54 protein-coding genes (1 of these 54 only partly in view) are annotated in these 57347 nt (G+C 56.2%); 14 read left to right on the forward strand and 40 right to left on the reverse strand.

Going from position 1 to position 57347, the window contains the following annotated elements; translation table 11 throughout:
• The 6 genes from N0M98_RS05585 to N0M98_RS05610 all read left to right on the forward strand — a co-directional run.
• Positions 1 to 162: the 3' portion of an AraC family transcriptional regulator gene (locus N0M98_RS05585; protein ID WP_259617185.1), read on the forward strand. It extends 774 nt beyond the left edge of the window; the window shows 162 of its 936 coding nt (coding positions 775–936); its start codon lies beyond the left edge, outside the window; it ends in the stop codon at positions 160 to 162.
• Between the two features lie 296 nt (positions 163 to 458).
• Positions 459 to 908, forward strand: coding sequence for a MarR family winged helix-turn-helix transcriptional regulator (locus N0M98_RS05590; RefSeq protein ID WP_249860465.1), 450 nt, complete (start codon positions 459 to 461; stop codon positions 906 to 908).
• A gap of 113 nt (positions 909 to 1021) precedes the next feature.
• On the forward strand, positions 1022 to 1423 hold the full coding sequence (locus N0M98_RS05595; protein WP_259617186.1) for a DoxX family protein: 402 nt from the start codon (positions 1022 to 1024) through the stop codon (positions 1421 to 1423).
• 31 nt (positions 1424 to 1454) lie between these two features.
• Positions 1455 to 2084, forward strand: coding sequence for a nitroreductase family protein (locus tag N0M98_RS05600; protein ID WP_259617187.1), 630 nt, complete (start codon positions 1455 to 1457; stop codon positions 2082 to 2084).
• Between the two features lie 44 nt (positions 2085 to 2128).
• On the forward strand, positions 2129 to 3079 hold the full coding sequence (locus tag N0M98_RS05605) for a ring-cleaving dioxygenase (RefSeq protein WP_259617188.1): 951 nt from the start codon (positions 2129 to 2131) through the stop codon (positions 3077 to 3079).
• On the forward strand, positions 3076 to 3693 hold the full coding sequence (locus tag N0M98_RS05610; protein ID WP_249860461.1) for an alpha/beta hydrolase: 618 nt from the start codon (positions 3076 to 3078) through the stop codon (positions 3691 to 3693). Before N0M98_RS05605 ends, N0M98_RS05610 begins: the two co-directional genes overlap by 4 nt.
• On the opposite strand, the gene N0M98_RS05615 is transcribed toward N0M98_RS05610, so the two are convergent.
• The 3 genes from N0M98_RS05615 to N0M98_RS05625 form a co-directional block, all read right to left on the reverse strand.
• Positions 3690 to 3896, reverse strand: a complete 207-nt coding sequence (locus N0M98_RS05615; RefSeq protein WP_259617189.1) for a hypothetical protein — start codon at positions 3894 to 3896, stop codon at positions 3690 to 3692. The genes N0M98_RS05610 and N0M98_RS05615 overlap by 4 nt on opposite strands.
• A 190-nt stretch (positions 3897 to 4086) precedes the next feature.
• Positions 4087 to 5994 (reverse strand): ABC transporter ATP-binding protein, encoded by a 1908-nt coding sequence (locus N0M98_RS05620; protein WP_259617190.1) that lies wholly within the window; start codon positions 5992 to 5994, stop codon positions 4087 to 4089.
• On the reverse strand, positions 5991 to 7718 hold the full coding sequence (locus N0M98_RS05625) for an ABC transporter ATP-binding protein (RefSeq protein ID WP_259617191.1): 1728 nt from the start codon (positions 7716 to 7718) through the stop codon (positions 5991 to 5993). The genes N0M98_RS05620 and N0M98_RS05625 overlap by 4 nt, the downstream gene beginning before the upstream one ends.
• Before the next feature lie 245 nt (positions 7719 to 7963).
• On the opposite strand from N0M98_RS05625, the gene N0M98_RS05630 reads away from it, so the two are divergent.
• Entirely contained in the window at positions 7964 to 8650 is a 687-nt protein-coding gene (locus N0M98_RS05630) for a cell wall hydrolase (RefSeq protein WP_375295446.1), read from the forward strand.
• A 115-nt stretch (positions 8651 to 8765) separates the two neighbouring features.
• Here N0M98_RS05630 and N0M98_RS05635 read toward each other — a convergent pair whose 3' ends face one another.
• From N0M98_RS05635 to N0M98_RS05715, 17 genes are all read right to left on the reverse strand, one after another.
• Positions 8766 to 10184 (reverse strand): YfcC family protein, encoded by a 1419-nt coding sequence (locus N0M98_RS05635; protein WP_249860458.1) that lies wholly within the window; start codon positions 10182 to 10184, stop codon positions 8766 to 8768.
• Positions 10177 to 11385, reverse strand: coding sequence for a M20 family metallopeptidase (locus N0M98_RS05640; RefSeq protein WP_249860457.1), 1209 nt, complete (start codon positions 11383 to 11385; stop codon positions 10177 to 10179). Before N0M98_RS05640 ends, N0M98_RS05635 begins: the two co-directional genes overlap by 8 nt.
• 429 nt (positions 11386 to 11814) lie before the next feature.
• Complete coding sequence (locus N0M98_RS05645) at positions 11815 to 12705, reverse strand: LysR family transcriptional regulator (protein WP_259617192.1); 891 nt, start codon at positions 12703 to 12705, stop codon at positions 11815 to 11817.
• A gap of 548 nt (positions 12706 to 13253) precedes the next feature.
• Positions 13254 to 14177: a bile acid:sodium symporter family protein gene (locus N0M98_RS05650; protein ID WP_249860455.1), complete on the reverse strand. Its 924-nt coding sequence runs from the start codon at positions 14175 to 14177 to the stop codon at positions 13254 to 13256.
• A gap of 393 nt (positions 14178 to 14570) precedes the next feature.
• Positions 14571 to 16133, reverse strand: a complete 1563-nt coding sequence (locus tag N0M98_RS05655) for an AAA family ATPase (RefSeq protein ID WP_249860454.1) — start codon at positions 16131 to 16133, stop codon at positions 14571 to 14573.
• Position 16134: 1 nt separating this feature from the next.
• Positions 16135 to 16680, reverse strand: a complete 546-nt coding sequence (locus tag N0M98_RS05660) for a hypothetical protein (RefSeq protein WP_249860453.1) — start codon at positions 16678 to 16680, stop codon at positions 16135 to 16137.
• A complete protein-coding gene (locus N0M98_RS05665; RefSeq protein ID WP_249860452.1) occupies positions 16677 to 16874 on the reverse strand; it encodes a hypothetical protein in 198 nt (65 codons plus the stop codon). The genes N0M98_RS05660 and N0M98_RS05665 overlap by 4 nt, the downstream gene beginning before the upstream one ends.
• An 18-nt stretch (positions 16875 to 16892) precedes the next feature.
• Entirely contained in the window at positions 16893 to 18617 is a 1725-nt protein-coding gene (locus N0M98_RS05670) for a hypothetical protein (RefSeq protein ID WP_249860451.1), read from the reverse strand.
• Positions 18607 to 19098, reverse strand: coding sequence for a hypothetical protein (locus tag N0M98_RS05675; protein WP_249860450.1), 492 nt, complete (start codon positions 19096 to 19098; stop codon positions 18607 to 18609). Before N0M98_RS05675 ends, N0M98_RS05670 begins: the two co-directional genes overlap by 11 nt.
• Before the next feature lie 288 nt (positions 19099 to 19386).
• Positions 19387 to 20379, reverse strand: a complete 993-nt coding sequence (locus tag N0M98_RS05680) for a siderophore ABC transporter substrate-binding protein (RefSeq protein ID WP_249860449.1) — start codon at positions 20377 to 20379, stop codon at positions 19387 to 19389.
• A 48-nt stretch (positions 20380 to 20427) separates the two neighbouring features.
• Complete coding sequence (locus N0M98_RS05685) at positions 20428 to 21186, reverse strand: iron ABC transporter ATP-binding protein (RefSeq protein ID WP_249860448.1); 759 nt, start codon at positions 21184 to 21186, stop codon at positions 20428 to 20430.
• Entirely contained in the window at positions 21183 to 22130 is a 948-nt protein-coding gene (locus N0M98_RS05690) for an iron chelate uptake ABC transporter family permease subunit (RefSeq protein WP_259617193.1), read from the reverse strand. Before N0M98_RS05690 ends, N0M98_RS05685 begins: the two co-directional genes overlap by 4 nt.
• Positions 22120 to 23073, reverse strand: coding sequence for an ABC transporter permease (locus tag N0M98_RS05695; RefSeq protein WP_259617194.1), 954 nt, complete (start codon positions 23071 to 23073; stop codon positions 22120 to 22122). The genes N0M98_RS05690 and N0M98_RS05695 overlap by 11 nt, the downstream gene beginning before the upstream one ends.
• A 14-nt stretch (positions 23074 to 23087) precedes the next feature.
• Complete coding sequence (locus N0M98_RS05700; RefSeq protein WP_249860445.1) at positions 23088 to 23654, reverse strand: nitroreductase family protein; 567 nt, start codon at positions 23652 to 23654, stop codon at positions 23088 to 23090.
• Between the two features lie 291 nt (positions 23655 to 23945).
• A complete protein-coding gene (locus tag N0M98_RS05705; protein WP_249860444.1) occupies positions 23946 to 24659 on the reverse strand; it encodes a glycerophosphodiester phosphodiesterase in 714 nt (237 codons plus the stop codon).
• Between the two features lie 231 nt (positions 24660 to 24890).
• Positions 24891 to 25682, reverse strand: coding sequence for a TrmB family transcriptional regulator (locus tag N0M98_RS05710; RefSeq protein WP_259617195.1), 792 nt, complete (start codon positions 25680 to 25682; stop codon positions 24891 to 24893).
• Positions 25683 to 25798: 116 nt separating this feature from the next.
• Positions 25799 to 26152 (reverse strand): darcynin family protein, encoded by a 354-nt coding sequence (locus N0M98_RS05715; RefSeq protein ID WP_259617196.1) that lies wholly within the window; start codon positions 26150 to 26152, stop codon positions 25799 to 25801.
• Positions 26153 to 26337: 185 nt separating this feature from the next.
• Here N0M98_RS05715 and N0M98_RS05720 point away from each other — a divergent pair, with 185 nt between their 5' ends.
• Entirely contained in the window at positions 26338 to 26481 is a 144-nt protein-coding gene (locus N0M98_RS05720) for a hypothetical protein (protein ID WP_249860441.1), read from the forward strand.
• Positions 26482 to 26595: 114 nt separating this feature from the next.
• On the opposite strand, the gene N0M98_RS05725 is transcribed toward N0M98_RS05720, so the two are convergent.
• The 6 genes from N0M98_RS05725 to N0M98_RS05750 all read right to left on the reverse strand — a co-directional run bounded on the left by N0M98_RS05725 (position 26596) and on the right by N0M98_RS05750 (position 33011).
• Positions 26596 to 27111, reverse strand: coding sequence for a DUF4358 domain-containing protein (locus N0M98_RS05725; RefSeq protein ID WP_259617197.1), 516 nt, complete (start codon positions 27109 to 27111; stop codon positions 26596 to 26598).
• 22 nt (positions 27112 to 27133) lie between these two features.
• Positions 27134 to 28276 (reverse strand): DHHW family protein, encoded by a 1143-nt coding sequence (locus tag N0M98_RS05730; protein ID WP_259617198.1) that lies wholly within the window; start codon positions 28274 to 28276, stop codon positions 27134 to 27136.
• Between the two features lie 39 nt (positions 28277 to 28315).
• A complete protein-coding gene (locus N0M98_RS05735; protein WP_259617199.1) occupies positions 28316 to 29722 on the reverse strand; it encodes an MBOAT family O-acyltransferase in 1407 nt (468 codons plus the stop codon).
• Between the two features lie 22 nt (positions 29723 to 29744).
• Positions 29745 to 30434 carry a GDSL-type esterase/lipase family protein gene (locus N0M98_RS05740; RefSeq protein WP_259617200.1) on the reverse strand — a complete coding sequence of 230 codons (690 nt, stop codon included), beginning with the start codon at positions 30432 to 30434 and terminating at the stop codon, positions 29745 to 29747.
• A gap of 103 nt (positions 30435 to 30537) precedes the next feature.
• Positions 30538 to 32340, reverse strand: a complete 1803-nt coding sequence (locus N0M98_RS05745) for a HAMP domain-containing sensor histidine kinase (RefSeq protein ID WP_259617201.1) — start codon at positions 32338 to 32340, stop codon at positions 30538 to 30540.
• The gene (locus N0M98_RS05750; protein WP_259617202.1) at positions 32337 to 33011 is read right to left on the reverse strand and encodes a response regulator transcription factor; all 675 of its coding nucleotides are present in this window, start codon (positions 33009 to 33011) and stop codon (positions 32337 to 32339) included. The genes N0M98_RS05745 and N0M98_RS05750 overlap by 4 nt, the downstream gene beginning before the upstream one ends.
• 392 nt (positions 33012 to 33403) lie before the next feature.
• Here N0M98_RS05750 and N0M98_RS05755 point away from each other — a divergent pair, with 392 nt between their 5' ends.
• Both N0M98_RS05755 and N0M98_RS05760 read left to right on the forward strand, forming a co-directional pair.
• Positions 33404 to 34300 carry an MFS transporter gene (locus N0M98_RS05755; RefSeq protein ID WP_259617203.1) on the forward strand — a complete coding sequence of 299 codons (897 nt, stop codon included), beginning with the start codon at positions 33404 to 33406 and terminating at the stop codon, positions 34298 to 34300.
• Positions 34301 to 34789 (forward strand): MFS transporter, encoded by a 489-nt coding sequence (locus N0M98_RS05760; protein WP_259617204.1) that lies wholly within the window; start codon positions 34301 to 34303, stop codon positions 34787 to 34789.
• Between the two features lie 504 nt (positions 34790 to 35293).
• Here the strand turns inward: N0M98_RS05760 and N0M98_RS05765 are convergent.
• From N0M98_RS05765 to N0M98_RS05780, 4 genes are all read right to left on the reverse strand, one after another.
• Positions 35294 to 35698, reverse strand: coding sequence for an SRPBCC family protein (locus N0M98_RS05765; RefSeq protein WP_259617205.1), 405 nt, complete (start codon positions 35696 to 35698; stop codon positions 35294 to 35296).
• 61 nt (positions 35699 to 35759) lie between these two features.
• Positions 35760 to 36668, reverse strand: coding sequence for an AraC family transcriptional regulator (locus N0M98_RS05770; protein WP_259617206.1), 909 nt, complete (start codon positions 36666 to 36668; stop codon positions 35760 to 35762).
• A 126-nt stretch (positions 36669 to 36794) separates the two neighbouring features.
• Positions 36795 to 39470 (reverse strand): phosphoenolpyruvate synthase, encoded by a 2676-nt coding sequence (locus N0M98_RS05775; protein WP_259617207.1) that lies wholly within the window; start codon positions 39468 to 39470, stop codon positions 36795 to 36797.
• A gap of 15 nt (positions 39471 to 39485) precedes the next feature.
• Positions 39486 to 40061, reverse strand: a complete 576-nt coding sequence (locus tag N0M98_RS05780) for a TetR family transcriptional regulator (RefSeq protein ID WP_249860431.1) — start codon at positions 40059 to 40061, stop codon at positions 39486 to 39488.
• Between the two features lie 215 nt (positions 40062 to 40276).
• On the opposite strand from N0M98_RS05780, the gene N0M98_RS05785 reads away from it, so the two are divergent.
• On the forward strand, positions 40277 to 41095 hold the full coding sequence (locus tag N0M98_RS05785; protein WP_259617208.1) for a class I SAM-dependent methyltransferase: 819 nt from the start codon (positions 40277 to 40279) through the stop codon (positions 41093 to 41095).
• A gap of 88 nt (positions 41096 to 41183) precedes the next feature.
• On the opposite strand, the gene N0M98_RS05790 is transcribed toward N0M98_RS05785, so the two are convergent.
• From N0M98_RS05790 to N0M98_RS05820, 7 genes are all read right to left on the reverse strand, one after another.
• Positions 41184 to 42827: an ABC transporter substrate-binding protein gene (locus tag N0M98_RS05790; protein WP_259617209.1), complete on the reverse strand. Its 1644-nt coding sequence runs from the start codon at positions 42825 to 42827 to the stop codon at positions 41184 to 41186.
• A 13-nt stretch (positions 42828 to 42840) separates the two neighbouring features.
• Positions 42841 to 43734, reverse strand: coding sequence for a carbohydrate ABC transporter permease (locus tag N0M98_RS05795; protein WP_249860428.1), 894 nt, complete (start codon positions 43732 to 43734; stop codon positions 42841 to 42843).
• A 15-nt stretch (positions 43735 to 43749) separates the two neighbouring features.
• Positions 43750 to 44727: an ABC transporter permease gene (locus N0M98_RS05800; protein ID WP_249860427.1), complete on the reverse strand. Its 978-nt coding sequence runs from the start codon at positions 44725 to 44727 to the stop codon at positions 43750 to 43752.
• A 96-nt stretch (positions 44728 to 44823) separates the two neighbouring features.
• On the reverse strand, positions 44824 to 46632 hold the full coding sequence (locus N0M98_RS05805) for a cache domain-containing sensor histidine kinase (protein WP_259617210.1): 1809 nt from the start codon (positions 46630 to 46632) through the stop codon (positions 44824 to 44826).
• Positions 46632 to 47651: a response regulator gene (locus tag N0M98_RS05810; RefSeq protein ID WP_259617211.1), complete on the reverse strand. Its 1020-nt coding sequence runs from the start codon at positions 47649 to 47651 to the stop codon at positions 46632 to 46634. The genes N0M98_RS05805 and N0M98_RS05810 overlap by 1 nt, the downstream gene beginning before the upstream one ends.
• Positions 47652 to 48165: 514 nt before the next feature.
• Complete coding sequence (locus N0M98_RS05815; protein ID WP_259617212.1) at positions 48166 to 48807, reverse strand: NAD(P)-dependent oxidoreductase; 642 nt, start codon at positions 48805 to 48807, stop codon at positions 48166 to 48168.
• A 140-nt stretch (positions 48808 to 48947) separates the two neighbouring features.
• The gene (locus tag N0M98_RS05820; protein ID WP_259617213.1) at positions 48948 to 49604 is read right to left on the reverse strand and encodes a DsbA family oxidoreductase; all 657 of its coding nucleotides are present in this window, start codon (positions 49602 to 49604) and stop codon (positions 48948 to 48950) included.
• Between the two features lie 347 nt (positions 49605 to 49951).
• On the opposite strand from N0M98_RS05820, the gene N0M98_RS05825 reads away from it, so the two are divergent.
• A complete protein-coding gene (locus N0M98_RS05825) occupies positions 49952 to 51730 on the forward strand; it encodes a putative hexosyltransferase (RefSeq protein WP_259617214.1) in 1779 nt (592 codons plus the stop codon).
• A gap of 399 nt (positions 51731 to 52129) precedes the next feature.
• Here the strand turns inward: N0M98_RS05825 and N0M98_RS05830 are convergent, their stop codons facing one another.
• Complete coding sequence (locus N0M98_RS05830; protein ID WP_310943209.1) at positions 52130 to 53353, reverse strand: MFS transporter; 1224 nt, start codon at positions 53351 to 53353, stop codon at positions 52130 to 52132.
• Between the two features lie 169 nt (positions 53354 to 53522).
• Between N0M98_RS05830 and N0M98_RS05835 the strand changes: the two genes are divergently transcribed.
• Entirely contained in the window at positions 53523 to 54269 is a 747-nt protein-coding gene (locus N0M98_RS05835; protein WP_259617215.1) for a MerR family transcriptional regulator, read from the forward strand.
• Between the two features lie 91 nt (positions 54270 to 54360).
• Here N0M98_RS05835 and desA read toward each other — a convergent pair whose 3' ends face one another.
• On the reverse strand, positions 54361 to 55389 hold the full coding sequence (gene desA, locus N0M98_RS05840; RefSeq protein ID WP_259617216.1) for a Delta(5) desaturase DesA: 1029 nt from the start codon (positions 55387 to 55389) through the stop codon (positions 54361 to 54363).
• Between the two features lie 334 nt (positions 55390 to 55723).
• Here desA and N0M98_RS05845 point away from each other — a divergent pair, with 334 nt between their 5' ends.
• Positions 55724 to 56773 (forward strand): LLM class flavin-dependent oxidoreductase, encoded by a 1050-nt coding sequence (locus tag N0M98_RS05845; protein ID WP_249860420.1) that lies wholly within the window; start codon positions 55724 to 55726, stop codon positions 56771 to 56773.
• Between the two features lie 90 nt (positions 56774 to 56863).
• On the opposite strand, the gene N0M98_RS05850 is transcribed toward N0M98_RS05845, so the two are convergent.
• Positions 56864 to 57037: a hypothetical protein gene (locus N0M98_RS05850; protein WP_249860419.1), complete on the reverse strand. Its 174-nt coding sequence runs from the start codon at positions 57035 to 57037 to the stop codon at positions 56864 to 56866.
• Between the last annotated feature and the right edge of the window lie 310 nt (positions 57038 to 57347).

A 57347-nucleotide genomic window follows, 5' to 3' on the forward strand; every position in this document is an offset into this window, starting at 1 on the left:
ATGCTGACGGAGTCCGTGCAAGTCTCCGATGCGGCCTTTCGCGTCGGCTACGAAAGCCCGTCCCAGTTCAGCCGGGAATACGCCCGCATGTACGGCCGGCCGCCGCTGCAGGACATCCGGGAACGGCGCAGTTCGATCGCAGACCCCGATGCGGACATCTAAAAGCCTGGTGAAAAACGAGCGTAGGGGCCATTTGAATCTGGAAAAGCGTAAGCGTTCGCCTTTGAAAGCGGATTCTCTCCACAGAAAAACGAAAAAACAATCCGAAGAATCCGTTTTCAACAGCGATTGGAGGAGCAAATGGACGCCGCAGCGGACTTTTTCACCACCCTTCTAAAAGCGCGGTGAAAAAGTGGCCGAAGAGTCGATCGAAGGGGTTGACGTTTTTCTTAAATTGTATTATCTTTAATTTAAGATATTCGATTTTGAGATTTCACCAGCGGAAGGAGGAGCAAGCGATGACGGAGAAACGCTCCTATGAAGAGTCACTCGATCTGTATATCGCGCTATCGCGGGCCAGTCAATGGGTGAATGCCCACGCCGACCGCGACATTCGCCAAAGCGGCCTGAACCGAACCGAGTTCGGCGTGCTGGAGCTGCTGTACCATAAAGGCGCTCAGCCGATTCAGCAGATTGGCGAAAAGGTGCTTATGAGCAGCGGCAACATCACCTATGTCGTCGATAAGCTGGAGAAGAAGCAGTTCGTGTGCCGCAGAGCCTCCACCGAGGACCGGCGCTTGATCTACGCGGACATTACCGAGCAAGGCAGGCAGTTTATCGAGGACGTATTCCCCCGCCATGCGGAGGTTATCGATAAAGCGGTTGGCGGTCTGACCCCCGAAGAGAAACGGACGGCGGCTCAGCTGCTCAAAAAACTCGGCAAATTCGCCCAGGAGCATTTCAAATAGCTATACGGAGTTCAAGTGTAACGCGTATAGCCTCTTTTTCGTCATATATCTTAAATTTAAGATTCTTTATTTATAGATTTTTAAAAACTCAAACTTAAACGGAGGGATTTACAATGTCTATTGCATTAGGATTACTGATCGTTCGGCTGGTTGTAGGTTTGATTTTCGCGGGGCACGGCTCCCAGAAGCTGTTCGGCTGGTTCGGAGGCCACGGGCCCAAAGGAACCGGAGGCTGGATGGAATCGATCGGCATTAAACCCGGCGTTCCTATGGCGGTCGCCGCCGGATTAATGGAGCTGATCGGAGGCTTGCTGCTTGCCGCCGGGCTGTTCACGCCTGTCGCCGCCGCGCTGATTGTGCTGACAATGATCGGCGCCATTGCGACGGTGCACGGCAAAAACGGTTTTTGGGTAACATCGGGCGGTATTGAATATAACGTCATTCTTATCGCTATCGCCGTTGGCGTTGCCTTAACCGGCGCCGGAGCGTATTCGCTTGACGCACTAACCCGTTAATGGTTCATTTCCCTGAAGGAGGAAATCAGTTATGAGCGATTTTACAGCCTTATTGAAAGCCCGCAGATCGGCTAATAAGTTTATTCCCGGTGTGGAGATACTGGATAAAGAACTCGACGAAATATTCAATCTGGTCAAATTCGCTCCGTCCGCCTTTAATTTGCAGCATACGCATTATGTCGTCGTGAAGGACCCTTCCCTGAAGCAGAGCGTCTACGAAGCCGCCTACAAGCAATATAAGGTTCAGAGCGCCTCGGCTGTCATCGTCGTCCTCGGCGACCTTCACGCATATCGAGATGCCGGTAAAATCAACGAAGGACTGCTGAATCTGGGGGTCTACAGCAAGCAGGAATACGATCAGGAAGTCGAATCGGTCGTCAGCTTCTACGACAACCGCGGTGCGGCGTTCATGCACGAGGAAGCGATCCGCAACGCCAGCCTCTCGTCCATGCTCTTCATGCTGGCGGCCAAGGATGCCGGCTGGGATACTTGCCCGATGATCGGCTTCGATGCGGAGGCGCTGCGCAAGGCGCTCTCCGTTCCCGGCCGCTACGTTCCCGCGCTGCTGATCGCCATAGGCAGAGAGGATACGTCGCGCCAAAGACCGCGCGGCTACCGCAGGCCGGTCGGAGAATTCGTCACCTATAACCGATTTCAATAACAACGGAACTTGTATCCGATAACTTATACGAGGAGATGGTATTTATGCCGCAACCGACAGCAGGAATTCATCATATTACCGCTTTTGTCCGCAATGCTCAGGAGACCGTCGATTTTTATTCGGGAGTGCTCGGCCTTCGCTTGGTGAAGAAGACGATCAACTTCGACGCGCCGGAAGTGTATCATCTGTACTTCGGCGACCAAATCGGCAGCCCCGGCACGATTATCACCTTCTTCCCTTGGGCCGGTTCCCGCAAAGGCCGGATCGGCGGCGGCCAGGTCGGCATCACGACCTATGTCGTACCGGCAGGCTCGCTCGGCTTCTGGGAGGAGCGGCTTCGCAAGTTCGGCATATCCGTGATGAAGGCAGAGCGCTTCTCGGAATCGTATTTGCAATTCGCGGATAAGGACGGATTGCGCCTGGAGATCGTAGAGCGCGAGGAAGGCACGCACAGCGAGTGGTCGTTCGGCGGCATACCGGCAGACAAAGCGATCAAAGGCTTCGGCGGCGCGGTGCTCTACAGTACGGCCCCGGAGAGGACCGCCCAAACGCTGGAGAAAGTGATGGGCTTGCAAAAAATCGGCCAGGAAGGCTCCTACGCCCGCTTCCGGGCCAGAGGAACGATCGGCAACATTATCGATGTGAACGTCACTCCAATGCCTTACGGCGCAGGCGGGGCCGGCACCGTGCATCATATCGCCTGGCGGGCTCAGGACGACGCCGAGCATGCGCAGTGGAGACAGCTCGTCGAGAGCAGCGGCTTTCAGCCTACTCCGATCGTAGACCGGCAGTATTTCAATGCGATCTACTTCCGGGAAGAAGGCGGCATCCTGTTCGAAATCGCTACAGATCCTCCGGGCTTTGCACGGGACGAAGCGCCTGAGCATCTCGGCGAACAGCTCATGCTGCCGGCATGGTACGAAGAACAGCGCACGTTAATCGAACAGCATTTGGACCCGATCGAGGTCCGAGTATTGGAGGAAGATCAGCGATGAAATATATTTATCAGCAAGGCACGGACCCGGCAGCCCCGGTCCTCGTCCTATTCCACGGCACAGGCGGCACGGAGCGCGATCTGCTGCCGCTCGCCAAAGTCGTATCGCCCTCTTCGTCCGTGCTCAGCTTAAGGGGCAATGTGCTGGAGAACGGGATGCCCCGTTTCTTCCGGCGGCTGGCCGAAGGCGTATTCGACGAGGAGGACCTCGTCTTCCGCACGAAGGAAGCGGCGGATTTCCTCGATCAGGCGGCGGTAAGCCACGGATTCGACCGCGATAACTTGGTCGCCGTAGGCTATTCCAACGGCGCGAATATCGCCGGCAGCCTCTTGTTTCACTGCCCCGGCGTATTCAAGGGGGCCATCCTGCACCATCCGATGGTGCCGCGCCGCGGGATCGGGCTGCCGGATTTGAGCGGCGTCCGCTGCTTCATCGGCGCCGGGATGAACGACCCGATCTGCTCGCCCGAGGAGACCGAAGAGCTGAGCGCCCTGCTCAAGGGCGCAGGAGCCGAAGTTACCGTTCATTGGGAACGGTTCGGCCATCAGCTCACCGCTTCCGAAGCGGAAGCCGCCGAGGAATGGTACCGCGAAGCCTTTGCGGACCGTCGTTAAGGAAGGAGCAGCGCAGCCGTGATGATATGATCGATCCTGCCAGCCACCAATCGGAACGGGATAATTAGAAGCTGCTCATCGGCAGCATTATACCGCAGCCGATCGGCCGCGGCGTTTGCTTCCATCCGGAGGAAGCGCACGACGACGTCAGCGGCCATATCGGTGCCGCCGCGCCCCGTCCGGTCGACCGGCTCGCAGGCCAATTCTCCACGATCCTCGGCGAAACATTCGCTCTGGAGAGGCCTTAAAGCAGCATCGTCTCCTCCGCGGCCGCAGCCAGCACAGCCCCGCCGTTTTCGCATGACGGCGGGGCTGTGCTTTATCTTTATGCTGCAATTTGCGCCTTGCGAATGTCGACTTTCAAGGAAGACTCCCTTTCGCCCCACCCAAGCTTCAACCCATATCCGTCCGCGCGCTTCTGCCGGTAAACTGGCTGTTATACAGATCGGCATAAAACCCGCCTTTGGCGAGCAGCTCTTCATGATTCCCCTGTTCGATCACCGCGCCTTTATCCATAACGAGAATCAAGTCGGCATCGCGGATCGTGGACAGCCTGTGCGCGATAACGAAGCTGGTGCGGCCTTTCATCAGCTCGTTCATCGCCCGCTGAATGAATATTTCCGTACGCGTGTCGACGCTGCTGGTCGCCTCGTCGAGAATAAGGATCGCCGGATCGGCCAATATAGCGCGGGCGATGGTGAGCAGCTGTTTTTGCCCTTGTGAAATATTCGAGGCTTCTTCATTGAGCACGGTATCGTAGCCTTCCGGCAGCGTGCGGATGAAATGATCGGCATGGGCCGCCCTGGCCGCCTGCACAATCTCCTCCTCGGTCGCCCCCTCGCGCCCGTAACCGATATTGTCGCGGATCGTTCCATTGAACAGCCACGTGTCCTGCAGCACCATACCGAACAGGCTGCGCAGATGCCCCCGCTTCATCTCGGTAATATCTGTGCCGTCAATCGTAATTCGGCCTCCCTTAAGCTCATAGAACCGCATCAGCAGATTGATCAGCGTCGTCTTGCCCGCACCGGTCGGTCCGACGATGGCTATCGTCTGCCCCGCCTTCACGTCGATGTTCATATTCCGGATCAGAACGGCCCCCTCTCCGTAACCGAACGTCACGTCGCGGAAGTGCACCTCGCCGTTGACCCGCTCCGGCATGACGGGCTGCGCCGTCTCCGGCACCTCCTCCGGCTCGTCCAGCAGCTCGAACACCCGCTCCGCCGAGGCGATCGTCGATTGAATAATGTTGGCGATATTCGCCAGCTGGGTAATCGGTTGGGAGAACTGCCGCGTATATTGGATAAATGCCTGAATATCGCCGATTTCGATGGCCCGGCGCGTTACGAGAATACCGCCGACGACGCTGACCAGCACATAACCGATATTGCTGACGAAGCTCATCAGCGGCATAATAATGCCCGAGATAAACTGCGCCTTCCAGCCCGATCGATACAGCCTCTCGTTAATGTCGTCGAACGCGGCGACCGATTTGGCTTCATGCCCGAACGCCTTGACTATGCGGTGCCCGGTATACATTTCCTCGACATGCCCGTTCAGTTCGCCAAGCGCTTTTTGTTGACCGGCAAAAAAAGCCTGCGACCGCGAAGCGACCGCCTTCGTCACCAGAAAGCTGAGCGGCAGCGTCAGAAATACGATGAGCGTCATCCAGCCGCTGATCGTGAGCATCATGACGATGACGCCGACCAGCGTCACGACCGACGTAATCAGCTGCGTCAAGCTCTGCTGCAGCGTGCTGCTGATGTTGTCGACGTCGTTGACGGCCCGGCTTAATATTTCGCCGTGCGTGCGCGAGTCGAAAAACGACAGCGGCAGGCGCGCCAGCTTCTCGTTCACCCGCTGCCTTAAGCCGTACACCGTCTTCTGGGCTACCCCTGCCATCACGTACTGCTGCACATAGCTGAACGCCGCGCTCAGCACGTACAGCACGGCCAAGAGGAGAAGGATGTCCGCGACATAGCCGAAGTCAACCTCAGCCCCCGGCACTCCCTTTATTTTTTGCATCACGCCTTCGAAAATTTTGGTCGTCGCCTTCCCCATAATCTTCGGGCTGACGATGCCGAATAAAGTGCTCAGCACAGCCGCCAGCAGCACGGTCAAAAGCGCATAGCGATGCGGCTTCAAAAAACCGGCAAGCCTCCTCAGCGTTCCTTTGAAATCTTTGGCCTTCTGCACGGGCATCCCCATCCGCGGTCCTCCGGGTCCTCCTCCAGGACCGCCTCCCGGCCTGCCGCCGCCGAAGCCCCCAGGCCCCGGCGCTCCTTTACGCTGTTCGCTCATGCTATCTCATCCTCCGAAAGCTGCGAAGCGACAATCTCACGGTACACTTCACAGGAATCCATCAGCTCGCGATGGCTGCCGATCCCGGCTATCCGGCCTTCATCCAATACGATGATCCGGTCCGCGTCGATAACCGTGGTGACCCGCTGGGCTACGATGATCACGGTAGCGTCTGCGGTCTCGCCTCGCAAGGCTGCTCTCAGCTTGGCGTCGGTCTTGAAATCGAGAGCCGAGAAGCTGTCGTCGAACACATAAATCTCCGGTCTTCGCACCAGCGCCCTGGCAATCGACAGCCTCTGCTTCTGCCCTCCGGACACATTCGTTCCGCCCTGGGCGATAACCGATTCGTATCCGTTCGGCATCGCCGCAATGAAACCGTCGGCTTGCGCGATCGCCGCCGCATGCCGCATTTCTTCATCCGTGGCGTCCTCCTTGCCGTACCGGATGTTCTCGGCGATCGTGCCGGAGAACAGCACCGCCTTCTGCGGCACATACCCGATCTTGGCCCGCAGCGTCTCCTGCTTCATCTCCCGCACGTCGACTCCGTCGATGCGAATGCTGCCGCCCTCGACATCGTAAAACCGCGGGATCAGGCTGATCAGCGTCGACTTGCCCGAACCGGTGCCGCCGATAATCGCCGTCACTTCGCCCGGCGCGGCGCTGAACGAAATGCCCGATAAGGCCGGTTCCTCCGCTCCGGGATAACTGAACGACACGTCGTCGAATTCAATATAGCCTTTTCTCGTGCCGGTCGGCCGCTCCAGGTCCGGGTCCTTCATGTCGGCCGTCATATCCAGCACCTCGTTAATCCGCCCCGCCGATACCGAAGCCCTCGGAATCATCACGAACATCATCGATACCATAATTAGCGAGAACATAATCTGCATCGCATATTGCAAAAACGCCATCAGATCGCCGACCTGCATATGGCCGCGGCTGATTCGGATGCTGCCGAACCAAATGATCGCCATCGACGAAAAGTTCATCACCAGCATCATGACCGGCATCATCGCCGCCATAATCCGGTTCACCTTGGTCGCCGTGTCGGTCAAGCTGCGGTTCGCCTCCTGAAACCGGCGCCCCTCGTGCTCCGTGCGATTGAACGAGCGAATGACCCGAATGCCGGTCAGCCCCTCCCGAAGCACGAGATTCAAGTGATCCAGCTTTTTCTGCAGCGCTTTGAACAGCGGCATGCCTCTGCTCGCAATAAGCCATATGGCCAGCGCCAGGACGGGGATGACGACGACGAGCACGAGCGACAGCCGGGCATCCTTGGACACGGCCATAATAATGCCGCCGATGCACATCATCGGGGCGCTGATCATCAGCCGCAGCATCAGCGTAAGCACTTGCTGCACCTGGGTAATGTCGTTGGTCGTTCTCGTAATCAGCGAGGCCGTGCCGATCTTGTCGAATTCCTGCAGCGAGAAATTTTCCACATGAGAGAACACCCGGCTGCGAACCGCCCGGCCGAAACCGGCGGCAATTCGGGACGACATGTAGCTCGCCGCCACGGAACAGACGGCGCCGGCCGCGGCGACGACCAGCATGAAAGCGCCGATCCGGAATATGTAAGGAATATCGCCTTCGACAATCCCCCTGTTTACGATGTCCGCCATCAGCGTCGGAAGATACAAATCGGATAACGATTGCAGGAAAATAAGAATCAATACGCCGGTGATGAACCACTTATACGGCTTAAGGAATGCCATCATCTTGGCCATGGGAATATCAACTCCTTCAACATCATAGGAACGATCCGCTTTTCTGTAGCGTTCTCCTATGATTCCTGCATTATGCAAAAACGAACCAGCCGGGCGGCGACGCGTACGCTGCATAATGATGGAAAAAAAGCCGCTTCGGACCGTTTTCTCATCCCCAGCAAAAAGCTTGGATAAAGCGGCGCGGCGTAAGGATTTTTTGATATATTCCAATATATACTGGTTGCCACATGTTTCGTACTCCCTCTATAATCAGTACCCGAAAGGGGAGATGCATTGTGAAATCTGCATTTTGGAAAACAGCCACCTTCTTAATCCTATTCAGTCTCATCCTTATAAATGGAAATCATCCTGCCGCACAAGCCGCTGCGGCTCCGGCACTTCAGCAAGGAAGCGCGAACGGCGACGTATGGGATTTGCAGTTTCGTCTGAGGCTGGCGGGCTTTTACCAAATGCCGCTCGACGGCCTGTACGGCGCCAACACGACAGCGGCGGTCAGCCGGTTTCAGGCTAACTACGGTCTGACCGCGGACGGCAAAGTCGGCGCCCAAACATGGACGGCGCTCAAAAAATATTCGTTGAACCAGCATGAGCTGGACATTCTGGCCAAAGTCATATACAGCGAAGCCCGCGGCGAGTCCTATGAAGGTCAAGTCGCCGTAGGAGCCGTCGTGATGAATCGGCTGCAGTCCGGTCTGTACGGGGACTCCATCGAGGACATCGTATTCCAGCCTGGAGCCTTTACGGCGGTAGCCGACGGGCAATATAACCTGACGCCCGACAGCACCGCTTATTGGGCCGCTCAGGACGCCGTGCGCGGCTGGGACCCGACCGGCGACGCGCTCTACTACTTCAATCCGAAGACGGCTACGAGCAAATGGATTTGGTCGAGACCGCAAACAGTCCAAATCGGCAATCATATTTTCGCTAAATAATTCAGGTGGCATAAGCTTTTCTATATTCACAACGCAAGCGTTGCGAAACAACGCCAAGAAGGCATCCTGCGCCGGGGAAACCGCGGAGGATGCCTTTGTTGTTTTTACCATGCAATCAACTGTACTTGATAATATCGGCCACGACGATGAAAATTGCGCCGATCACAATCCATGTCGCCATCAGCGGCCAAAAGAACCGGACCCACTTCTGATAAGCGATTCCGGAAACCGCGAGACTGCCCATAAGCGCCGACGACGTCGGCAAAATCATATTGGTGAAGCCGTCGCCCAACTGAAACGCCAGCACCGAGGTTTGTCTCGTCACGCCGAGCAAATCCGACAGCGGCACCATAATCGGCATCGTCGTAACGGCCATGCCCGTACCGGACGTGATGAAGACGTTCATCACATTTTGGAAAAGATACATTCCGAGCACCTGCACTGAGCTCGGCAGCTCGCCCACCAGAATGGACAGACTGTACACGATCGAATCGATGATATTGCCGTGCTCCAGCACAACCATAATCGCTCTGGCGATACCGATAATGAACGCGCCGTACGTGATGGCGCTCGCACCCTTCACGAATTCCTTGGCGACACGGCTCGGGCCGTAGCCCGAGCAGAAGCCGGAGACGACCCCCATCGTCAGGAACAAGGCGGCCAGTTCCTCCATCCACCAGCCTTTTTTGGACACGCCCCAAATGAGCAAAGCGAATCCGCATACGACAGTGATGATGGTCAAATAGTGCTTCAACTGCATCGAAGGCAGCTGCGAGAAGTCGACTTTGACGCCGTCGGCCTGCGCCTCCAGGTCCTGCACGAGCCCTTTAGACGGGTCCTTCTTGACTTTGACGGCATAGCGCATAATATAGAAGCTCGTTACCGCAATCAGACAAATCAGCAAAATAATGCGCAGCCACATGCCCGAAAACATCGGAACTTGAGCGATCGCTTGAGCCAGCCCGACATTAAACGGATTCAGGATACCCGCGGTGAAGCCGCAGGACGCCCCGAGCGAGATCATCGCCGTCCCCGTCAAGGCGTCGTAGCCGAGCGCCCGGGCAATCGCTATGCCGATCGGCACGAAGACCATGACCTCCGTCGACATCCCCATCGTGAAGCCGCCGACCGAGAATAAGGTGAGGAACACCGGGATGACCCACATTCCCTTATTGGCAAAAGCTTTGGCTACCCTGCCCGTAACGGCCTCGATCGTTCCGGTCGAGGAGATGATCTGGAACGCGCCGCCGATAATGAAGATGAAGAAGACGACATCGGCCGAATCGATCAAGCCGTGAACGATCGACTTCGGAATGTCCGTGAGCCCGATCGGGCTGGCTTCGACATGATGGTAAGACCCAGTGACAAGCAGCGATTTGCCTGTCGCTTGGTCTTTAATCCGGTCGAACTTGCCCGCCGGAATCGCGTACGTCAGCGCGGCCGCCACAAAAATAAGAATAACCAATATAACGAACGTGTGCGGCATCTTCAGCCATTTGCGCGGTCCGGCCTGCGCAGCTTGTCCATTAGCCATGATGTTGTCCTCCATTCCGCTGTTGTTTCCACTGCTCAAACTCGCTGCGTACGCCTTTTAGCGCTTCCGCGTCCGCACACAGATCGTAGACCGTCATCGCCAGCGCTTTGGCCGCCTGGTTCAGTTCAGTCATCCCTTCCTCCGACCCGGCGAGCCGGCAAAATTCCGGCGTATGCGTCGTCGCGTCGCCGATCCGGATATACGGATGAATCGTCGCCGTAACCTGTCCGACGTTGCCGATATCGGAGGAGCCGATCCCGCCCTTGGCCGGAGGCTCGACAACTTCAATCCCCATCCGTTCGAGATTGCTCCGGAATAAAGCGGCCAGCGCCTTATTGTTGTTTCGCTCCGCATAGATAAGCCCTTCGGCAATATCGACGGTCGCCCCCACTCCTTCCGCCGCATGGCGGACAGCGCGGTATACTTTCTCCCGCACGGTTTCCAGCTCGCTCACATCGGCCGCGCGCAGAATAAAGACCGCTTCGCACAGCTCAGGGACGACATTGGGGGCGTCCCCGCCTTTGGTGATGATCCCGTGGATGCGCACATCCTCCTTGACAAACTGGCGAATCGAGTTGATCGCCACAAAGGCGTTAATCATCGCATCCAGCGCGCTGATTCCCTTCTCCGGAGACGACGAAGCGTGCGCCTGTCTCCCGTGAAACGTAAAGGTCGCATCGACACAGGCGAGCGCGCCGCGCAGCACCATCGTCTTGTTCTGAGGATGCACCATCATGACGGCATCGATGTCATCGAACACACCTTCGTTGCACATAATAATTTTGCCGCCGCCCTCTTCTTCCGCAGGCGTGCCCAGCACGACGACGGTGCCCGGAAGCTCGGGATTCGCGTCCTTGAGCGCCAGCGCCGCTCCAACCGAGGCCGTGCCGATCAAATTATGACCGCACGCATGGCCGATGGCCGGAAGCGCGTCGTATTCCGCCAGCAATGCGATCTTCGGGCCCCCGGGAGCCCCCTGCCATGTCGCACGGAAGGAAGTCTCCAGCCCCGCGATCCCTTTTTCTACAATAAAGCCCGCTTCTTCCAGCGGTTCCGTCAGCCACTGCTGCGCTTGATGCTCATGGAAGCTCAGCTCCGGATGGCTGTGAATGCGCATCGAGATGTCGCGAAGCTGCTTGTCGCGCGCGTCGACGGCTTGCTCAAGCCGCCGCTTTGGATCGTTCCCGTCGTTCTTATGCAATACAATCCCCACCTGTCCATAAAAAGTACGCTTCGGCCAGGACATCATCCCGAACCGAATGCGAGCCGACCGAATATTTATGCATCTTTATTGCATTATTGTAAGACGCCCTCGGGGATAAGTAAAATGAATAGTTTTTTGCTCTGAACTTAAAATTATTTTATGACCAACGATTGGAAAAACCGTTACAAATCCGCATATTACAATTATATACCGGTAAAATGCAAGGCCACTCGGCGTTCGTCATATCGTAGAGACCGAGACCCTCGTCGCCGTCTCCGCTGCCGACAAAGACACAGCGGGACGGAATATTTATGCACAGCACACCACGCGGATCGCCTATGATCCGACCGTTAGGCCGCAGCATTCCCATAAGCGCGCGCTGTAACGCAAAAAAAGCGCAACACTCCTGAAGAGCATTGCGCAGCCTTATTGTCTATGCTGTTCCTTCATAAACGAGACGAATCGGTCCACAGTCGCCAATTGAAGCGAATGCTCCTTATAGAGCATCCAGGTATGGCGTTTCATCGGCTGGCCGTTTTTACGGAACAGCTCCACCTTATGCAGCCGATCCTCCGGCGATACGAATATGCCGGGGATAATCGTATAACCGAGCCCGTGCTTGACCATTTCCTTGCACGTCTCGTAGCTGTCCACCTGCATCGTGACCAGCGGCGGCTCATGGAATCGCTCATGCCACCAGGCGCTCACCGTTTCGCCGAACGGCAGCGGAGCGTAGCTGCCCGCGTAAAACCGGGGCTGTTTGTAGCATATTTGCGGCAGAGAAGGCAGCTCCTCCATCGCCAGTTCCTTTTGCGAGACAAGGCAAATATGCTCATCGTGCAGCAGATGCTTGCCTTCAAACCACGGATACTCCCCGCGAACCACACCGACTTGAATTTCTTCGCGGATCAGCAGCTCGATTATCTCCGTGCTCAGCCCGCAGGTAACGTTCATCTGCACCTCCGAGTACATGTCGCGAAACTGCTTCAGCAGCGGCGGAAGCTTATACAAGCCGAAGTAGCTGGCCACGCCGATTCTCAGATTTCCTTTGACTTCATTGCGCATATTGGCGATATATTCTTTCATTCTGCCGAGTTCGTCCAGCATTTTCTTCGAGTACTGCGCCAAATATTCGCCCTCCGGCGTCAGCCTGGTGCCTTTAGCGTTTTTCACGATAATCGGAACCCCGAATTCCTTCTCCATCTGATGAAGGCGATAGGTCAGGGCCGGCTGGGTAATGTAGAGCCGCTCGGCGGCCTTCGTTAAGCTCTGCTCCTCGGCGACATATTGCAGCATAATGCAGTCTTTCTCATTCATCGATCCACCCCTTCTCCCTGCATAGGCGGCGTAACGGCGCATCGCATGCAGCCGTCCAGGATTCAATATTTTCCCCAATTTCCTCAAAAACATGACGACGACGGGAAGCTCGAAAGCCAGGCCCGGCAGAAACACAGTAATTGAATACAAATCCGAAATATTGCGAAATGCCGTAAGTCTTTGTCAGCTCCAAGCTTCGGGCCATTCTCGTCCAGGCGATGGCCGACGCAGGAGACACACTCTTTAAATATATCAAAATCCGAGCATCGGCAAGACTATAATTTTTATTAACTTTAAACCAAATGTAATTGTAACGTCAATATATATTACACAAATTCTCTATTTTATTTTAAATTGTTATGTTTTATGACATTTTATTTAACATGCCGAAGAAGCACTGCGTTTTTCCCGAACGACAGCAGCTTCTTCACCGCCTCGCTCCCCGCGTATCATCGGCGACCGTTGTCCTTGTCAGCGTGTCCGCCAACAACAAATACGCCGCCGACAACGTGTCAGCGGCGCATACTCCCAGCAGCCCAAGGGGGGCGCTATTCTCTTTTGGAAAACCAGGTGGCCAGCACCGAGCCCGAAATATTGTGCCAGACGCTGAAGATCGCGCTTGGAACCGCGGCAATCGGATTAAAATGCGCCGCAGCCAATGCCGCGCCGAGGCCCGAGTTCTGCATGCCGGTTTCGAGGGTAATGGCTTTGCGCTTCGCCAGATTGAGGCCGAACAGCTTGGCAAACCAATAGCCAAGGCCAAAGCCGAGCAGGTTATGCAAGATGACGACGGCAAAAATAAGCGGTCCCGTCTCAATAATCTTCCCTTTGTTAACCGCTACCACAATGGCTACGATCAGTACGATAGCGATCGTCGATACGAGCGGGAGCGCCTTGACGCTCGCTTCCGCAGGCTTGCGGAACAGCGCTTTGACAATGACGCCCAGTACAATCGGAACGATCACGACCTGAATGATGTCCATAAACAGCGACTTGGCGTCGATATTCATCCATTTGTGCGCCAGCAGCGAGATGATCGCAGGCGTGGCGAACGGCGCAATCAAGGTCGATACCGAGGCGATCGACACGCCTAAAGCGACGTCGCCCTTGGCGAGGAAGGTCATGACGTTCGACGCCGTGCCGCTGGGACAGCAGCCGACCAAGATGACGCCGACGGCGATATCGGGCGGCAGCTTGAGCGCATAGGCCAATACGAAGGCCAGCGTCGGCATGATCAGGAAATGGCCTACGACGCCGATCGCCACCTCGCCCGGCCGGCGGAATACTTCGCGGAAATCGGCCGAAGACAGCGTGAGCCCCATGCCGAACATTACGATGCCGAGCAGCAGGGAAATGTCTCCCTTCATGCCGACGAACGCTTGCGGCGCGAAAAATCCGAGACAAGCGAACAGGATGACCCAGACGGAAAAAGTGCCTCCGACGAACTTGCTGATTTTTTCAATTGTGTTCATTGACGTTCTCTCCTACTTGCCTTTTTAATGATGAGACTCATCTTACTACAAGCTTGCCCGATCCCGCCAGATCGGATTAAGGCCGATTAACGCCCGTCAGAAGCCGTTTTCCCGAAACATGATCGCATTATTATCATCATTCGCACTTTTTGGCATTTTTACTCCGCATCATGCTTGGGCGGAGGAAGCTTCAGGCGCTGCGGATTTACCAAATAAATGCTGCAGCCGATGCACACCGCCGCGCACCATACGTACCCGGCGATAGGCTTGCCCAGCAGGAGTCAGCCGGACATAGCCCCGAAGAACGGCACAAGAAACAAATAAACGGTCGCTCAAAAGAAAAACCCCCGGGCTTTGATCACTGCCTGCCCGAGGGACGAATGTGCGATTCGATTATACCAATACGTTGCGGAAGCCTTTCTTGCGCGGGCTGGCATCGATGACGGCGGACGCTTCCTCGAACGACTTGCCCGCCGGCACCGCTCGCTCGCGTCCCCAGGCGCGAATCTGGTCGATTTGTTCGGGACTCGTCTGCGAGAGAGGAACCACATTCTCAAAGAAACGAAGATACGTTTCATCGGTGATCGAGTCGTCCCCGCGCACTACCGCTTGCTTGACGACGTCGCGAACCGCCGCCTCCAGATCCGCCCCGGCAAAGCCTTCGGATAGGCGGACCAACCGTTCCATCAAGGAAGGACTCAGCTCCTGCTTGAGCCCTTTCTTCACATAGATGCGGATGATCTCCTCCCGCTCCTTCGGCGTCGGCAGATCGACGAAGAACAGCTCGTCGAAGCGTCCGCGGCGCAGCAGCTCGGGTGGCAGCTTGGATACATCGTTGGCCGTAGCCACCACGAATACCCGCGCCAAGCTCTCCTGCAGCCAGAACAGGAACTGGCCGACCATTCGCGTCGACGTTCCTCCGTCTCCGCTGCCGAGCGCGCCGGCCAAGCCTTTCTCGATCTCGTCGATCCATAGCACGCAAGGAGCGACATGATCGGCCGTGGACAGAGCCTCTTTGAGCCGCGCCTCGCTCTGGCCCAAATACTGTCCCTGGATCGTAGATAGATCCAGGCGATATAGCGGCAGCTTCCACGCGGCGGCAATCGCCTTGGCCGACAGCGATTTCCCGCAGCCCGGCACGCCGACGAGCAGAATACCGCGCGGAGGGCGAATACCGCGATCGCGCAAATCGGCGGTCAGCAGCTTCTCATTGGCGTCCAGCCAGAGCTTCAGCCCTTCCAGTCCGCCGATCTGGTAATCCTCCCTTACCTGGACGCGCTCGATTCCCGAGATATCGGCGAAGATCCGATCCTTCGCATAGGTCAGCTCCTTCAAGTCCTCGTTGGAGATGGAGCCGTTGGCAAGCAGCGTGGCGATCACATTCTCGCCCTCGATCTGGCTAATCCCGGCCAGAATGGCAGCGGCCTGCTTCTCTTCCTCCGGTCCCCACTCGATCGGAATTTCTCCGCGATACGGCTCCAGCTGGCTCTGGATAATCTCCAGCATCTCGTCTTCATTGGGCGGATCTAGCGTAATCGACATCCCGTGCCTCTGCAGCGGACCCCAGACCGGCTTGTTGGTGATGGCGATAATGCTGCCGCCGGTCTCCGTAGACAGCATGACGACATCCTGAAATTGCCTTGCCGTAGGCGTATCGTCCTCAATATCCTGAACCTCCGTGAAAATAAACGACAAGTTCTGCTGCTGCCCGATTTTTTGACTGGCAAAATCCAGTCCCCCGATCACCGAGCGGTCGTCGTTCGCTAGCCGGTTCGAGCCGATGTCGCGCGTTCCCTGAGAAATCGTATGGTAGAAAATCGGGATGTTCAGCTTATGCGCGATTTGCCCTAGCGCGTCCAGCGCGCGGGCCCGCTCCGAAGTGCGGATCGAAATGAACGGAATGCGCGCCTTCAAGTAACGTTCCAACGTTTCCAAACACCGTTTAAAATCGTTCATATTACAATATAACCCTTCTTTTTCGTGAATTGGGTCCTGCCGCCGGCTGCGCTGCCGGGGAGGACGGAAGCACTCCGTCATGCTTCACCTGCAGCTCCTCGTAGCGAAGCAAGGAATTGTTCTTGATCACCATGCGCAGCTGGCCGGTACGGTCGTTCTTGGCGCTGTCCTCCAGCGAAGACTGAGTGTCGCGCACATACGCAGCCACGATATCGGTCATCGTCTTTCGCACCGGCTCCGGGAAGGCAGCTATAGAAGCGAACCGCTTCACGACGGCGAATCGTCTCCGTGCGTTCAAGAGCGCCGTAACGACATCGGTATCCGCTGCACGGGCGCGCGACAGCTCCGCGGTCATCTGCCGGGAAACCTGCTGCAGCCGAAGCTCCAGCACCTCGTACATTCTCCGGGTTATCTTATCGGCGACACCGCCCGTCCATTCAATCGCGCCCCGTTCCATGCTCAGCAGTACCTCGTCGTCTTGCCCGCCCTCCTGCAGGGCGTCAAAGCAGCGCACCCAATCGGCATAAGTCGCCGGAAACCCGCTCATCGTCTGGTACTCCTCCTTCGAATCAGCTGAGCGGGCGGTTTTAAATCCCACTCCGGAAATTGGCTGGCTAAGGCATCGTTGGTGTTGACCTTCTGCACGCCTTCCGGCTGCATTGTCTCTTCCCCTTGCTTCGCTGGCTGCGGGCCTTTGCCGCGCTGCACGAGCATCGGCTTCGATTCCGTTTCTCCGTTCATGGTCTCCCTCTCCTTTGCTTACGATGAAATGATGCTTCGGGCGCTGTCAAAGCTCGAGAACGTATAGCGCTCGGCAGCGACGCTGTCGAGGAACTCCGTAACCCTCCCCGCCTTGCCGTCTTCCCGGGCATACTCCTGACGCCAGTCCACCACATCCGACAGCACCGCCCGCAAAATATCTTTGCAGCTTTGCAGCAGCTTCTCGTAATCTTCGGTTACCCGCAGCTTCGCCTTGGCCAGATTGAGCCGCGACCAGAAGAAATAAATGACGCCGAGAGCTCCGAGCACGAGCAGGAACGGCGTAGTGATGCTCATTAGCAGGAAGAGGACCCCGGCGATGAGGCCGAGCCAATGCTTCAGCCCGAGCCGCATCTCATCCAGCTCGGCGTCTCTGCGGTCGTGAATGTGCCGGGTGAGCGATTCGATCAGCTCATGCTCGTTGGTTCCGTCCTGCGTCGTTCCCGACCAGTGCTCGATGCTCATCTCGATATCCCGGGGAACCGCCGCGCGATTGTCCAAGGTCAGATCGTCATGAGCCTGGCGAATCCATTCCTTCGACAGCGCAATCGAAAACTTCTGTGTAGCCAAAGAAGCGTAGGACGTCTCCGGATGCATGGCGAAATTCGTCAGCAGCTGCGTGAAATCGACCCGCTCCTCCAGCGTCTTCTCGGAGTCGAAGCGGTGCTGGGCCGCGCCGCGATCGCCGTTCTCCTCCACAATCAGCGAGTTCAGCCGCTCTTCCCGGCGAAGCGGCAATTCCTCGTCGTCGAATTTGGAAACGAGCGTATCGAGCATCGCGTCAACGGCGACGGCAATGCTCTTGGCGGGAACGATCTCTTTATTGAATATATTGTGGAAATAATCATGAATGATGTCATGCAGCTTGGCTCCCTGAAGCGACTGCTCCAGATCGGACCATGTGCCGCTGTACTGCCGCAAATACGGATAAGCGGTCCCATCCAGCTTCTGCACTTTGGACAGCAGAGCTTCCTTCCATCGCCGCTGCTGTTCTTCGACGAAGCCTACCTTTTGCGCCAGCTCCTCGATCCAGGCTTCGACATGCTTGGCGCATTTGGTCCGCGCTTCCGGCCCGAATATGCCGTTCGTAAACCCGTCGATCAGGATAATGATCTCCCGCTCCAGCTCATGCGGATTTTGCAGCGCGAAGTAGCGGTCGAGCCATTCCCGGCTCGCCTTGTACCTTGAGCCTCTGCGCGTTACCAGCGCGAAGAACAGCGACGTCTTCTCGTCATCGCGGCGCAGCGCTTCCATCATCGCCCGCTCGGCCAGCTCCTTGTTATCGTTCAGCCAGGCCGCCAGCGCGATCAGACACGGCGCGAGCCAGTACCGCGGCGCCGCCAGCATATGCTCCTCCGTCGTGTTCTCGATCGTCTCCTTCTTGACCAGCCGCACGTCGACCGCCTGCAATATACCGGTGACGCGCCTGCGCACTTCGCCGTAATGGCCGAAATTCGTCTCCAGCTCCTGGCGCACCTTCACCAGCCGGGTTTCGGCCAGCTGCAAATTTTTGGCCATTTGGTCGCGCTGGACGAATTCGTGAAAATCCCGGGCAAGCGCATCGATTCTCGCCTGCGCCTTCTGCACTTCCTGGCCGACGTTCTCTACATATTCCCCTACCGATTGCACCTGATTGGAGACATATTGAATCTCTCCCCGCAGATTACTGAGATTGCTCTCGATAGCCCGCAGATCGGCCCTGTCGATAACCCGTTCACTGGACATTTCCGCCCCCCCTTGTAAATGCGACATAACCTTTCGCCGCAACGGCGCAAATGGAATCCGAATATACTTCTACGAACGAATAGCTCGGATGCATCGCCAGCCCGCGCGCCCGCTCCATGCCGGACGGCAAAGGCTGACCCGCTTTATAATGCTGCACGATCTCCTGCCTCATATCTAACGTATGCACCTCATACGGGGCACCTAAATAACATTTGGCTACAATGCCGATAAGAAACTGATGCGGCTTCAGCTCGCCGAATTCATTCTGAATCGACTGAATCAGCTCCTGAACCTTGGAGCGGTCGCAGACGGCTCCGGCCGCATCCAGACGGGTCATCGCTTCGATATAAGCCTGCGAACGTTGCTGTTTGAGCCGTTTTTCCAGCGCCAAGCCGTTGAGCTCCACCGTAGTCCGCGACACCGTCTCCGCGTTCAGTTTCAAGTCAACCTTCGGTTGTTGGTTTAGAATAGGTCTGCGCAAGCGGCAATCCCCTCCTTATCGAATGGAAATGAGGCAGCGTTCCGCCCGGAGGCTTGATGTCCGTTAAATTGGGGCGCGGCTGCCAAAATTAGATTTCAATGTCAACTTCTCATATTCGACATTTCTTGATACGGTTCCTTCTATTTCCACAAAAAAACGGGGCTTCCAAATGAGAATTCTTCGCTATCATCGTATGAGACCACGGATAGATTCATGAACAGCTTAATAGCTTTCGGGCAGCAAAAACCCGCCCCGGGTTATTCCCGGGGCGGGCCTCAAACAGCGTCTTTATTTATAATCTTTGGCAATCTCGCCGACCATCTCCGCTACGGATTCCAGTCCGCCGCCGGACAAATACCAGTAGTTTTGATCCAAATAGACGATATTGTTGTTAGTGAATGCTTTCGTTTTCTTCACCAGCTCGTTTTCAACCAGCGATTTGGCGCCTGTCTGAGCAGTCCCGCCTACAGCTGCACCGCGGTCTACGACGAACAAGTAATCCGGATTTTTCTCGGCGATGAATTCGAAGGAGATGCTTTGACCGTGAGTGGATACTTCCAGGTTTTTCTCTACAGCCGGCACGCCGAGCACATCGTGAATCAGACCGAACCGGGAGCCCGGGCCGTATGCGCTGATCGCGCCTTCGTTAGCCAAAATAATCAAAGCGTTTTTGTTGACGGATGCCGCTTTCGTTTTGACATCATTAATCTGTTTCTCGATCTTGGCTACTTCCGCGTCGACTTCGGATTCTTTGCTGAAAATTTGACCGATCATTTTCATATTCGTTTTGAACGATTCCATGAAGTTTTTGTTGTCTACGCCGACATAGATCGTCGGAGCCAGCTTGCTCAGCTCAGGATAAGCCGTTTGTTGTCTGCCGGAGATCAGGATCAGATCCGGTTTGATCGAGCTGATTTTCTCATAGTCCGGCTCCTGAAGCGTGCCGATGTTTTGGTACTTGCTGTCTTTGTATTTGGCCAGATACGGAGGCAGGTTCTTCTGTGCGACGCCGGTTACTTCGATACCCAGTTTGTCCAGGGTGTCAAGCGCGCCGTAGTCGAAAGCAATGACTTTCTTAGGGTTTTTCTTCACTTTGGTTTCGCCCAGCTGATGCTTGAGCGTAAGCTCGTCAGAAACCGCCGGAGTCGTGGCAGCAGAACCGGAGTCGGTCGACGATGCCGGAGCCGCTCCGTTCGATGGATTGGAACCGCTGGTTCCGCAGGCCGCCGCAAACACAGCCAGGCAAAGGATAAGGATCAGTACGGGCAATCTTCTTTTCATTTTTTCTCAACCACCTTTTATTTTTGTTGAAATACAACTTAAGCATTCCTAGGTAAAGTACACGCCGATCTTGTTGCCGTTGATCGTTTCGATCGGAATCTCCATATCGTATACTTCCTTCAAAACCGCCGAATCGATGATGTGCCCGGTGGCGCCTTCTTTGACGACGGCCCCGTTCTTCAGCGCTACAATGTAGTCGGAATAGCAGGAAGCGAAATTGATATCGTGAATGACGATCACGACCGTCTTGCCGAGCTCGTCGACCAGCCGCCGCAGCACCTTCATGATCTGAACGGAATGCCGCATATCCAGATTGTTGAGCGGCTCGTCTAGCAAGATATATTCGGTGTTCTGCGCGATGACCATCGCTATGTACGCCCGCTGATTTTGGCCGCCGCTCAGCTGATCCAAATATTTGTGCTGCATATCCTGAAGCTCCATATAAGCGATCGCCTCGTCGACATGCTTCCAATCCTCCGGCGTCAGCTTGCCCTGCGAATAGGGAAACCGCCCGAACGAGACCAGCTCGCGCACAGTAAGACGGACTTGAATATGATTCGACTGCTTCAGAATCGAAATTAACTTGGCCAGCTCCGTGCTCTTGTATTGGCTGATTTCTTTGCCTTCGATCAGCACCTCGCCGGCGTCCTTCGAAGTCAGGCGGCTGATCATGGAGAGCAGCGTGCTTTTGCCGGCTCCGTTAGGACCGATGAACGAGGTGATCCGCCCCTTGCCGATACGGATAGAGACGTTGTCGACGACTTGTTTTCCGCCGTATTGTTTGGTTAGCTGCCTTACTTCGATCATGATTTGTTCTCCCTCAGCAGAAGATATAGAAAGTACACGCCGCCGACGAGATTGACGACAACGGCTAGCGTCGTGGTGAATGTGAACACTCTTTCCACAATGAGCTGTCCGCCGACCAGCGCCACGATACTGATCAAGATCGAGGCCGGGATTAGCAGCGCGTGCCGGTACGTTTTCATGAACTGGTAGGTCACGTTAGCGACCAGCAGGCCCAGGAACGTAATCGGCCCTACCAAGGCGGTAGCTACGGAAATCAGCGCAGCGATGATAATCAAGAGCCGCTTGACGACGTAATGGTAATCGACGCCCAGATTGGTCGCGTGATCCTTACCCAGCGAGATGACATCCATATGCTTGGCGAACCGGGAATAATACAAGGTGACGAGCACCGCGACGATGAGGCAGATCGTAATCAGCTGCCCCTGCACTTTGTTGTAGCTGGCGAACATTTTACCCTGCAGCACCAAAAATTCATTGGGATCGATCAGCACCTGCATAAAGGTCGTCAAGCTGCCGAGCAGCGTCCCCAGCACAATCCCGATCAATAACAGGAAATAAATGTTGCTGCCTTCCCGCTTGAACATCAGCTTGTATAACAGCCCGGCGAACAGCATCATTAGCACCAAGGTCATGGCGAAGTTCAGATTGTTGTCAACCAGCAGCTTCGTAGTGGACCCGAAAAAGTAGACGACCGCGGTTTGCGCGAGCATATACATGGAATCCAGTCCGATAATGTTCGGCGTCAGGATACGGTTGTTCGTTATCGTCTGGAAGATGACCGTCGAGAAGGCGATGCAGGCGCCGGTGAGCACCATGGAGGCGACTTTCCAGCCTCTTCGCTCCAGCACGTAGCTCCAGTTGTCCCCGATCTGGATGAACATAAACACCGCAATGGCCGCAAGCGCGAGTACGGATAAAATGCCGAGCTTTGCCTTATAAGTCATATGCCTTTCTCCTCAACAGTAAATAAAGAAAAATTGCGCTTCCCAGCACTCCGACCGTCAGGCCGATTGGAATCTCGAACGGATAAATGATAACCCTGCCCAAGATGTCGCATACCAGAACGAACAGCGCGCCCAGTACGGCGGTGTGGGGCAAATTTTTCTTCAGGTTGTCGCCCTGATAGATGGTGACGATGTTCGGAATGATCAGCCCGAGGAACGGAATGGTGCCTACCGTCAGCATCACGACCGAGGAGACGAGCGCCACGATGACAAGCCCCAGGTTAACCACCTGCTTATAATTGAGCCCCAAATTGATGGAGAACTCTTCGCCCATGCCGGCAATCGTAAACCGGTTGGCGTACAAATAGGCGATAATTACGACCGGGATGCTGATATAGAGCAGCTCGTACCGGCCCTTCATCGTCAGCGCGAAATTCCCCTGAAGCCAAGAGGAAAGGTTCTGAATCAAATCGTATTTATAGGCAAAAAACGTAGAAAACGAAGTAATAATGTTACCGAACATCAGCCCGACGAGCGGGATGAATATCGCATCCTTGTATTTCACTTTGTCCAGTATTTTCATAAAAACGAACGTTCCCAGCAAAGCGAAGACGAAGGCTACGAGCATCTTTTGCATCGAGGTGGCCGAGTTGAACAGCAACAGCGACACCAGTATGCCGAGCCGGGCCGAATCGTCGGTACCGCCTGTCGTCGGCGACACGAATTTGTTGCGGCTCAGCTGCTGCATAATCAGCCCGACGACGCCCATGCTGACGCCGGCAATCAAAATGCTGATCAGGCGCGGCACGCGGCTAATGACAAGCACATGCAGCTGATCCTCGGTCAGCTGGAACACTTCCCACGGCTTAATCTCCTTGACCCCTACGAAGACGGACAGGATCGACAGAAGGAGCAGCAGCGGAATCATCACTTTAAGCTTCATCGGAACAATCCCACCTAAGCCTCATCGATCACCGTAATCAGTTGTTCCGCCGGTATTCTCGGCTGGGCCGGAGGCACCTTGGACGGATAGCCGACATGCAGGCTGCCGATTATTTTCTCGCCGGGCCGGACGCCGAGCGCTTCGCGGAATTCCGGCACATGCAGCAGCGGATACGTCTCCCAGACGAGCCCGAGCTCGCGCTCCCACGCCAGCAGGCTGAAGTTGTGAATAATGCAGCTCATCGAAGCGTAGTCTTCTTCCCGCACGACGGGATGCGTATTCTCTGTCATGATGGCGGCGACGAACAGCGGAACGGACATAAACCGGTCGTGAAACTTTTGTCCCAGCTCCCGGCTCTTCGCCGGGTCTTTCTCCCGCTTCTCCGCTCCGGCGCGGGCCACATCCGCCAGTCTCCGGCGGCCTTCGCCTTGGACAATGACGAAGCGCCATGGCTGGGTCATTTTATGATTGGGCACCCATACCGCCGTATCCAGCAGCTCCTTGATCAGCTCGATAGCGACGGGACGGTCCTCGAATTGATGTACGGAGCGTCTTTCTTTTATTAACCGGGCCAATTCCATAACGTTCCCCCCTGTCTCTCAACAACGTGCATGAACATGACTCAAGCGAAAGTGATAATCATTATCACCTTCACAATATTTTACACGAATTGCTTCGCACTGGAATGGACAATTCGTTTTTGGGGTTGGACTTTTCTTGATTCGAGGAAAAAATGCGTAAAAAAGAGAGCCTTGTCTCAAGGCTCTCTCCTGTTTCAACGCGCGGTGATTTAATCGTGTCCTGCGGTCGATAGAGGTTTCCATTCGCATAACAACGCCTGCTGCGCCATCGAAAACATCTTGCTATCGGTTTCACTGCCCCAGCTCCCGTTTAAGCCCGCCGAGCCGGGCCACTTCCTTGGCCGTTATCGCGTCGACCCCCGCATGAATCAACCGCAGCATATCCTCCCGCTCCTTCAGCGTATACACCCATACGGCCAGCCCCCGCTCATGCGCCAGCTCGACCAGCTCCCGGCGGCAAGTTTCATACTTCATATTCAGTCCGTAGCAGCGGCCCTCCGTCCCTGCCTTGCATACGCGCTTGGCAAACAGCATGTAATGCTCCGCCGTCAGCCTCGTCGGGGTATTGAGAACGACCCGGATATCCGGGTGACGCTCCGTGATCCCCTCGCTGCAGCCCGTTATAAACACTTGATCCGTCATCCCCTGCTGCCGTACGGTCCGGATTACAGCCTCGATCGCCGCGGGCGTCTTGATATCCAGATTCAGCTGAATTTGCCGCTCGCGGGCAAGCGGCAGCAGATCGCCGAGCCTGACGATGTCGCGCGCTTCATACGCCGGGCTGATCCCGCGCCTCACCTTCGCGTCGTTCAGCTGCTCATACGTGCACTCGTGCAGACTGGGATGATCGTCATGGAGCAGGACGAGCGTCCCGTCGCGGGCGATTCGGATATCGATCTCGACGATATCCGCTCCCAGCCGGATTCCTTCCATAAACGACTCTATCGTATTGTCGGGCGTTCCGTCGCAGCCCGTATGCGCGGCAATCCAAGGAAACTTCTGCACTAGCAATCCCTCCGGCGTAAATTTGGTTTGGCGGATGCAAACAAACGATTCGGGTAAGCGCTTACTCTTTAATCAAAAACAAATTATACTATACGCTTCCCGCACTGACAATCGCTTTTTTTGCCGAGGCATGCGCTTGGATAGAACCGCCCTGCAAGGTGCCGGTTTTAGTCTCGTGAAAGCGGCTAAGCGCACCATCGGCAGCAGCCGCCGCGATGATGCGCCCGTTCCTCAATCTTGCGTATACTTGCGCACGATCTTGCTAAAGCCTTGGCCGTACCTGCGGGCCAACTCATCCCCCATATCCCGCTGCAGCTCATGCATGACGACATCGTGAAAAAAGTTGTTGAGCAATAGCTCCACCATCGCCGGATGCTCGGTCAGCATCGCCTTGGCCGGCTGCCCGCCGCCGCGCGTGCCGACGATGGCCAGCTTGCGGTCGAGCAGCAGCGCGAACTTGCGGCCGCTGCGCTCCTGCCACGCCTCCTCGCGCTCATGCGGGAAGGAGAGCATGCCTTCGGGCAGATCGGCCCCGCCGACCGCCGAGACGAGGATGCGCACGCCCTGGTCATGGGCGTACTGCAATTCGCCCCGCAGAAGCTCCGCTTCTTCCGACCACAGGTCGCAGAGCGCCTCGCGCTTCACCAGCTTCAGCTCGCATCGCAAGCGCTCGAGCACCTTGGCGTCGCCCTCCAGGCTGAAGTACTCGGTGCGCTCCGTCTCCTGCTTCGGCATATGCGCCTTCACATAGCGGATCGACGCCTGCAGATCCGCCTCGATCTTATTGCCGATCTCGTCGATCGGCACGCAGTGGTAGTGCGTCGGCTCGCCCTTGCTGGCGAGCACGACCCCTTGCTCCGCGAGCTTCTGCAGCGCCGCGTAGACGTTGGAGCGCGAGACGCCGAGACGCTTGGCGATCTCGTAGCCCGTCAGCGTGCCGGAGTCCGAGAGCACGAATAAGCATTTGGCTTCCAGCTCCGTGAACCCGAGATGTTTGAGATGCTGTTGTAGGATGCCCTCCATCTTGCTGCCTCTTCCTCTTTCCAGGGTAACTGCTTAACCCGTTCTCATATTAGACGCTCGTTAATGCCAGAAGGACCGGCCGAAACCTAACAGTACGGTTTCGGCAGCCGCCCGCTTCAAGTCGTATAAGCTTCCGGCTCCATGCCGAGAACCTGCGTTTCATAATCCTGATACGCATTTTGAATGCCGTACAGCACATCCTTAATCCGGTAGTACCCTCTGCTGAATGCCGCCGAATCCTTCAGTCCTTCCCACATTCTATGATAAGCCGCCGTGTCGCCCGTCTCGCAGAGGACGAAATCGCTGCATCGGCCGCTGAAGGCGTCGGCGTCAAAATATTTCACCCTCACATGATCGGCATACCGCCCGATGATCTCATACAGTTCGGCTGCATATTCTCTGCGCTTCTCTCTGGACAGCGCGAGCCAAGCGGCATCCACCTCTAACATTACAACAAAACAATGGTTCATCACAACACCGCCTTCGACCTATTAGTAGTATTTTATGGTACTACTATAATGCACAGGCCGTAAAAAAACAATATCCGCAAGCCGGGATTACATTTCGCGGTTGTGATTTTCATCACATACTTTTATAACCGCCCCTCCTATAATGATTCTTAAAGAAAGCAATTCAGTGAAATGGGGGATTTGCCATGGAAACCGCAAAAAACACGACGCAAAACTCTTTTAACGGTCTCGGATTTATCATTACGCTGTTCAGCGTCATTATTCTTTGCCCGCTGGTCTATTTCATCATTAACTATTTGCTCGGAAACGAACGTCCATTCTACGGCTAAAGCGCTGAGAAGGACCTGCGGCTTCGCCCCAGGTCCTTCTCCACCGAGTGTACACCCACACTATCTAAGGTGAGAAATGACGGGGATGAGACTCCATCTCCGTGAATGTTGCCGCTATTTCAGCGCTTCGAAGAACGCCCTTTCGATCTCGTCCGCTTCCCCGGATACCGCCAGAAGCAGGAAGCGGCCTTTCTCTGCGATCACATGCCGCTCCAACAGTTGGTACTGCTCCGGAACATAGTCTCTGAACTTCGGAATCTGCTCCTCGATTCGCCGGGCCGCCGCAGCCTTTACGGCCTCGATCCGGGCCGGGTCCTTCACCTTGATCACCGCTACCTCATCGGCCCGCACGTTGGACAAAGACGTGAGCAGCATGAAGCTGTCGACGTCCCCGGCATCCAGATGATACAGCTTGTTCAGCTTGGCGAGATCTCCTTCCCTCAGTTCATCCAGCTTCACGGCCTGCCGGATTGCCGCGCTGACATCCGCCGCCGAGAGCTTGTCGCCAGCCTGATCCTCGTTAGTGCAGGCCGTTAGCCATACCGCCGCGGCTGCCCATAATGCGCAGAGCACGACGGCCGTTTTCATATGCCGCATCAAGCAGAGCATGAAGCTGTGATACCGAATCATCACGCATTTCCTCCCTTCCCGTTTATTCCTCATCGCCCAAGCGTACGACCGACGCATCTTCAAAAAACGTATTCGCATTGTACAGCAGCAGCATGTCGCTGATCGCATGCTCCTTCGTGAACCGTACGATGGAATCGGAATAGTACCTCGGATCGATGACGTCGATTTCGCTGAAATGCTCCGTTAAAAACGGAATCAGACAGTTCGCGTACGAATCCTTCACGATAAGCAGCCGGCCCCCCGCAAAGCCCGTCCGGATACGGACCCACGGATGATTGCCGTTCAGAAACACCGCGTACTTATCCTTCTTCCCGAGATTGCCGGGCTCGTAATAGGAGTCCGCGCTCAGCCCCTCCTCCGCATACTCCACCTGGACGTGCTCCGCCTCCTTCGGCATATAGATCTCTATGCGGTCGGGCTGCAGATGCCGAAATCCGCTCCTGGAATAAAGCGAGCCATAGAAGGCGCCGGTCGCTTCCTGTACGCTGTAGTCCTGCTCCGCCTTCGCGGCGAATCCCATCGCCCGGCCCAATTCGCGGTACCCGTAATACGCCGCCCGGGTCGTCCAGTGATGGTCTGTTTTATAAAATAAGGGCTCATCCTTCCGGGAATCCAATGCGTCATAGACGTTGACCCAGGCCGCCGACTCCCCCAGCGAACGCTTCACCTGCTCCATAACCTTCCGCTCGTCGCTCGCAGGAGCAAAGCGGGGAAGCTTGTCTCGCAGCAGCTCCGCGGCGGTCGGCACCAGCATGACGAACTTGCGCACATTCGGCGTCGCCTGTCCGAACGCCCGGATCGCCCCGATTCGCTTCTGCACCTCCTCGTCCTTCGGCTCGCTGAACTTTTGAATCAAATAGCCGTCTTTGCCCAGATAAACGCCGCCATTTTCCTTTTTCCCCAGCAGCCTGTCGACATCGGATTTCACGCCGATCCACATATCCCTCGCCGTGAATTGATCGGCCAAATACGCTTCATAACCGGACGTGAACCGTCCGCGGACAAGGGAGTCGAGCGAAAACGCCGGAAGCTGCGCCAACATCCGGTTCTCCGATTCGGAGAACGTCTTGGCGGGTACGGCACGGCTCAGAAGGAACAACGCGCCGAGAAACAACAGCATAATCCAGGCGATTCTCCGATAATAAGGCTCGTCTTGCCTGCCCATAAATCCGGTCCCCCCTTCTTTTTCCAATCCGCCCGTTCGTCAAAACCGGAAATAAAGAAACGGATTGTACGTCGCGTTGACCAAATAAGCCGTCGATACAAACAGGCAGCCTCCGTACAGAAGCGGAACCGCCGCGGCGCCGATACGGCCGAGCTTCCCTCGGAGCCGCAGCAGCGCCTGCCCGGGAAGCGGCGTTGCGCACAGCGCCAGGATAAGAAACAGCATTCCATACATCGAAAGGTCGTACCAGGACTGACGGTCGGCCCAGCCGTGCCCGCCCAAGCCGAACATCGCGGCCAGGAAGCCGCCTGCGGCGGTCAGATGCCCGAATTCGAACCATACCCATCCAATGATGACGACCAGCATCGTGTAAACATGGCTTACCGCTCTCGGCTTGCCGGCGAGCCAAGGCAGCAGAAGCCGCTTCTCCAGCGCAATGAAAACGCCGAAGTACAGCCCCCATAAGACAAAATTCCAGCTCGCGCCGTGCCATAGTCCCGTCAGCAGCCAAACGACAAGCAGGTTGCGCAGCCGCTTCCACGGCCCCGTGCGGTTGCCCCCGAGCGGAATATATACATATTCCCGGAACCAGGAGCCGAGCGAGATGTGCCAGCGCCGCCAAAATTCCGTAATGCTCCGGGCCGTATAGGGATAATGGAAGTTAAGGGGGAATTCGAACCCGAACATTCGCCCGAGTCCCCGCGCCATATCCGAATATCCGCTGAAGTCAAAATAAATCTGAAACGTAAAGGCGATGATGCCAAGCCAAGCGGACAGTGCGCTAAGGTCCTCCGCAGGCGTCGCCTTCACTTCCGCCCACAATAGCCCGATGTTATTGGCGAGCAGCACCTTCTTGGCCAATCCCCGGATGAACAGCTCGGCTCCTTCGCCGAAGCGCGCCAAGGTGATCTTCCGCATGCCCAGCTGCCCGGCGATATCCCCGTATTTGACAATCGGGCCGGCCACAAGCTGCGGGAACATCGCGACGTAAGCGCCGAAGGAAATAAGGTTTCGCTGTACGGGCACCTGGTTCCGGTACACGTCGATCACATAAGACATCGTTTGAAACGTGTAAAAGGAAATGCCTACCGGAAGCGGAAGGTCGGACACCTGCAGCGATAAGCCTGTCAGCCGATGAAGATTTTCGGCCAGAAAGCCGGCGTATTTGAAAAAGCAGAGCACCCCGATATTGACGGCGATGGAGCCGATAAAGATCAACCGCGCCGCCGCTGCGCGTTCTCTGAATTTATCGATCAACAGGCCGTTGGCATAGTCGAATACAGTCGAGAAGATCATCAGGAACACATACACGGGCTCGCCCCAGGCATAAAACACCAGGCTCGCCGCCAGCAGCATCATATTGCGCCAGCCGTGCGGAACCGAATAATACAAGCCGAGCGCCAGCGGCAGAAACAGGAACAAAAAGATGAGACTGCTGAATACCACGCTAACGCCTACCTCCCCGGGATCAGACCTGATCCTTCAGGAAATCCAGCAGCAGCGAGTAATATTCCGCGTTGAAATGAATGCCGTCCGCATCGTGCAGATTCGGATGCCCCGCGAAGATCGGGGATAAATCGGTGAACGCCGTCTGCTTCTTCGCGGCCAGCTCCTTCAATCCCCCGTTATAGTCGGCGATATTGCGGTACCGGGGTTCCTCCTTCTCCGCTTCCGCCGTGACCGGAGTGACGGTGAGGATCGTGATCTGCGCATCCGGAAGCTTGCTCCTGATTTGGTCGATCAACTGGCCGTAGAACTTAAGCGAGTACGCCTTCGGATCGTCCGTAGGCCACAAGATATCGTCCGAGCCCAGTTGAATGAACACATGCTGCGGCTTCCTCGCCGCCAGCTCCTCCACATCGTTCGAGGCCAGGGCGAATTCCGCCGTTTTCCCCGCGCCCGCTTGGACATTGGCTTCATCCAGAAGCTCATGGTAAGACAAGCCCTCGGTGATGGAATCTCCCAAAAATACGCTTTGGCTGAAAAGAGCCGCATACTTCGGCTTATCCGCCGCGGCCGCTGCGCCGGCGCCTTCCCCGGAAGCAGCGGATGTCGAGGCTTGTCCGTTCGCTGCCGCAGCAGGCTCCTTTTGGCCGCAGGCGGCCAGCGATAAAGCCAGGCTGCCTGCCAATACTAGGGCCGTCATACGTTTGATCATTTCGAATCTTCCTTTCTATTGCTTTTCGTACAGCGAATAGATTACCAGCGGCATGTAAAGATAAAGTGCAGATGAAATGAAAAAAAAGCGCAGAACCGAAGTTCTACGCTTGGAGCGGCAAATAGAAATAAAACATGACGCCGCATTCCGTATTCTCGACCCCGTAAGGCGCCCCATGCAGCTCCAGAATGTTCTTGCAGATGGCGAGCCCGAGCCCCGTGCCTCCGGCGGACCGCTGCCGGGAAGACTCTCCCCGGTAAAACCGGTCCCATATCCGGTCCAGCAGCTCCGGGGGAATCGGTGCGCCCTGATTTTCAACGCTGACCTTCACAAGGCCTTCCTCCGTAACGGCGGCGATTCGGATCGAGCCGTTCTCCGGCGTATGGCGAATGGCGTTGGTCATAAAGTTGGTGAGCACCTGCCCGATCCGATTTCGGTTGGCCGTCACTGCGGCATCGTCCAGACGGGTATGAAGCTGCAGCCGCTTCTCCTCCATATTCAGCGCCAGCTGCCCGCATACCGATTGTATCGCTTCGCGAATGGAGAAAGCATCCGTCTCCATCCGGTACGTGCCCGACTCGAACTTGGCCAGCTCCAGCATCTCGACGATCAGGAGATCCATCTTGCGCACTTCGTTCTCCACCGCGGCGAAATAATGCTCTCTTTTTTGCTCGGCGATGCCGTCCTTTAAGATCGAAATGCAGCTTTGGATCACGCTAAGAGGGGTTTTCAGCTCGTGGGATACGCCGGCGATGAATTCCTTCCTCGTTCTCTCCAGCCGCTTTTCCTTCTCAATGTCCTGCCGGAGCTGCCTGATATGAGAGTGGAGCGCTTCCGACATCTCGTTAATGTTATGCGACAACGCCCCCAGCTCGTCCCGGGAAGTAACGGGAAGCGTCTCGGAGAAGTCGAGGCTGGCCATCTTCTTCGTCGTCCGGTTCATCCGCAGCAGCGGACGCGCAATTTGCCTGGAATAATAGAACGACAGCAGCACAATGAGCAGCAGAGCGGCGGCGATGATATAAACATAGTAGCTTCGGATCATTCCAACCGCTTCATCGACCGGCTGCAGCGAGGCCATGGCGAACAAATAAGCCGGAGCGCCGTCTTGATCCGTAATTGGATCGACGAACAGCTTGTACGGGATATCGTTATCCTCCGCATTCATCACTGTCATAGCGCGGGGCTTCTCCTGCGCCGGATCTAACAGCAGATCGGCCTGAAACGCCTTGATCCGGTCGATAAACCAGCGATTCGTATAAATCAGCCGGCCGGAACCGCTGCCGGGCAGCTGCGCCTTCGTAATCCATCCATTCAGCCAGACGGAGGGAAACTCCTCATGCCACTTGGAGGGGTCCTCGAAGGTAGGGACAATTTCGTGCTCTTTTTTGGCGATTTGGTCATTTTCCCAGGCGACATTGAATTCAACGCCGAGTCGATAGGGCACGACCGCAGAGCCCTGCTTGATTCCCTGCACGACGACGCGGCTTCCCGGACGCAAGAAGGAATTGTTCGGAATCAATTCTTCTGCATTCGCAAGGCCGTACAGCGGAACAGTTATCGTTTGGTTGGAAAAAGCCTCGGCTTCGCCCTTGGATTTCTCCAGCTTCACTTCCAGATAAAAATCGCCGGTATACTTCAAATTGCCAAGCGCATCCAGCGTCGTCACCCAGGTGCCGTGCTTCTGATAGAACTCCTGTTCCAGCCTCCGCACCGCTTCTGCGTCGCCCTCGGCTTCCCGATATTTCTGTTCGTACTCCTGCAGGCTGGCCTGAATATCGTTTACTTTCTGGGTCACATAGAATTGCTTGAAAAAAATCGTCTGACCGGCAAAAATCGCGGCCAAAATCAACATGCACAGCGTTGTCGTCAAGAGAAACAGCTTCCATGTAATGCTTCTGTTCATGCCCGGTCCTCGAATTTATAACCGGAACGCACCACCGTAACAATGCAATCCGCCCGCTCTCCCAGCTTGGAACGAAGATTGCGGATATGGCTGTTGACGGTTCGATCGTCGCCTGCAAAATCATAGCCCCAGATTTTTTCGAGCAGCTGCTCTCTCGTGACGATCATTCCTTGATTTCTCATCAAGTAAGTGAGAATTTCGAATTCGGTATGCGTCAGACTGCTCGGAACTCCGTCTACGGCGACCGTTCTGGATGGAAAATGCACCTTAATGCCGCCAGCGGACAACGTGTCGGAGGCGGGCCCGGAGCCGCCATGTTCAAGGAGCCGTTTGACTCGCGCCAGCAAGATCGGCGGGCTGAACGGCTTGGTGATATAATCGTCGGCCCCCAGCTCGAACCCGAGCAGAGTGTCCTCTTCATCGGCGCGGGCCGTCAGCATAACGATCGGAATCCGGGACGTCTTGCGGATGCGCCGGCATACCGACCATCCGTCGAGCCGGGGAAGCATAATATCGAGAATGACCAGATGCACCTTTTGCTCTTGAACGAGGGACAGCGCTTCTTTCCCGTCCTCAGCCTCCAGCACAAGATAGCCCGCATGCAGCAAGTAATCTTTGATCACCTCGCGCAAAATCTGCTCGTCTTCGACAATGAGAATCGTGTTGGGCACAGCGCGCTCTCCTCCCTCCGATTTGAATCGAAACGCCTTGGAACATCCGTGTGTAAAGCAGGCAAAGGAAAAACCGCCTGTATGCGATATCCGGATGCTTCACAAGGGCGGCTATAGAAAAAAGTCTACCATGTTTGAGAGCGGCGCACAAACAAGCGGGTGCCGCAGAGGCTGCCGGACCCTGCCCCACGGAACGTTTTATTCAAACGAATTTTTCCGTATTCGCTCAGGTCCCCTCTATGATAAGCTGGCATGGAATATGACTTAGGAGGCGGAAAGCCATGCGGCAAAAAACAAAGGTCATTCGGGTACTGCTTCACATTCTAGGGGGAACCGCATCATACACCCTATAAACTGCGTGATTCCCTTCGAATAACGGAAGGGGTATCTTCTTGGATTACGATAAGCAGCAACAACCTTCGCCCGCGCTCGACGTCAAAAAGTCGGTGCCGTGGCTGATTTGGCTTATATTCTTCAGCGTGCTGAACGAAACGGTGTTTAATGTAGCGACGCCCGGCATCGCCAGGCAGTTCGCTCTTCAGCCGTCCGCGATCAGCATGGTGCTTACCGGCTTCTCCGTCGTCTTCGGCGTCGGATCGGTCGTCTACGGCAGATTGGCCGATATATACAGCTTGCGCAGGCTTATTCTGATCGGCCTGTCCATTTACAGCGGCGGATCGCTGTTCGGTTTCGCCGCGCACGAGTGGTATCCCGCCGTGATCGCCGCGCGCGTCGTTCAAGGGGCCGGGGCCTCTTCGATGGCCGGAATCATCATGGTGATGGTCGTCCGGTATTTCGCGCCGAAGGACCGCGGCAAGATGTTCGGCATCATCGGCTCGACCGTCGCCTTCAGCGAAGGGATCGGACCGGTCGTCGGCGGCTTCGTCGCAGGCCGCTACCATTGGTCGCTGCTGTTTCTTATTCCGGTGCTGTCGCTGGCAGCTCTGCCTTATTTGCTGCGGAGGCTTCCGAACGAGCCGCGCAAACCCGGCAAGCTGGATATACCCGGCGCGCTGGCGCTGGCTGGCGGCCTGGCCTGCCTCATCTTATTCCTCACGTATTTGAAATGGATATGGTTGCTGCTCGGCGCGGCGCTGCTGGCCGTCTTCGCGCTGCATATCGTACGCACGGAAGAGCCGTTCATCGAGCCGCGCCTGCTGCGCAACCGCCCGTTCGTCGGCGGCGTTCTGGCGGGAAGCGTAATGCTGGCCGCCGGAATGGGCCTTATCTTCATGATTCCGCTCATGCTAAGCCATGTGCATCATCTGGCCGCGGACGGAATCGGCTGAGTGCTGTTCCCCGGTTCGATCGGCGTCATCGCGTTCGGCGTGATCGGCGGCAATCTGGCCGACCGCAAGGGCAACGCCCTCGTATTCTATTCGGGCGCGGGACTGTTTCTAAGCAGCTTGCTGATTATGGCCTTGTTCGCCGATTTGACGCCGTGGGTACCGGCCGGAGCGCTGCTGCTTTCCTATAGCGGTATCTCCTTCGTGAAAACCTCCTTGTCCGGGAGCGTCTCCATGACGCTCGGCGAGCAAGAGGCCGGCATCGGGATGGGGCTGCTCAGTCTCGCCTGCTTCTTCGCCGAGACCGTAGGCGCGGCGCTGGCCGGCAAGCTGCTGGAGCAAAGCGCGCTCGCGCTACCGCTGCTGCCTACCGTGCGAAGCGATGCGGCTTTCCCTTACAGCAATCTGCTGCTTCTGCTGAGCGTGCTGATCGTCGTCGGCAGCTGGCTGTATGCCAAAGCGTTCGGCAATAATAAGCTGCACGCGCAGTGACATGGCGTGCAGGCTGACGCGCTGCGCCGCTCGGCGTGAAGCGCATAAAGAACCGGCCGGTAGTGATTCGCTCCCGGCCGGTTTGTCGTCTGCGTCGATGAGCGGGCTGCTGACTTCATCTTCGCCGCGCCGCTGTGCGTCAAGTGAATCGCCGGAGCCAAAACGGGAACAAATCCCCCAAAAGCCATCCATGCCGCCGACGCGGCACCACAGACAATGGAAATGGGGTACCAAGAGTAATTTCCAGGGTAGTGACGTGATGCTCTGAAGCTTATTCCGTCCGCATCCAGCCTAAGCTGGATCGGCGGTCTAACCATTCCTCTGGGATCGTTCTATGGGTAGACATTCCTTTCGGGGGAGCACCCGGATATCCACAGGACATGGCTGCGCATCATTTCCTAAACAACAAAAAACCAACCGCTCGCCCATAACGAGCCGGTTGGTTCCGGTCCTGTTCCGCTCTCTCAAGTCCGTCCGGCATAACTCTCGGCAAGACGCCCTCGCTTATCGCTCCAGTACGCTCTTCAGCGTTTCCAAATCGCGCCGGATCATAGCAACGTCCCGTTCAAAGCTGTCATCGGGCACCCCCGGCTGCTGAAACACGGCGAACACGACCTCCGCCCCCGAGCCGTTGGCAATCACCCGCATCGGGTTAAGCACCGGCTCCCCCCGGCCCGTATCTACGTAATGGTCCAGCACGCCGTAATCGTTTCGCTCCACGAAACGGATGTTCATGGGCCCCTCCGGAGTTTGCATCTCCCACCAGCCGTCCGCGGCAGGCGCGACAGCCAGACAAAAGCTGGTCGCCCAATCCGGGAATCGGTTCAGATCGGACACATAATCGTATACCCGCTGCGCCGGTTTCTCGATCGTTACGCTGACATGAATGGATTTCATCGTTGCCGTCATCGCTTCGGCTCCTCTCTCGCCTGTAAAATGGTGGTTATCGGTATAAGTCGATTATACTCGCTTACCCGAAAGGCGGATTGTAAAAATCGGACACTCCGCCGAATTCCTGGACGGCCGTGAGCGGCGATGCGCCGTAATAACGCTGGAAATCGCGAATCATATGCGACTGGTCGAAAAAACCGTGGTCGAACGCCAGCGACAATCCGTCGGCCGCACTGCGGGCCTCAATCGTCCGCAGCATAGACTGAAACCGGACGATCCCGGCGAATTTCTTGGGACTGAGGCCGATATGGCGCTCGAACAGACGGTTCATCCGTCTGACCCCGATGACTTCGGCTTCGGCCAGCTGAGCGATCGCAATAGTCCCCTTGGACGTAAACATCCGATGCAGCAAATTGCTTAACGCCGCATCCGGCGCCGGGCTCGTCCGGTGCAGCAGAGCGAGCAAATATTGCTCCGCGACGCGCACTTTACCGGTAAGCGACGGCTCCCGCATCACCCGCTCGCCCCATTCGGCAGCCGCCGCGGGCCGCCAAATGCAGCCCAGCGCGACATGCCGGTTCGTAAACCCGGACAGATGATCCCGGATAAAGGGATAAGCGCCCCCCGGCAAAAAACGGATGCCGAATTTGCGCACCGGCTTCGCCTCGTCATAGCTGATCGGGAACGGCCGCTCCAAGATGCCGCAAAACCTCACGGAGCCGCAGCCTTCCGCCGTATCGCACTCGAACAGGACGTCGGCGCAGCCGTCGGGCAGCACGCGGTCCTTCGGCGCAGTCTCCGCCGTATCGGCGTTACCTGCCCGGATCGTTGCGTTAGACCCGGCCTCTGCTGACGCCGGCTCCGATGCCCAATAGCAGGATACGTAGGGCCGCAGCGCGGGAGAGGGAGGCAGCTCCACATACCGCTGGAAAGCGATGCGGCCGTTGCCCTGAACCGGACGGAATAACGTGTGCAGATTTAGTGTCATAGCTTCCTCCTCTCCGGCGGCCGGGGACGCGGCAGCGCCCCGCCGTTACCGCAGTATGCCGCTTATGTTACTATACATTCTCCCGGCGAACCATGCCGCCGCCGTGAAGGCTTCGGCCCTTGGCCTTCACGGCAAATCTTCGCCTTCGGGCTTCGGCAAAATAAGCACATAACCGCGGGTCCCGTCGACGCGGATATAGTCCCCGTCGCGAATCCGCCGCGTCGCGCCGTCGATCCCTACGACGGCCGGCAAGCCGTATTCGCGGGCAACGACGGCGCCGTGCGTCATCAGACCGCCGACCTCCATCACCAGGCCGATCGCGGAATGAAACAGCGGCGTCCAGCCGGGGTCCGTAAACGGGGCGATCATAATCTCGCCCTTATTCAACCGGGCCTCGCTCGGCTGCAGCACGACCCGCGCGATGCCCTCCACGACGCCGGCGGATACCGGCGTGCCGAGCAAGGCCCCCTCCGGCGCGTCCTGCCGTTTGCGCCGGCCGGTTAGCATCTCGCCGTCGCTCGTCATGGCGCGCGGCGGAGTCAGCCCGCGGAAGCGCTCGTACTCGCGCTTCCGCTCGGCGATGATCTCGGCCAGCCGCTCGTCCGGCTGGCCCTGCACCGCTTGACGCAGCTCCTCCAGCGTCAAGTAGAACGCGTCTTCGGCGGCGTCCAGCGTCCCCGCCCGGACGAGCTCCTGCGCGTCTTCGAGCAGCGCGCCGCGCATCATGCCGAACCAGCGGATCATCGTATACTTAGGATGCTCCCTCAGCCCCATCGTATGCCGGTATACCCGCAGCAGCCTGGACATCAGCTTTGCCTTCAGCCGGCCGAAGGGCAGCGCGCGAACGCGGGCCGTCAGCTCCTCGGCGGCCCGTTCGGCCTCGCGGGCTCCCTGGGCGAACCGCTCGCGGTGCTCGCCGGGCTCCATCGTCCGCATATGGCTGACGATGGACGGCAGCAGCGTGCCCGCATCGTCCCGCCAGCGCGGTCTCGTAATATCGATCTCGCCCGGGCAGCGCATCCCGTACAGCTCCATAAAGCGGTCCCAGAGCGCGACGAATTCCCCGCCGTCCTTCGCCAGCCCGAGCCGGCCCGCATCCCCGTCTTGCAGGAGTCTCGTCACCTCCGGGCTGCGCCGGGCCGCGTCGGCCAAATCGCCGATCATCAGCCCGAGCTCGCTGGTGACGTTGCCCGGCAGCGACTTGTTCAGGATCGGCATCATGTCCGTTTCGCCGAGCCACCGCTCGGCAAGGCGGGCGATCAGCCGCGAAGATACAATGCCGGCCATCGGATACGCCATCACCTCGGTGAACAGCTTGCGCAGCACGGCTCCCGTCCGTTCCTGCAGCCCTACAATCCGCGGCTCTCCGCGCGTGCCGGCGAGCCGCTGTTCGCTCTCCCGAATGAACGTCTCCATCCAATCATTAAGCTCCGCAGCGGCCTGTTCGGGCCGCGCCGCGATCAGATTGCGCGCCAAGCGGAAGGCAATCGGCCGCATAAAGCGCAGCACCGTGAGCGGCAGCCCCTTCTGCTTCGGCAGGCCGCGGACAAAATCGTCCTGCCGAATGTATTCCGCGATGCCGCTAGCCATCTGCTCGTCGATGGCGGTCAGCAGCTTCGGCAGCAGCCGCCTGGCCGAACGCAGCGAGAACAGCGGCGTCATATCCAGAAATATCCGGCCTCCGGCGCTGTAGGCCAGGCGGCTCGGCTCCCGCAAGGCAGGCTTGCCGAAGGGGAGCATCGTGCGCAGCACGTCAATCGCCAGCGGCTTCATCGCATCGGTCATCATCTGCTGATGACCGAACGACAGCAGCACATGAGGCGATTCTCCCTCCGCGATGTCGATGTCCGGCAGCGGATACAGCGAGGTGATCGGCCGGCTCTGGACGATATACAGCCTGCCGTCCGCCCAGCACCATTCGATATCTTGATCCGCGCCGTAGTGCCGCTTGATCCGCTCTCCCAGGCCGGCCAGCTCCTCGATTCGCTCGTCGCTCAGCGCCTGCCGCTCCTGCATCGCCTCGGGAAGCTCCTGCGTCTGCGTGCCTCCTCCCGGCAAAGCGTAAATCGCCAGCTTCTTGCGGGCGATCTTCTTCGTTAGGATGCCACCCGAGCGAACCTGGTACAAGTCAGCCGATACCAAGCCGGATACGAGCGCTTCGCCTAGACCGAAGCTGGCGTCGATCGATACGGTGCCCCGGTGGCCGCTGACAGGATCGGCGGTGAACATAATGCCGGACACTTCCGGGAATACCATCTGCTGCACGACGACGGAGAGCAGCACGGAGCGGTGATCGAAGCCGTTCTTCGCCCGGTACGAGATGGCCCGGTCCGTGAACAGGGACGCCCAGCAACGGCGGATCGCCTGAAGCAGCTGCTCCTTGCCGCAGACGTTCAAATACGTATCCTGCTGTCCCGCGAAGGAAGCGGTCGGCAGATCCTCCGCGGTGGCGCTGGACCGAACGGCGTAAGCCTGCACTTCCCCTAACCGGCTCCAGCATTCGACGACGCGTTCGCTAACTTCCTCCGGAATAGCTACCGTCTGCAAATAGCCGCGGATGTCGCCGCCCAGCTCGGCTATCGCCTCCAGTTGATCCGCCCCGACGCCTTCGAGCCTGCGAAAATATCCTTCCATAGCGCCGCTTCGTTCTATGAAAGCACGGTAAGCTTCCGTCGTCACGCAAAATCCCGGGGGAACGGGAAAGCCCGCCTGCGTCATTTCTCCGAGATTGGCCCCTTTCCCACCCACTTGGGGCAGACTGGTCCTGTCGATATGCCGGAACTCCAGTACATAGCCGCTCATCGCCTTCACGCTCCTCTATTTGTTGTCGCTTGCCCGCAAGCCCTCAATAAACAGCGTAAACAAAGTATCTACGACTTCAACCATCGTATGGCCGTGCTTTGCGGCAAAGTCCGGGCGGACGAAATGCTGCACGCTCTCCAGCATGATGGATGCGGTCAGCTTCGGGTCCAGCTCGCGAATGAGTCCCCGCTCCTGCGCCTGCCGCAGCAGACTTTCCATGAAAGCAAGCTGCCGGGCGCGAAACGTCTCCAGCCTCTCCCATAGCGAGGGAAGGTACTTTTGTACATCCTCGATGAACAAGGGACTGAGCTTGACGATCTCTCGCTTGATTCCTCTGACAATGTCGGCGAACATGTCCAGCGGCTCCCCTTCGCGGCCGCGGATGTCCGCAATGGCTGCGGCGACCGCGTCCATCGTTCGTTCCAATACCGCCTCCGCGATTTCCTCCTTGCCGCTGAAATGCAAGTAGAGCGTTTTTTTGCTCATGCCGAGCCGGGACGCCAGTTCGCTCAGCGTCACGCTGCGGTACCCCTTCGTGCCGAACAGCTCCGCGGCAGACTGTACAATTCGTGATTTGATCCCATTTTCCATTCGCTTTAGATCCTTTCTTTTAACAAAAAACCTTGGAAACCAAGGAAACCAACAAAGAATACTATGGTTTCCATACTACAAACCATTCATCAGGCTGTCAAGAGAGCGCGCTTCCTATTGAACCCGCTTCCGCATACTTGTACAATGAACATGACTCGCTGGAGCGCAGCGGATTGGCAGCTGCAATGATTCCTTAATGAACGGGAGGATAAGAGATGATACCGGAAGGAAATTTAAAAAGTAATGTCGATCGCTTTTCGGGGTATCAGGATTATTACGACCAATACCGGCCGGAGGCGCCCGGACAAGCCGTGGAGATCGTAACGGCTTATGCCGGAGGAAAGCCGCGGCTTGTAGCCGATGTAGGCTGCGGAACCGGGCTGTCTTCCTTCGTCTGGCTGGGAAAGGCGGAACAAATTGTCGGCATCGAGCCTAACGACGACATGCGCGGCAAAGCCGAGCAAAAAGCCGCCGCGGTCGGCAGCGGCGCGATCTCGTTTATCCCCGGCTATTCCAATCAGCTGAGCCTCGCGGCCGGATCGGTTGACGTGGTCACCTGCTCGCAGTCGTTCCACTGGATGGAGCCGGAGAGCACGCTGAAAGAGTTCGCGCGCGTGCTGCGCGACGGGGGCGTGTTCGCCGCCTATGATTGCGACTGGCCGCCGACGCTGATGTGGACTCTCGAGGACAGCTACAACCGGCTGCTGGCGAAATCGGACATGCTTTTGGCTCAGCTCGTTCCGAAAGACGATCAGGCGGTCAAACGGGATAAAAACAAGCATTTGCAGCATATTCGGCAAAGCGGCCATTTCCGTTTCGCCAAGGAAATCGTCTTCCACAATATGGAGTCCTGCGATGCCGACCGTTACGTCGGTCTCGCCATTAGCCAAGGCGGATTGCAGACGGTGCTGAAGCTCGGATCGACGGCTCTGGACGACGACATCGCGGAGTTCCGCCGTCAGGTCGAGGATTATTTCCAAGGCAGAACGCTTGAAGTGATGTTCAATTACCGGATGCGGGTCGGCGTGAAATAAACGGAGCGTCAGCCGCGGGTCAAGCTCCATCGGCAAACGAAACAAGCATCGAAGACCCCTGCGGGTTTCCGATGCTTGTTTGATGCGGCTATTTTTTCGATTTAAACTGGTCGTAGGCTTGCTGATAAATTTCCAGGCAGCGCTTCAAGTTCATTTTATCGAGCGTGCTCAAGTAGTTGTCCCATTCCTTATCGATGTCCAGCGAGCCGGTAACCGCCTTCGCAAAAAACTCGGTTCTGTAGTCCGTGATCGTCTTCTCCAGCGATGCCAGCTCCTCCGCCTGCTCGTTGGTAAAGAACAATGGCGGCACAATTTTGCTTGGATCGGTTTTGTAGGGCTCGTATTTTTTCGTTTCATTGTACAAAATCAGCTCAAGCGAATTTTTCGGATCGGATGCCACGCTTAAACGCAGATCGTTCGTTCGCAGAGACGGCCCGATTTGCGCCCAGTGGACGTTTTGCAGCTTGCCGAACGTCGCGATCGGCTTCCATACCGCAGGTTTTCCGTTTATGCCCAGTTCGCCCGCCTCCGGTCGCACCCACTCCTGTCCCGGACGGCCCTGCGTGCTGCGCAGCGTCGCTTCTTCCGAAAGCAGCAGATCGGCCATACGGAAAGCGGCGGCGGGATTTTTCGCCTTATTGGTGATCACGAATTGCCCGGTGGATACCGCGTAAGGATTGTAAGCCGTCGAACGTATGCCTGCCGGCCCTTTCAGCGGCGGCACCGCCACGAAATCTTTGAATCTCGGATTGTCGACATCGACAAACACCGTTTGGTTTTGCGAAGCGACTGCTCCGATAATCGGAATCTCGGGGTTCATCCCCATCTGTTTCAGCTGGTTGCGGTCCTGCGTAAACGATTGCGGCGAGATTAAGCCGTCAGCATATAGTTTATGAAGATACTTGAGCGCCTCTTTCCACTCCGGCTGATTGTAGGCGACCTGCACTTTGCCGTCCTTGACGAACCGCAGGTTGAAATCCTTCTCGATAAACGCGCTGGTCAGAAACAAATCGAGCGTCGAGGACGGGCCGTTGGTCGCGCCTACAAGCGGAATTTCGTCCGCCTTGCCGTTGCCGTTCGGGTCTTTCTCCTTGAACGCTTTGAGCACCTGATAAAACTCTTCCGTCGTCTCCGGCATTTTCAACCCGAGCTTATCCAGCCACGGCTGATAAATCCACATTTTTTGGCCGATCGAGCAGTGGTAACACTCATTGACCTGCGGTACCGAATAAATTTTGCCGTCGGGCAGGGTAATCATATCTTTGACATATGAAACCTGCTCAAACATCTTTTTCATTTCTACGCCATATTTGTCGATATACGGATTGAGCGGGACAAATACGCCGTCCTTCCCGTAAATCGACTGCTGAATGGGCGATACGTTCATACCCAGCAGCACATCGGGATAATCGCCGCTGGCCAGCGACACGTTGAGCTTCTCGTCAAACGTTTTTTCCGGAGCGACTTCCCAATCGATATGAATGTTCGTTTTCTCCTCCAGCCACTTCGTGAACTCATTCGTTGCAAAGTTTTCAACAATGCTGGAGCCCTTGACCATGACCTTGAGCGTCGTCTTTTCTTTCGTGATCGGGAACTCGCCCGCCGGCGTCACCTGATCGTCGCCGCTTGCCGAGGCCGCCGGAGCCGCTTCCTTGGGCGCGCTGTCCGCGCATGCGCTTAACAATGCCACAGATGTCGTCAATGCCACTACAACCGCTAAACCTTTCTTCATGTAAAACTCCCCTTTAGCCTTTTAATGAGCCTATCATCATGCCTTTGACAAAATGCCTTTGCAAGAAGGGATAAATGATGAGCACGGGCAGCGTGGACACAACGATCAGGGAATACTTCAACAGCTCCCGCAAACCGTCTCTGGCCGCCTGATCGGCAACGTCGGTGATCATCGACGCATCGACCTCGTTCTGCACCAATATATCCCGTAAAACCAGTTGAATCGGGTACAGCTCCTGATGCTTTAAATAGAGCAGCGCGTTAAAATACTGATTCCAGTGGCCGACTGCATAAAACAAGGCGATGACCGCAATGATCGGACCGGATAAAGGAATGACGATTTTTTGCACAAACGTAAAATCGCTGCAGCCGTCCATCTGGGCGGCCTCGAGCAATTCATCGGGGATCGTCGTTTGAAAATACGTGCGGGCGATGATCACATTCATCACGGCAAGCGCTCCCGGAATAATGAGAGACCATCTGGTGTCGATCATGCCCAGCCCTTTCACGACGAGATAAGACGGAATCAGTCCGCCCGAGAACATCATGGTGAAGACGAACAAAGCCATAATCGCATGGCGGGGCATAAAATCTTTCCTTGAAAGCGGATACGCGGCAATGAGCGTAAACAGCACATTGATCGTCGTTCCCACCACGGTATAAAATACCGAATTCAAAAAGCTCGACATAATTAAACGATGCTTGAATACCGCTTCATAGCCTGCCAGCGTCGGATCGACCGGGTACAGCCAGACTTTGCCGGAAATCACCGCGGCGGAGGAGCTAAAGGAAGCGCTAACAATATAGATTAGAGGATAGAGAATCGTAACCGTAAATAGAGACAGAATGATATAATTTGCAATAGTAAACAGCCTGTCATCCGCACTTTCTTTGATGCTTCCCGTCATGGGCGCGCCTCCTCATTACCATAAACTGGTTTCCCCTAATTTTCTGGCTATCCGATTGACAATAACCAGCAGGGCCAGATTAATAACCGATTTAAACAATCCGATCGCCGACGAATAGGAATAATTGATCGCCGTCGAGGCCAGACCGACTTTGTACACGAACGTATCGATCACCTCGGCTGAACTTAAATTCAGCGGATTTTGCATCAGCAATACTTTTTCAAAGCCGATGTCCAGCACATGGCCGGTGTTCATGATCAGCAAAATAACGGCAACCGGCATAATCCCCGGCAAATCGACATGCCACATGCGCCGCAGCTTGCTGGCGCCGTCCACGACAGCCGCTTCATGCAGCGAAGGATCGACGGCTGCAAGCGCTGCCAAATAGATGATGCAGGAGAAACCGACATTTTGCCAAATGCCCGACCAGACAAACACATGCGAGAACCATTCCGGTACGCCCATGAAGTTGATCGCGGACATTCCGAAAAATTTCATGATCGTTTGCACCAGACCGATTCGCGGGTCCAGCATTTGCAAAATGATGCCGACCATGACGACGACGGAAATAAAATGCGGCGCGTACGTGACCATCTGCACCGTTTTCTTAAAGAAGCGCGCATTTACGTAATTCAGCGACAGCGCCAGCAGAATCGGAAACGGAAATCCGGCAACTAAACTGTATAAGCTGAGCAGCACCGTATTTTTCATCACCCGAACGAATTCGTACGAATGGAAAAACCGGTCGAAATGCTTAAGTCCCACCCATTCGCTGCCCCATACGCCTTTGGTCGGAATATAATTTTTGAACGCAATTAAGGCTCCGTACATCGGCACGTACTTGAATATGACCAAATAAATAATCGGCAGCAGCATAAACAGATAGAGCTGCCAATGGCTAATTGCATTTTTCTTTAATCTGGATAAATAGCTTTCCTTTTTTTTGCCTGCAACGGCAGGTAAGGCGCTGCTCTTGTTAGCGGAAATTTCCATCTGATCCCTCCCATTTCCATGACCGCGACTTGGTGTGTTTTCATCGCTTTCTACCTTTAGCATATAATAGAGAAAAGCGCCGGGCATTGCGTTGTTTTATACCGGCATGACTTTTTTTGCGCCGGATGACGGCATACGAATGGTCACCGTCGTGCCCGCGCCGGGCTCGCTCTGTACGGAAAGCCCGTACTGCGGACCGAACACCATCTGAATCCGGTTATGCACGTTGAGCAGCCCGATACTGCCTTGCGGCGTCGGTTGCGGTTGTGCATCCGGCAGACGCTCCCGACTGTTCATGAGCCGGCTGTTTAATTGCCGAAGCGCTTCCGCTTCAATCCCGCAGCCGTTATCCTCTACCGTGACGTAGAAATCCTCCCCGTCCTTCCAGGCGTCAATAATAATGGTGTGCTCATCCTCAATCCCGTACGGAAACGCGTGCTTAAACACATTTTCGACCAGCGGCTGCAGCGTCAGCCGAACCATGCTTTCCAGCAAATAATCCGTGCTGATGCGGACATCGATTTCAAATTCGCGCTGATTGCGGTATTTCATAATCGACATAAAATACAAAATATGCTTCAGCTCGTTAGCCACCGTAATTTTCTCCAAATCGGTGCGGATGGAATAGCGCAGCATATACGACAAAGAGCGAACAATGTCTTTGATTTCGCTTGATTTCTGAATAACGGCGTAGCAAATAATAATTTCCAGCGTGTTGTACAAGAAATGCGGATTAATCTGCAGTTGGAGCGATTGAAATTCGGCCAGCTGCCGTTTCATTAAATTGTCCTGGTTGCGCAGCTCGGTCTCGTAGACCCGTTCCACAAGCTCCTCCAGCCGGGTGACCATCGTATTGTAGCTGATAATCAGCTGATCCATCTCGTCGCGGCTTCCGGTCAGAGGAACTCTTGTCCACTGCCCTTTGGCCGTCCGGCGCATCCCGTTCTCCAATAGCCGAATGGGGCGGATGATGGATTGGCCGAAACGATACGCCAAAAACAAGGCCGCAATCAAGGTGCCGATGCCGACAATGAGCGTAGTTTGACGCAAATCGGAAATCGGCTTGCGCTGTTCGGCGACCGATATGCTCGCCACGAGCGTCCATCCGGAGTAGTCCGACTTTCGGCTAAAAAATATGCGCCCCGGTTCTCCGGGCAGCTCGAAGACCTGGTCTTTCTTGGCCTCCACCGTATTGAAATGGATGCCGTCCAGTTGTTTGCCGATCCGCTCCGGATCGGGATGATACAGTATTTTTCCGCGATCGTTCACGATGAAAAAATACCCCGATTGCCCGAGCTTGATGCCCTTCCAGAGCGTGTTCAGCTCCCCTATCCGCAGTTCGAAGCCCATGATGCCTTTAAATGATTTGGCCGAGGTCCGATCCCCCAATTTGCGAATGACGGTGAGATGACCGTCCAGAAATCCGGAATCCTGAATCTTCAGCTGGCCGTTAATATCGTCGTCTTCTTTAATCTGTTCGACATATTCTTCAAATCCTTTGTAATTGAAGGGAACAATATGCGCATTAAAATCCGTGGCCTGAAACCCGTTATACCCGATAATATAGGCCATCGATATTTCCGGATTGTTGATGAGCACAGGCTGAAATACTCCCTTCATGGCCACCTCGGATGCATAGAAACCGGCAGCTGAATTGCTCGGAAGATCAAGCGCCTCCTTCACGACAGGAGAGATCATAATAGAGACCGTAGCTCTTTCGTAGCTCTTGAGAAACAAATCGGTTTCATTCAGCACGTTGTCTACGATTTGCGTCAGCAGCCCTTCGTACTGGTTCTCCAATTCGTTGGACGACCGCCAATAAGCGGTGACCCCCACCGTCACCAGCGCCAGTGTGATGAGTATGACAAAGTAGATGTACACCTTGCGTACCAAGCCGTTGTTCATTATTTGATCCCCAGCAGCCCGCGGTATTCGGTGGGGGAATATCCCGTGGCCTTTTTGAACACTCTGGAGAAATGGGGATAGCTTTCGTAGCCGACCTCGGCGACAATGTCGATGATTTTAAAATGCGGAACGGCGAGAAGCTGTTTGGCTTTCTCGATTCTTTTGCGCATCCGGTACTGCACGAACGTCTCGCTTGTCTGTTTCTTGAAATAATGGCTGAAATAGGTTGGCGTCACGCCTAACTTCCCTGCCACCATGTCCAGGGTGAGCTCCTCCTCGAAGAGATGTTCGTCGATGTATTGCAGAGCCGCCTCCAGCACATTGATTCTTTCATGATTGCGGTACATGCTCAACTGCTGTATCCATCGTGCGATTTCGGCCTGAAACCATTCATAGGCGCTTGTTATGCCCGCGTCTTCCTTTGCCGGCGGCGGCTCTATCCGGCAGCCCTCTCTGGTATGCAGTTTCCTGCGAAGCAGCTTGATCGCGTCGTCTATCCGCTGATGCAGCTGAATGCTCGTTTCCACGGCGAATAGCGTTTTCCTTCCTTCCTCAAGCAGCTCATCGGCCCGCGCCTTATCCATCATCCAAATCGCTTCCTCCATTTGATCGATCCATTGTTCAAAATGGGAGAACGACATCAGCGCGGCTTCCCGCATGTCGAGCAATTTATCCAGCACAGGAAACAGCTCAATTTCGGTCACCGGCTTCAATAAATATTCCTGTACCCCGTAGGTCATACATTTTTGCGCATACGCAAAATCCCCGTAACCCGAAAGCACAATGACTTTGGTAAAAATTTTTCGCTGCTGAATATTTCGGCATAGCTCCAAACCGTCCATACGAGGCATTCGAATATCGGTGAGCACAATGTCGGGAGGATTAGCCGTGATGTGCGACAAGGCGGACTCACCGTCTGTAAACGTATCGATCTCACTAAAGCGTCTATAGTCTCCAATTAACGTTTTGAGCCCGATGCCGATGATCGGCTCGTCATCCACGATACAGATTCTGGCCATTCGCTTACCCCCTTGTTTAAACATGATGTCCTTGGATCGTCTTTCGGTTCCTTACCTTTCATTATGGTACGCTCCCCTCCGGCCTGCACTCATCAAAACCTGAACCGCCTAATCAAAATTGCAAATTCTCTTCCTTTCATACGCCAACCGGGCGGGTAAAATGAAGAAAGACCGCTCGGCGCAGCTGCCGATTGGTCTATCAAGGTATATAACGGTAAGTAATGCTCCCAATCGATCGGCATTTGGCGATTCATGTTCAATATACATTCGCGCCGGCGGCCGGAACATTGCGTTTATTTGCTGTAGTATGACGTTTTTTGTGCGGCTTGCCTGCTAACGAGAGAGACGTCCCTGACGAAGCGAAAGACTGTGAATGACGATAACAGCGGCGTTTCGCGGACGGGTCGGCGGGAATTTACGGAGCGTCAGTGACGGGCCGGCTTTATCGGCAAAAAAATAAGCATCGAAGACTCTTCCGAGTTTTCGATGCTTATGTGCCTAGGGCTGTCAACGATTATTCCGCTTCTCCAACCAGCGTAAACCGTTCGTTCTTGTGTTCCGGCTTCTCGATCTCATCGACGACCGCAAGGGCGAAATCGGCGTAGCTGATATAGCTGTTGCCCTGCGAATTGACCATCAAATGATCTTTCCCTTTTTGATAAGAACCGGTTCTTTGGCCTGCAGGATCGAAGAAGGCGGCGGGGCTGACGAACGTCCACTGAATGCCTTCGCTGTTTTGCAGATCCTCCAGGTTTTTACCCTGATTCGAAGCGGTGGCGTAATATTCGCGCGGGAACTCCGGAGTATTGTACAAGCGGGTCGTCTTCTGCTCGTCCACGAACAGGCTGCCTGCGCCTCCGACAACGATCAGTCTCGTTTGCGGAGCCCCCTTCAAAGCCTGAATCAAAGCTTGGCCCGCTTCCACATGCAAATGCTCCTGGCCGGGAGCCGCGCCGAACGCATTCACGACAACGTCGAATGCCCGCAGATCGTCCGAGGTCAGCGCGAAGACGTCTTTCTCCAATACGGCCGTATCCCGGCTCGCAAGCTTGGACTCGTCCCGAACGATCGACGTCACTTCATGCCCGCGGCCGACCGCTTCTTTCACGATAAGGCTTCCTGCTTTTCCGCTGGCTCCGATAACTGCAATTTTCATGATCATACCCTCCATTATTTTCGTTTTGTCGTTATAGTCAATCCAACTTGCGGCAATTCGCCGATTGGCTTCGCTTAGGCTCTGCGTTCGGCTAACCGTTCATCGTCCGCAGCTAAAGAGGAGGCGCCGACAAGCTTTGCTTACGGCGCGCAATCTCCTGACGCATCGCACTGCAGCCCTTGCGTCTTACCGCCCGCTTCCCGCTCCAGCTGCTGCATAATGACGCTCTCCAGCGCTTCGCGGCTAACCGCGCCCTGCACGCGCTCGCTGCCGATAATAAACGTAGGCACAGCCGTAATCCCGGCCTCCTCATAAGCATGGCGCAGCGCTTGCGCCTGTATGTCCCGATACTTGCCGGACTGCAGCGCCTCGCGGAAGCCGGCTTCTTCCAAGCCGATCTCCGCGGCCAGCTTCGTTAACACGTCCAATTGCCCGATATCCTGCTCTTCCTGGAAAAAAGCGGCGAACACGCGGCTCATGTAGGCGTTGCCCCGCCCCTGATCCTTCGCATAATGGTAGCCTTCGAAAGCCAGGCCGGTATACGGATGCGGAGAGATGTGCGGAAGCTTCATACGAACTCCCCATTGTTCCGCCATTGGAGTAATATACGACTCCCAGCCGCGAAGCTTGGAAGGGTCCTCCCATGGGTCGATCTTCGGCGCCGGACTCGGACGCAGCTCGAAAGGCATCCATTCGATCTCGACGTCTTTGCCTTGCACGGCCTCGTCCAGCGGCGTTTTGGCCAAAAAACAGAACGGACATATAAAATCCGAATAAGCTTGAATACGCAAAGTCACGATTGATGTTCAGCTCCTTTCACTCATTTTGTAACCATAATTGTTACAAGAAAGCGTATAAAATCATTGTATGGCGGCGGCCTGCCGGCCTGCCGCAGGCAGATCCCTTTTCCAACGTTACGTTCCCCCAGACTACATTGATAGTTCGCGGGACACTCCATTTCCTTTAATTCCTGTAACAATTATAGTTACAAGTCATTCCTGTTGTCAACCCTTGATATGATTGTGCCTTCTTGCACGCCCCAACATTAAGCGAACGATCAGTTTCGTTTAAGCTCGTTTTCAGTTTGCTCATCCATAATGGAAAAATAATATCCGGCACCGAATAGAAAGGGGCGCAGCGCCGCATGTCCGTTCCGAAATCAAAGCTTTCTCTCACCCTTATTGTTCTGCTTGTGCTCTCGCTCGGGCTTACCGTGTATTCTCTGTGGAGCTATGGCCAGCGCCCGGCGTCGTCGCTTCCGTCAGGCGCATTCCAGCCGGGAGGAGCGAGCTTCCGCGACGCTCCGGGTGCAAGCGGCTTCGGAAGCGCGCCGAACGCCGGGGCTGCAAGAGGAGGCGGCATTCAAGCCGCTCCGGGTGACGGCGCGCAGCCGCAGCAGAACCCCGGCGGCGGCCGCAGACAGCGCCCGGGGCAGCTGCAGGACGGCAGCGGCAGCGGCAGCGGCTCCGGCCCGGGAGGCTCCGTCAGCGGCCAGGCCGATAGCCGCAGAACGATGCCCGCGGCGGGCGGCGGACGGCCCGGAGGCGCAGCGAGCTCCTCCTCCAAGTATGCCGCGGGGCTCGCCTTGTATGCGGCGATATTTATCGCAGCGGCGGGATGGGCCGCTTACCGGCTGCAGCGCCGCTCGCTCCAGCTTCCCCGGGAGCGCCGCGTACTGCTGCTGGCGTCCTTGCTCGGAGCCGGCTTGCTGCTGCGCATTGCCGCCGCTCCTTGGATTCCCGGCCATACGGACCTGAACTTGTTCAGAAATTGGGCGATGTCCGCAGCCCGCGATTTGAGCGGCTTCTACCTGCACGGCTCAAGCGATTATCCGCCTTTGTATATGTATGTTTTGTATTTGATCGGCAAGCTGGCCTCGCTGACGGCGCTAAGTCCTTACAGCGCGCTGCTGCTTAAGCTTCCGTCGATAGCCGCGGACATCGCTACCGCCTATGTGCTGTACCGGATCGGCCGGAAGCTGCTGTCCTTCGAAGCCGGCTGGCTGATCGCCGCCTTTTATATTTGGAATCCGGCCATCCTGATCAACTCCACGTTTTGGGGGCAGGTCGATTCCTTTTTCACCTTGATCGTTGTCGGAGGGCTGTGGATGCTGGCGAACCGCAACATCGGCCGGGCTTCCGCTCTCCTGGCCGCCGCCGTGCTGATGAAGCCCCAAGGCATCATCTATTTGCCCGTGTTGTTCTTTGAGCTGATTCGGCAGAAACGGCTCAAGCCTTGGCTGATCGCCGCAGGCTCGGCTTTGGCCGTCGCCTTGCCCGTCGTGCTCCCCTTCTCGGCGGGGCAAAGCCCGCTCTGGCTGCTGAAGCTGTATACCGGCACCGTCAATGAGTATCCTTACGCTTCCGTCAATGCATATAATTTCTTTGCCCTGCTGGGCGCAAATTATACGAAGGATACGACGACGCTCCTCTGGTTCGATTACCATACATGGGGCATGGCTATGATTGTGATCGTGACGCTGTATTCCTGGCTGTCCTATGCGAAGGGCGGCGGAACCAAGCTCGGCCCGGCAGCCGCTCTGCTACTAATTGCCGGCGTGTTCACCTTCGCCTCCAGCATGCATGAACGGTACTTGTTCCCCGCGGCCGCGATCGCCCTGCTTGCCTATGCGCTGCTGCGTGACCGCAGGCTCCTGTGGCTGGCCGCCGGCTTCAGCACGACGTCCTTCGTCAATACGTACGATATTTTGTACCATGCCGGAGGCCGCGAGGCTTCCTATAGCTTCACGATGTTCGTTACCGCCGCGGCCAATATCGGCCTCTGCATCTATCTGGCCATCATCCTATGGGACCGCGGCCGCCGCCGCAGCGAACTCGAGCAGCCCGCGCTATCCGCCGGGCCCCCGATCACCCCGCCTAGAACCGGGCCATCGCCGCGCCGCGATGAATCGATTGACAGGTAAAGGCGGCTTCGTTGGGGCCCCCGGCTCGACCGCCTCGGCAATCGGCGCCCCCTCCCGGCCGGAAACATCCCCACGATCCCGGCAAAGCGGATCAGTATCATGTCTTCGGGAACAAATCCCCCAAAAGCCATCCATGCCGCTACGCGGCACCACAGACAATGGAAATGGGGTACCAAGAGTAATTTCCAGGGTAGTGACGTGATGCTCTGAAGCTTATTGCGTCCGCATCCAGCCTAAGCTGGATCGGCGTCTAGGGATCGTTCTATGGGTAGACTTTCCTTTCGGGGGAGCACCCGGATATCCACAGGACATTGCTGCGCATCATTTCCTAAACAAAAATAAAAAGCCGTTAGTATGCGCATAACGCCATCTAACGGCCTTTTTTTGCATGATTAGCCCTTATTGCTCAGCAGCTTCCCCGGAAACGCGAAACACGGGAAGAAGCAGCAGCAGCCCGAGTACAAACATGCCGCCCGCCGCGCCGTACAGCGCCGGAAGCGAGAACGCCTCCTTCAGCGGCCCGGCGGCGCTCATCATCGCGACCATCGCTCCGGTCATCAGAGGCGTCCGGATGCCTGTAACCCTTCCAATGAAGCGTTCCTCCGTATGCTTCATTACCAGCGCGCCGCTTCCGATAAAAATAGCCGGCTGGAGAAGCGCGATAGCAAACTGCGCGAGCATCGCGCTCCACAACGCGGTCGACATGCCCATTGCGGCAATTCCCGCCGCATTGACGGCCAGCCCGGCCGCGAGCAGCTTCTGCGGCGTCCAGCGGGAAGCCAGCCTGAACGCCGCCAGCCCCCCCAGCACCTCTCCGATCCCGTAAGGGATCATCGTCCACTGCAAATCGTCCGCAGGCAAGCCGAGCCGCTCGGTAATAACGAAGACGCCGAGCGGCGAGATAAGCCCGACGCCAAGCCCCACCGCCATAAACGATAAGCTCGTATAGAGCAGCACCGGCTTCTTCGCCGTATAGCGAATCCCTTCCGCCATATCGCGAAGCAAGGAGGCGCCGCCCGAGCCTTCTTCATCTGCGGGAAGGGCCGCATCGCGCGGCACGAAGGCCATCACCGCAGCAGAGCCCAGAAACGCCGCCCCCGTCAGCGCCAGCGACGCCTCGATACCCCAGTGAGCGTAAACGAAGGTACCGAGAACCGGACCGGCGACCATGAACACGGCGAATAACATCTGCAGCAGCGCGATGCACGGCTGCGCCAGCTCGTCCGATACTTGCTGCTTGAACAGCTTCATTCCCGCAGGCTGCGCCAACTGCGACAAGACGGCTGACACGAAGGTCGCCGCGAATACCGCTTGCCACGAGCCGAGCCATAGCGCAGCCATGACGCCGGCGATCGAGACGGCGCTCCCAGCGTCGCATCCGATAATCATCCGTTTCGGCCTCCGCCAACGGTCGGCCAACACGCCCCCGATCAAGGAAAAGAGGAAGATCGGCGCGTACTCCGCCACCGAGATCAGCGATACGGAAGGCGCATCGGCGCCCGTCTTTTCCATGACGAACAATAACACGGCAAGATTGCGCACCCAAATGCCGATTTGGGACAATACATTGGAAATCAATACGGCCCGAATGAAACGGTGACGCCATAGAACGGTATAGGACAAGATGACACGGCTCCTTCCTTATATTGCGACAGATTGGATTTGATGCCGGTTCACAGCATAATCCCTGCCCTAAGGTCAGAGTCAACCGCCAATTTTACTTTGTGCCGGGATGTTGACACTCCTCTTAGGGGAGCCTTTACAATGAGGAAAAACAATGAGGTGATCCGATATGTATACGGTAAAAGAAGTTGCCGGCATGACCAATATTACGGTAAAGACGCTGCATCATTATCATAAAATCGGCCTGCTTGAGCCTTGCCAAATCAGCGAAGCCGGCTACCGGCTGTACGGTATGAAGGAGCTCGAAAGGCTGCAGCAAATTTTATTCTACCGGGAGCTCGACTTCCCTCTCGAACAAATTCAACAGCTTCTGGACCAAGAACCGGAACGGCTGGCGATATTGTCCGCCCAGCAGCTGCTGCTGACCGCGCGGATGGAGCGGCTGCAGCGTCTGCTTGAGACGCTCCGGCTGTCGATCGATCACGCCCGCAAGGGAGAGAAGATGAGCCAAGACGAGATGTTCGCAGGCTTTGCGACGGAGGAGCAGTGGACCGAGGCTCTGGAGGAACAGCGTCAGTATTTGCAGGAGACGTACGACTACGATCTCGCCGAGCAATATCCGGTAGACGTCGCCGAGATGAATGAGCAAGCGGCGGAGGCGAAGCGGTTTATGGACGGGATGGCCGAAGCGCTGCGCAGCGGGCGCAGAGTGGACGATGAGCGGCTTCAAGCACTTATAGAAGATCATTTGGCCTTCTTGAATCGCCATGGCCATGCGATCGGCAAAGCGGATTTTGCCGCTCAGTGCCGCTTCTTCCTCGGCGACGACTTTCACCGGTCCATGCTGGAATCGCAGCAAACCGGACTCGCCTATTATCTTTGCCTCGCGGCGGAGGCATTCGCCCGAGACTTTTGACAGGCAATGTTTCATGTGGAACAATCCCTTGCGGTTGCGCGAAAAAGAACGGCTCTCCTTCCGTCGCCGGGAAAGAACCGTTCTTTTGTTGCTACTTTGCAGCCTGCCGCTTCACAACCGGCGTCTGCGGCCGGCGCTTTATATCTCTAAACCCTACGAACTTCTTGCTCTGCTCGTTCCATACGCGGAATTGCAGCGACTTCAAGCTGCTTCCCAACGTAATCGCCTGCACATCTTGCAGTACCGGGTTCTGATTATGAACCGTTTCCAAGTAATAATTCGGTATCCGCGGACTTAAGTGATGAATATGGTGGAAGCCGATGTTACCGGTAATCCAGTGCAACAGTTTCGGCAGCTTATAGAAGGAGCTTCCCTGCAGAGCAGCCTTGACGTAGTCCCATTCTCCCTCCTGCTCGTAGTAGGTATCCTCGAATTGATGCTGCACGTAAAAAAGCCATATTCCCGCGATGCCCGAGACGAGAAAAATCGGACCCTGCACGAGCAAATACTGCTGCCAGCCGATGAGCCAGCACAGCAGTCCCGCTCCTCCGGCGATTCCCAGGTTCGTCACGTACGTGTTGATACGTTCCTTGGTACTTGCCTTTCTGCGATTAAACCGGTAGTCGATCAAAAAAATGTAGATCGGCCCGATCCCGAACATCATCAGCGGATTGCGGTACATCCGGTACACGAATCGTTTCCATAACGGAAGCGCTACATACTCCTCTACCGTTAGCGTCCAAATATCCCCTGTTCCCCGCTTGCTCAAATTGCCGCTGGTGGCGTGATGCACCGAGTGGCTGTGGCGCCATTGATCATAAGGGCAGCAGGTCAATATACCGGTAATCGTCCCTACGACCTCATTCGCCGTCCGATTTCGAAAAAATGACTTGTGACAACAATCATGGAAAATAATAAAGATTCGGATCAGAAATCCGCCTGCAACTACGGCAAATGCCAGTGTGAGCCAGTACGAAACCGTCAAGCTCAAGTAAGCCAAATACCATAGCGCAAAAAAGGGCACTAGCGTATTGATCATCTGCCACATACTGTGCTTGATATGCGGCCGCTCGTAGGGTGCGATGCTGGATTTCCATCCACCCTGTTCCTCATGAATCATTTGTTGTCGATCTTCCTCTCCCCGAATTCAATCGGAACTCATTTGTGCCCAACGCAAGTAGTACGTAGATTCGAGGAAAAGGTTTCTCCCGCGACCGGCTGCGGGCGGAGGGATTTATTGGGCTTCGATAAACGGTCCCGGCGAAGCCCCAAATTTGTGCCCTTCTGTAACCATTCCGGCCAGTCCTGCAGCGAAAGTATCATAAAGATACTATATTACAAAAAAGTCGCCGCTTGCTTTTTATTATCTAATAACGAATAATAACTAATATGTTATACAAAGTTCCATGACGCTTTGCTTTACTTTCCAGACCGATTAAAGGAGGCTGATTCCGATGTCCGAAAGCCATTCTGTACCGGTAGTAAAAAGCACCTTTCAACGCATTCCCTTATCCGTACTGGATCTGGCGCCGATCGTCTCAGACGGTACGCCGGCAGATTCCTTTCGCAATACGCTTGATTTAGCCCGGCATGCCGAAGAGTGGGGCTATCACCGCTACTGGCTGGCGGAGCACCATAATATGCCCGGGATCGCCAGCTCGGCCACCTCGCTGGTGATCGGCTACGTAGCCGCCGGCACTTCGACGATCCGCGTAGGCTCCGGCGGCATTATGCTGCCTAACCACGCCCCTCTCGTCATCGCCGAGCAATTCGGCACGCTGGAATCGATGTATCCCGGCCGTATCGATCTGGGTCTGGGCCGGGCGCCCGGTTCCGACCAGTTAACGGCGCGCGCGCTGCGCCGCGGTCTCGGCACGACCGGTCATGAGTTCCCCGACCTGCTGGACGAGCTGCGCTCTTATCTCGAGCCGCATCAGGAAGGGCGGCCGACCGGCCTGCGAGCCGTTCCCGGGGAAGGTCTCGACATCCCGATCTGGCTGCTCGGCTCCAGCGGATTCAGCGCCCAGCTGGCCGCGCAGCTCGGGCTTCCGTTCGCTTTCGCCAGCCATTTCGCTCCCGACTTCGTCCTGCAAGCGCTCGAGCTGTACCGCAGCCACTTCCAGCCTTCGGAAGTGCTGGATAAGCCGTATGCAATGATCGGATTGAACGTCTTCGCCGCGGATACGGACGAGGAAGGACGAAGACTGGCCACGTCGCAGGAACAGCAGTTTTTGAACCTGATCCGCGGCGGAACCGGTCCGCTCAAGCCTCCCGTAGACAATATGGACGAATTGTGGACCCCGCACGAGAAAGAAACGGTTCGCAGACAGCTCAGCTACACGATCGCCGGAAGCAAAAGCACGGTCCGGGAGAAGCTGCAGTCCGTGCTCGAATTAACCGGCGCCGACGAATTTATTATTTCCGCACAAATCTACGACCATCAGGCGCGTCTGCGCTCGTATGAGCTTATCGCGGAAATTGCCCGGGAGAGCTCGGCCTCCTGAAGCTGCCGCAATCCGAAGCCTTAAGCCCGAGCGGGGCAAGCAATCTAGCGCCTTCCTGCCTCTACCTGCCTGCCCGCTCGCAGCAGCCGGTTACGCCCGATCCCGGGCGGCAACCGGTTTTTTGGCGTTTTTTTCTAAAAAGGCGGTGATTTCGTCGTGTCCTGCGGTCGAAAGTGGTTCCCGCTTGCGCTGCTCCAACGCTCTATCGATCGCAGGATGCTCGTTTGTTGAAATTCGATGTCCTATTCCCTCTTCATGCTCCATTAACGTGTCTGTTTAGACAATAGCTTGGCTTCAGGCGAGGATTTTATCGCGCAAATAGCACTTTCAAACACTTCCCCCAACCATCTTTCTCGAGAGGGGTGCTCAAGCGGTCTGGAAGGGAGCTGCAGGAGGTGCAGCCCCCGGAACCTAGCATCGAACCGTTTCTAAGTTTTACGGACACCAGGGAGCTAAATTCATCGTAAACAGACGTTTGTTAATCGCAAACGGACATCACGGCGCTTACATAGCTCCGAGCTGCTTTCTATGGAGGCTTTGCCAACAAATAGCTGCAGCTGTGTCCGTTAGGAAT

Origin of the sequence: Paenibacillus doosanensis (assembly GCF_025060755.1) — a bacterium.
Lineage (GTDB): Bacteria > Bacillota > Bacilli > Paenibacillales > NBRC-103111 > Paenibacillus_S > Paenibacillus_S doosanensis.

Bases quoted from the DNA above. Each gene is read 5' to 3' on its own strand.
- N0M98_RS05590 (WP_249860465.1), top strand. From the start codon at position 459: ATGACGGAGAAACGCTCCTATGAAGAGTCACTCGATCTGTATATCGCG.
- N0M98_RS05595 (WP_259617186.1), top strand. From the start codon at position 1,022: ATGTCTATTGCATTAGGATTACTGATCGTTCGGCTGGTTGTAGGTTTG.
- N0M98_RS05600 (WP_259617187.1), top strand. From the start codon at position 1,455: ATGAGCGATTTTACAGCCTTATTGAAAGCCCGCAGATCGGCTAATAAG.
- N0M98_RS05605 (WP_259617188.1), top strand. From the start codon at position 2,129: ATGCCGCAACCGACAGCAGGAATTCATCATATTACCGCTTTTGTCCGC.
- N0M98_RS05610 (WP_249860461.1), top strand. From the start codon at position 3,076: ATGAAATATATTTATCAGCAAGGCACGGACCCGGCAGCCCCGGTCCTC.
- N0M98_RS05620 (WP_259617190.1), bottom strand. From the start codon at position 5,994: ATGAGCGAACAGCGTAAAGGAGCGCCGGGGCCTGGGGGCTTCGGCGGC.
- N0M98_RS05625 (WP_259617191.1), bottom strand. From the start codon at position 7,718: ATGGCCAAGATGATGGCATTCCTTAAGCCGTATAAGTGGTTCATCACC.
- N0M98_RS05635 (WP_249860458.1), bottom strand. From the start codon at position 10,184: ATGGCTAATGGACAAGCTGCGCAGGCCGGACCGCGCAAATGGCTGAAG.
- N0M98_RS05645 (WP_259617192.1), bottom strand. From the start codon at position 12,705: ATGAATGAGAAAGACTGCATTATGCTGCAATATGTCGCCGAGGAGCAG.
- N0M98_RS05650 (WP_249860455.1), bottom strand. From the start codon at position 14,177: ATGAACACAATTGAAAAAATCAGCAAGTTCGTCGGAGGCACTTTTTCC.
- N0M98_RS05655 (WP_249860454.1), bottom strand. From the start codon at position 16,133: ATGAACGATTTTAAACGGTGTTTGGAAACGTTGGAACGTTACTTGAAG.
- N0M98_RS05660 (WP_249860453.1), bottom strand. From the start codon at position 16,680: ATGAGCGGGTTTCCGGCGACTTATGCCGATTGGGTGCGCTGCTTTGAC.
- N0M98_RS05665 (WP_249860452.1), bottom strand. From the start codon at position 16,874: ATGAACGGAGAAACGGAATCGAAGCCGATGCTCGTGCAGCGCGGCAAA.
- N0M98_RS05670 (WP_249860451.1), bottom strand. From the start codon at position 18,617: ATGTCCAGTGAACGGGTTATCGACAGGGCCGATCTGCGGGCTATCGAG.
- N0M98_RS05680 (WP_249860449.1), bottom strand. From the start codon at position 20,379: ATGAAAAGAAGATTGCCCGTACTGATCCTTATCCTTTGCCTGGCTGTG.
- N0M98_RS05685 (WP_249860448.1), bottom strand. From the start codon at position 21,186: ATGATCGAAGTAAGGCAGCTAACCAAACAATACGGCGGAAAACAAGTC.
- N0M98_RS05690 (WP_259617193.1), bottom strand. From the start codon at position 22,130: ATGACTTATAAGGCAAAGCTCGGCATTTTATCCGTACTCGCGCTTGCG.
- N0M98_RS05695 (WP_259617194.1), bottom strand. From the start codon at position 23,073: ATGAAGCTTAAAGTGATGATTCCGCTGCTGCTCCTTCTGTCGATCCTG.
- N0M98_RS05700 (WP_249860445.1), bottom strand. From the start codon at position 23,654: ATGGAATTGGCCCGGTTAATAAAAGAAAGACGCTCCGTACATCAATTC.
- N0M98_RS05710 (WP_259617195.1), bottom strand. From the start codon at position 25,682: ATGGAGGGCATCCTACAACAGCATCTCAAACATCTCGGGTTCACGGAG.
- N0M98_RS05715 (WP_259617196.1), bottom strand. From the start codon at position 26,152: ATGAACCATTGTTTTGTTGTAATGTTAGAGGTGGATGCCGCTTGGCTC.
- N0M98_RS05720 (WP_249860441.1), top strand. From the start codon at position 26,338: ATGGAAACCGCAAAAAACACGACGCAAAACTCTTTTAACGGTCTCGGA.
- N0M98_RS05725 (WP_259617197.1), bottom strand. From the start codon at position 27,111: ATGATTCGGTATCACAGCTTCATGCTCTGCTTGATGCGGCATATGAAA.
- N0M98_RS05730 (WP_259617198.1), bottom strand. From the start codon at position 28,276: ATGGGCAGGCAAGACGAGCCTTATTATCGGAGAATCGCCTGGATTATG.
- N0M98_RS05740 (WP_259617200.1), bottom strand. From the start codon at position 30,434: ATGATCAAACGTATGACGGCCCTAGTATTGGCAGGCAGCCTGGCTTTA.
- N0M98_RS05745 (WP_259617201.1), bottom strand. From the start codon at position 32,340: ATGAACAGAAGCATTACATGGAAGCTGTTTCTCTTGACGACAACGCTG.
- N0M98_RS05765 (WP_259617205.1), bottom strand. From the start codon at position 35,698: ATGACGGCAACGATGAAATCCATTCATGTCAGCGTAACGATCGAGAAA.
- N0M98_RS05770 (WP_259617206.1), bottom strand. From the start codon at position 36,668: ATGACACTAAATCTGCACACGTTATTCCGTCCGGTTCAGGGCAACGGC.
- N0M98_RS05775 (WP_259617207.1), bottom strand. From the start codon at position 39,470: ATGAGCGGCTATGTACTGGAGTTCCGGCATATCGACAGGACCAGTCTG.
- N0M98_RS05780 (WP_249860431.1), bottom strand. From the start codon at position 40,061: ATGGAAAATGGGATCAAATCACGAATTGTACAGTCTGCCGCGGAGCTG.
- N0M98_RS05785 (WP_259617208.1), top strand. From the start codon at position 40,277: ATGATACCGGAAGGAAATTTAAAAAGTAATGTCGATCGCTTTTCGGGG.
- N0M98_RS05790 (WP_259617209.1), bottom strand. From the start codon at position 42,827: ATGAAGAAAGGTTTAGCGGTTGTAGTGGCATTGACGACATCTGTGGCA.
- N0M98_RS05795 (WP_249860428.1), bottom strand. From the start codon at position 43,734: ATGACGGGAAGCATCAAAGAAAGTGCGGATGACAGGCTGTTTACTATT.
- N0M98_RS05800 (WP_249860427.1), bottom strand. From the start codon at position 44,727: ATGGAAATTTCCGCTAACAAGAGCAGCGCCTTACCTGCCGTTGCAGGC.
- N0M98_RS05805 (WP_259617210.1), bottom strand. From the start codon at position 46,632: ATGAACAACGGCTTGGTACGCAAGGTGTACATCTACTTTGTCATACTC.
- N0M98_RS05810 (WP_259617211.1), bottom strand. From the start codon at position 47,651: ATGGCCAGAATCTGTATCGTGGATGACGAGCCGATCATCGGCATCGGG.
- N0M98_RS05815 (WP_259617212.1), bottom strand. From the start codon at position 48,807: ATGAAAATTGCAGTTATCGGAGCCAGCGGAAAAGCAGGAAGCCTTATC.
- N0M98_RS05825 (WP_259617214.1), top strand. From the start codon at position 49,952: ATGTCCGTTCCGAAATCAAAGCTTTCTCTCACCCTTATTGTTCTGCTT.
- N0M98_RS05835 (WP_259617215.1), top strand. From the start codon at position 53,523: ATGTATACGGTAAAAGAAGTTGCCGGCATGACCAATATTACGGTAAAG.
- desA (WP_259617216.1), bottom strand. From the start codon at position 55,389: ATGATTCATGAGGAACAGGGTGGATGGAAATCCAGCATCGCACCCTAC.
- N0M98_RS05845 (WP_249860420.1), top strand. From the start codon at position 55,724: ATGTCCGAAAGCCATTCTGTACCGGTAGTAAAAAGCACCTTTCAACGC.
- N0M98_RS05850 (WP_249860419.1), bottom strand. From the start codon at position 57,037: ATGGAGCATGAAGAGGGAATAGGACATCGAATTTCAACAAACGAGCAT.